This window comes from Streptomyces sp. NPDC050509 (genome assembly GCF_044457965.1).
GTDB lineage: Bacteria > Actinomycetota > Actinomycetes > Streptomycetales > Streptomycetaceae > Streptomyces.
Genome location: NZ_JBITHL010000007.1, coordinates 1 through 57,671, shown reverse-complemented (window position 1 = coordinate 57,671; position 57,671 = coordinate 1). Strand labels below are relative to the sequence as shown.

Below are 57,671 nucleotides of genomic sequence, written 5' to 3'. Positions count from 1 at the left end.
TCTGTCTGACGGTCGTGGAGTCCGGGGACGGCGAGTTCACCGCCGATGTGATGGCCGAGACGCTCGACCGGTCCAGCCTCGGCGCCCTCGGGGCCGGCTCCCGCGTCAACCTGGAGCGGCCGATGGCCCTCGGCGGGCGGCTCGGCGGACACATCGTCCAGGGCCATGTCGACGGCACCGGCACCATCGTCGAGCGCACGCCCTCCGAGCACTGGGAGATCGTCAAGATCTCGCTGCCCGCCGCCCTGACCCGCTACGTCGTGGAGAAGGGCTCCATCACCGTGGACGGCGTCAGCCTCACGGTGGTCGACGCCGGGACCGACCACTTCACCATCAGCCTCATCCCCACCACCCTCGCGCTGACCACCCTCGGCCTCAAGGGACCGGGCGACCCGGTCAACCTGGAGGTCGACGTCATCGCGAAGTACGTCGAGCGCCTGCTGAGCCCCGCTCAGCGCGCACAGGCCGAGGAGTCCGCGCGGTGAACACTCTGTCCTGGCTGAACGGTGAGGCGTTCACGGCCTTCGGTCAGCACATTCTGTGGTCCGACATGATCGGCAACACCATCGGTCTGGCCGCCCTCGCCCTCGGCTGGCGGCGCTCGATCTGGAGCTGGCCCGCCCAGCTCCTCTCCGGCGTCATCCTGGTCGGCGCGTACGCCTCCGCCCACCTCAGCGGCGGCGTCGGCAAGCAGCTCCTGGTCATCGGGGTCGCGGTGTGGGGCTGGCGGCAGTGGCAGCGCGGCCGGAGGCAGGCGCAGGACGGCTCGATCGCCGTACGGTTCGCCACCTGGCGCGAGCGCGGGCTGCTCCTGGGCGGTACGGCCGTGGGCACCCTCGCCGTCGGCGGGCTCTTCGTCGCCGTACCCGAACTGTCCTGGAACCCCTGGCCCGACGCGTACATCTTCACCGGCACCCTCGCCGCGATGGTCGCCCAGGCACGCGGACTCGTGGAGTTCTGGTTCGCGTGGCTGCTCGTCGACCTCGTCGGTGTCCCCCTCGCCTTCAGCAGCGGACTCGCCTTCTCCGGCTTCGTCTACGTCATCTATCTCGCCCTCGTCCTGTGGGGCATGCGCGACTGGTGGCTGCGCTCCCGCGCCGGCGCCATGACCCTGGAAGGAGCAGCAGCATGACAGCCCGTCCGTCACCCCTCACCGCCCTCGAAGAGGCGCCGTCCGCCGACGCCCCGCGCCCCACCTGGTACTCCCGCGACAATGTCGAGGACCTCTCCCTGGACCCCGTGGCCCAGGCCATACGCGACATCGCGGCCGGCCGCCCCGTCGTGGTCGTGGACGACGAGGACCGCGAGAACGAGGGCGATCTCGTCATCGCCGCGGAGAAGGCCACGCCCGAGATCATCGCCTTCATGATGAGCGAGTGCCGCGGCATGATCTGCGCCCCCATGGAGGGGCCGGAGCTGGACCGGCTGGAACTCCCGCAGATGGTCGGCAACAACACCGAGTCGATGCGGACGGCCTTCACCGTCACCGTCGACGCGGCGCCCGTCCACGGCGTCACCACCGGGATCTCCGCCGCCGACCGCGCCACCACGCTCCAGCTCCTCGCCTCGGGCGACGCGCGGCCCGGCGACTTCGTCCGCCCCGGCCACATCTTCCCGCTGCGCGCCAGGGACGGCGGGGTGCTCGTACGCAACGGCCACACCGAGGCCGCCGTCGACCTCGCCCGGCTCGCCGGGCTGCGCCCCGCCGGCGCGATCGTGGAGATCGCGGGCGAGGACGGGGTGATGCTGCGGCTGCCCGAGCTGATCCCGTTCGCCCGCAAGCACGGCCTGACGATCATCTCCATCGAGGACCTGATCGCGTACCGCCGCACCTCGGAGCCCTCGGTCCGCCGCGAGGCCGAGGTCAGCCTGCCCACCGCCTACGGCGACTTCACCGCGTACGGCTACCGCTCCACCGTGGACGGCGTCGAGCACGTCGCCCTCGTCCACGGGGAGCTGGGCGACGGTGAGGACGTGCTCGTACGCGTCCACTCCGAGTGCCTGACCGGCGACATCTTCAGCTCCCAGCGGTGCGACTGCGGACCCCAGCTCCAGGCGTCCATGGAGCGCGTCACCGCGGAGGGCCGCGGAGTCGTCGTCTATCTGCGCGGCCACGAGGGGCGCGGCATCGGCCTGCTCTCCAAGCTCCGCGCGTACGAACTCCAGGAGCGGGGCCGCGACACCCTGGACGCCAACCTGGAGCTGGGGCTGCCCGCCGACGCCCGTGACTACGCGGCGGGCGCGCGGATCCTCGACGACCTCGGGGTACGCAGCCTGCGGCTGATGACCAACAACCCCGACAAGACCACGGCGCTCGTCCGGCACGGCCTGCGGGTCACCGGGCGCGAGCCGATGCCCGTCCAGGCCGGCGAGCACAACCTCCGCTATCTGCGGACCAAGCGCGACCGGATGGGCCACGACCTGCCGTGGCTCGACGCCGCCGCCACCGCGACCACCTGCGGCAACCAGTAGGACCGTACGGCCTGACTACCTGACTACCTGACTACCTGACTACCTGACGGCCTACGACCCTGCGAACCGACGACCGTACGACCTGACGACCTGACCACCGACGAGAAGCACAGCATGCGAGGAGAGACGTGAGCGGCAAGGGCGCACCCGAACTGAGTGTCAAGAACTGCGGAGACCTCCGGGTCGCCGTCATCGCGGCACAGTGGCACGAGAAGATCATGGACGGCCTCGTCGACGGAGCCCTGCGGGCCCTGCGCGACCTCGGCATCGACGAGCCGACACTGCTGCGCGTGCCCGGCAGCTTCGAGCTGCCCGTCGTCGCCAAGGTGCTGGCGGGCCGCGGTTACGACGCGGTCGTCGCGCTCGGCGTCGTCATCCGGGGCGGCACCCCGCACTTCGAGTATGTGTGCCAGGGCGTCACGCAGGGCCTCACCCAGGTCTCCGTGGACACCGGAGTCCCCATCGGCTTCGGCGTACTGACCTGCGACACCGAGGAACAGGCCCTGGACCGGGCCGGTCTCGAAGGCTCCCACGAGGACAAGGGGCACGAGGCGGTCACCGCCGCCGTCGCCACGGCCACCACCCTGCGTACCGTCGCCGAACCCTGGCGCCAGGAGCCCGCGAGCAGCCGCGTAAAGTGAGCGCCACCATGTCCAAGAAGACGTTCGAGGAGCTCTTCAGCGAGCTCCAGCAGAAGGCCGCCCAGGGCGACCCCACCACCTCCCGCACCGCCGAACTGGTGGAAAAGGGCGTACACGCCATCGGCAAGAAGGTCGTCGAGGAGGCGGCCGAAGTGTGGATGGCCGCCGAGTACGAGGGCAAGGAAGCCGCCGCCGAGGAGATCTCCCAGCTCCTCTACCACGTCCAGGTGATGATGGTCGCGCGCGGAATCTCCCTTGACGACGTGTACGCCCATCTCTGAGCATCGTCCCTGCACCGCTCCGCACCGTTTCACCCCTTTCCTCCCTGCTCGCCCGCCCCGCTCGCCCTCCGCACGAAGGAATACGACCTCATGCTGCGCATCGCCGTTCCCAACAAGGGTTCTCTCTCCGGGCCTGCGTCGGCGATGCTCCATGAGGCCGGATACCAGCAGCGCAAGGAGTCCAAGGAACTCGTCCTGGTCGACCCGGACAACGAGGTCGAGTTCTTCTACCTGCGCCCCCGCGACATCGCGATCTACGTGAGCTCAGGACGCCTCGACATCGGCATCACCGGACGCGATCTGCTGCTGGACTCGGAGGCCGACGCCGAGGAGATCCTGCCCCTCGGCTTCGCGCGCTCCACCTTCCGCTACGCCACCAGGCCGGGCACCGCCACCGGGGTCGGCGAGTTCGGCGGCATGACCGTCGCCACCTCCTACGAGGGCATCGTGGCCCGGCACCTCGCGGACCACGGCGTCGACGCCTCCGTCGTCCACCTGGACGGCGCGGTCGAGACCGCCATCGAGCTGGGCGTCGCCCAGATCATCGCGGATGTCGTGGAGACCGGCACCTCGCTGCGGAACGCGGGCCTGGAAGTGATCGGCGAGCCGATCATGACCTCGGAGGCGGTCGTCATCCGCCGCACCGGCGCCGGCACCGAGGAGCCCAAGGTGCAGCAGTTCCTGCGCCGCCTCCAGGGCGTCCTGGTCGCCCGTACGTACGTGATGATGGACTACGACTGCCGCGCCGAGCACCTGGAGCGCGCCGTCGCCCTCACGCCGGGCCTCGAATCCCCGACGGTCTCCCCGCTGCACAACGAGGGATGGGTCGCCGTCCGCGCGATGGTCCCCGCGAAGGAGGCACAGCGGATCATGGACGACCTCTACGAGCTGGGTGCCCGCGCCATCCTCACCACGGCCATCCACGCCTGCCGGCTCTGACCGGCTCCGGCCGGCCCGGCCCTTCCGCCCTCCGATCTCCCTCCGCACCCTCGAAGTCATCCCGGGAAGACCCAGAACCCATGTCCGTGCCCGCCCCCGCACCCGCCCTGCCGGTCACGTTCCGGCCGACCGTCACCCGTACGGTGCTGCTCTCCGTCGGCACGGTCATGTTCGTCGTCATCTCGGCCATCGGCCTGATGCTGGAGCAGCTCAGCGCGGGGGAGCGGCTGAGCTTCATCGTCACCGCGCTGCTGTTCTTCGGCGTACTGGCGCTGCTCAGCCGCCCCAAGGTCGTCGCCGACGACACGGGGGTGACGGTCGTCAATCTCACCCGCACCCGCCGGCTGGAGTGGGCCGAGATCCTGCGGGTCAACCTGCGGCCCGGCGACCCCTGGGTCTTCCTCGACCTCAGCGACGGCAGCAGCCTGCCCGTCCTCGGCATCCAGCCCGGCGTGGCCAGGGATCGCGCGATCCGCGACGCCCGCGCGCTGCGCGACCTGACCGAATCCCGCTCCGCGCGGGACGACGACGGGCGCTGACACCCCTTCGTACCAGGCACGGGCACCCCGTCGTACCGGGTGCTGACACGCTCCGGTACGGCGACGGGCCACCAGGTCCTGTCCGCCCCGCCCCTGTCTTGATTACTCTGGTGGCGGAGGCGCCGAGTGCGCCCCGCCCCGCATCAGACGGCCGCGACGGCCCGCGGGGCAATCCTGCGACCCGAGGAGTGACTCCCTCCAGCAATGGACGGATCGTCCGGTAGTACCTGCGCCGCCCCCTTCGACGAGGCGGCGGCATGACCATCCCCCTTCTGCTGCTCGCCGCAGCGTTCCTTCTCATCCTCGCCAACGGCTTCTTCGTGGCGGCCGAGTTCGGCCTCATCACGGTGGACCGCCCCGACGCCGAGCGGGCCGCAGCGGCGGGCGACCGCCGCGCCCGTAGCGTCGTCAGAGCCCTGCGCGAACTCTCCTTCCAGCTCTCCGGCACCCAGCTCGGCATCACCATCACCTCGCTGGTCGTCGGCATGCTCGCCGAGCCCGCGCTCGCCGAACTGCTCGGCGGGCCGCTCGCCGCGACCGGACTGCCCGCCGGGGCCGTCTCCGGCGTCGCGGTGGTGATCGGCATGCTGCTGGCCTCCGCCGTCCAGATGGTGATCGGCGAACTCGTCCCCAAGAACTGGGCGGTCTCCCGGCCGCTCCAGGTCGCGGGCTTCGTGGCGGGGCCGCAGCACCTCTTCTCCACCGTGTTCCGGCCGGTGATCTCCCTGCTCAACACGGTCGCCAACCGGCTCGTCCGGATACTCGGCGTGGAGCCGACCGACGAACTCGCCTCGGCCCGCACCCCCGGCGAGCTCGTCTCCCTGGCCCGCCACTCCGCCCGGGCGGGCACCCTCGAACAGGACACCGCCGACCTGTTCGTACGGACCCTCTCACTCGGCCGGCTCACCGCCCAGCATGTGATGACCCCCCGCGTGAAGGTCAGCGCCCTCCAGGCGGACGCGACGGCGGCGGACGTCGTCAACCTCACGCGGGCCACCGGGCTCTCCCGCTTCCCCGTCTACCGGGAGCGCATCGACGAGATCATCGGCATGGTGCACCTCAAGGACGCGCTCGCCGTCCCCGTGGCGGAGCGGCGGCGTACCCCGGTCGGCCGTATCGCCCTTCCCGCGCTGTTCGTCCCGGAGAGCCTGCCCGTGCAGCAGCTCCTGGAGCGGCTGCGCAACGAGCAGCCGATAGCCGCGGTGGTCGACGAGTACGGCGGTACGGCCGGGGTCGTCACCCTGGAGGACATCGTCGAGGAACTGGTCGGCGAGGTGCGCGACGAGCACGACGCCGAGGGGGACGGGCGGCCGGAACTGGCCCCCGTCGACCCGGTGGACGGCCGGCCCGCCTGGGAGGCCGACGGCAGCGCCCGGGTCCTCACCCTGCGGCGCATCGGACTCGACGTCCCCGAGGGGCCCTACGAGACGCTGGCCGGTCTCGTCGCCGATCTGCTGGGACGCATCCCGGCCCCCGGCGACCGCGCGGAGCTGCCCGGCTGGCGGCTCTCCGTACGCCGGGTGGACCGCTACCGGGCGGAGCGGGTCCGGCTGATACGACTGACGGACGACGGCCCGGCCGAGCCCGTACCGGTGGTACGGGGCGTCCCGGCCGAGGTCCCGGCGCCCGGGCCCGTGCCCGCCGCCGCTCCCGCGATGGCGGAGGGCGTCCGATGAGCGTGCTGCAACTCGCCTTCGCCCTTCTCCTGGTCCTCGCCAACGGCTACTTCGTCGGCGCGGAGTTCGCCCTCGTCTCCGTACGCCGCAGCCAGATCGAACCGCACGCCGCGCGCGGCTCGGCCCGGGCCAGACAGGCGCTGTACGGGCTGGAGCACCTGCCGCAGATGATGGCCGCCGCGCAGTTCGGCATCACCGTCTGCTCCCTGACGCTCGGCGCGGTGGCCGAGCCGACGGTGGCGCGCCTCCTGGAGCCCGTCTTCCACGCGGTACGGGTACCGGAAGGCCTGATCCACCCGCTGGGGTACGTCATCGCCCTGGCGCTGGTCGTCTTCCTGCACCTCGTCATCGGCGAGATGGTCCCCAAGAACCTCGCCATGGCCGCCCCGGAGAAGACCGCGCTCTGGCTCAGCCCCGGTCTGGTCGGCTTCGCCCGGCTCTGCCGGCCGGTCACCGCCGCGCTCGGCGCCTGCGCCCGGCTCGTGCTGCGGGCCTTCCGCGTCGAGCCCAAGGACGAGGTGGAGGCCGTCTTCACCAGCGAGCAGCTCAACCGGCTCGTGGAGGACTCGGGACAGGCGGGGCTGCTGGAACCCGAGGCGCAGGAGCGTCTGGAGGACGCGCTGGAGCTGGGCAGCCGCCCGGTCACCGACGTGCTCCTCACCCGCGCCTCACTGATCACGGTGAACCCGGCCGTCACGCCGAGGGAGATCGAGGAGCTGACGGTACGCACCGGCTACTCCCGCTTCCCGGTGTGCGCGGAGGGCGGCGGCGCCTTCATGGGGTATCTGCACGTCAAGGATGTCCTCGATCTGGAGACGGCGGACCGGGCCGTGCCCCAGCACGTCTGGCGGCCGATGGCGACGCTCAGCGCGGAACTCCCGCTGGACGACGCCCTCACCGTGATGCGCCGCGCGGCCACCCATCTCGCCCAGGTCGCGGACGTGTCCGGGCGGGTGCTCGGCCTGGTGGCCCTGGAGGATGTCCTCGAAATGCTGGTGGGGGAGGTACGGGACCCCTCCCACCGGGAGGTGTCCGCCACCCGGGCGACCCTCGTCGGCGAACAGCGCACGGACCAGGCGGCCCAGGCCCTGGCCCGCTGAACCTCCGGTGCCGGACCGGTCTCCCGGGCCCGGCGGGATCATGTTCCCGTCGGGTCCTGGGAGCCCCGGCCGGCCGGACCGCGCCCGGAGAGCACCTCGCCGTACGCCTGCATCAGGTCGGGCAGCCGCAGCGTCGCCAGGTCATCGCGCGTAGGAGTACCGCTGTAGCCGGAGAGCCGCAGATCGCGGTAGGCGCAGCTCTTCTCGTACAGCGTCCGGACGAACCGGCCGTTGCCCAGCTCGTCGATCCACCCCTGGTCGACCACGTGCCCGCTGATCGAGCGCAGCTCGTCGACGGACTCCTCGTCCCACACGTCACCGTTCTCGGCGGCCAGCACCCCGCCGATCGCGGTCAGTTCGAGCGGCCGGTAGCTCGGGAAGTCGACCCGGCTGGTGAAGCGCGAGGAGAGCCCCGGGTTGGTGGCGAGCAGCCGGTCCATGCCCTCCGGATAGCCCGCCAGGATCACCACGAGATGGTCCCGGTTGTCCTCGGCACGCTTCAGCAGCACCTGAAGGGCCTCGTCGCCGTAGGCGTCACCCTTGCTGTAACCGGAGTTGGAGAGGCTGTACGCCTCGTCGACGAAGAGCACCCCGCCGATCGCCGAGTCGATCAGCTCGTTCGCCTTGACGGCGGTCTGGCCCAGGAACTCGCCGACCAGATCGGCCCGTTGCGCCTCGACGAGATGGTCCCCGCCGAGCAGCCCCAGCGCGTAGAAGATCCGGCCCAGGATGCGCGCCACGGTGGTCTTGCCGGTGCCCGAGGGGCCGGAGAAGACAAAGTGACGTTTCGGCGGCTGGACGGGAAGCCCCTGGCCGGCCCGCAGCCGCGCCATGCGGAGCTGCGCGGATACCGCCTTGACCTGCCGCTTCACCGGTTCGAGCCCGACCATCCGCTCCAGCTCGGCCAGCGCCTCGGCGAGCAGCGCCGGATCCGTCGGCCCCTCGGGGAAGCGCGGCGGCTGCGCGGGCGGGGGCGGCAGCTTCTCCCGGAGCGACTCGGGCGCGACGGGCGGCCCGCTGCCGCCGAGCGGCGGCTGCGGCTCCCTGCCGACCAGGATGTCGGAGCCGAGCGGCCCCTCCGGATCGCTCTGCGCCTGTGCCTGGGGCTGGGCCTCCGTCAGGTCCGCCGCGTCCTGGCCGAGCCCGGCCAGCGCCACGGAGGCCAGCCCCATCGGGTCGTCGGGGCTCTCGTAGCTGTCGTACCCGTCGGAGTCGGTGATCGCGGCGAGCCGCGCCGCCGTGTCCATGAAGGCCGGGTCGAGGCGGTGCACGGCCCGGTAGAGCGGCAGGGCGGCGGCGCTGCGCCCGGTGCCCTCGTGGGCGCGGGCCAGCCAGTACCGCAGCTCCTTGCGCTGGGGCTGCTCGCTGCGGCAGCGCATCAGCGCGGTGGAGAGCAGCGGCTCGGCCTGGCCGAACATCTCCAGCCTGACCCGGGCCATCCCGCCGAAGAGACCCGCCTCGATACCGAGCAGCGGATCGTGGACGAGCTGTTCGGTGTGGCGGCACAACTGGTCCCAGTCCTTGACCAGATAGGCGCGGCAGGCGTGCAGGAAACGCACCTGCGGGTCGGTGTCCACCGGCGGCAGCTCCGCCAACGCCCGGTCCAGCTCGGGCACATGGCGCCCGTCCAGCCAGTGCGAGGCGTGCGCCAGCCGCAGGTCGCGCCCGCTCTCCAGCACGGGCTGGACCCACCAGCCCAGCCAGTACCAGGAGTTCAGGGTGCGGCGGTGGCGGGTGCGCTGCTCGCCGAAGCGGTCGCGATGGCGGTACATGTGGATCAGGGCGGTGGTGGTCTCGACGCGCAGCGCGTGCAGCCCGAGCCAGCCGTCGGCCATCCCGGGATCGAGCCGGACGGCAGTCCTGAACTCCTCCTCCGCCTGGGGATACGCCCCCATGGTGTAGGCGTCCACCCCGCGCACCCAGGCGAGGTCGGCCGGGGCTCCCGTGCCCTGCGTGCCGATATCCATCAGGTCCCCCACAAACCGTGCCCCCGTGATGTCCCGCCGGGCGGGCGCCCGTCGGCAGCGTACTGAACCACCATGACGCGGACGGGAATTGACCGCACTCAGAGGCATCGTACCTGCGCAGAGTGTGTGCGACTAAGGGCGCCGCGTACCGCGTCGCCCAGTGACCCAGGGTGAGCGGGTGAGGGGGCGCGGGGCCCGGAAAACGGCGAAGAGGGCAGAACGAAGCCCCCGATCACGGGGGAACAACCGGGGGCTTCGCGTCTGCGGCGGCTCCGAAAAGCCGCACATTAAGAACGTAAGACCTGCCCTGCCCGCTGGTCAAGCCGAGTTGGGCACTCTGCGCGCGTCGATTTCCGACTGCTCAGTATGGTGGCCTCGGGCGGTCACGGTGGGTAATGGTTTGGTCCTGCCTCGCGGTCGCGTGAGGCATCGGGCTCATCACATACCCCTCCTGCCCCTCTCGTACCAGAGCGTCGGAAAAGGGACGAGACGGGTCCGTCGCGAAATGGCGTGTCTCCGCCACTGTCCAACCGTCCCAGAAGGCGGACTGCGCCTCTCCGTCCCGGCGGCGCCCCCGCTCCCAGGACTCCTCGGCGCTCCGCTCCATCCAGAACAGCCCGGCGAGATACGGCCGCAGCGCCCGCCGGCCGGCCCCGACCCCCTCCACGAGAACCACGGGGGCGGCGGGCAGCGCGCGCGGCGCGGTGAAGCGGCGCAGCGTCCAGTCGTACGGCGTGTAGCGCGCGGTCGCGCCACGCGTGAACGGCTCGATGACCTGCGCCGTCAGCCGGGGCACCCACGCGAACAGCTCCTCGTGGCTCGCCACGTCGTCCAGCCGCAGCACGGGCGCGCCGCCGAGCGCCGCCGCGAGCCGCGCCGCGAAGGTGCTCTTGCCGGATCCGGCGTGGCCGTCCACCGCGATCAGCCGCACCGGACCGCAGGAGGGCGGCAGAGCGCGCAGCCGCGCGGCCAGGGCGGTGAGGTCGTCCATACGGCCCAGCCTACGAGCCGGAAGGGTCCTGGCGGTGTCCGGTGCCCGGCCACCGCAGGTCATGCCACTGGTGGAGACCAATATTGCTCGGCCGACGCGGTGCGAATCGCTGGCAGAAGCCCGCCGGGAGCCGGGATAGTGGACCACTGTCGACCCGTCACCCTCCCGCCGCCGCACGCTCCTTCGGCTCCCTCCGCCTCTTCCCGTCCGCGCCTCTCCGTCTCTCCCCGCCCGTCGACCGGAGGTTCCCATGACCCGTCCCCCCTCGCGCAGAACCGTTCTCGCCGCCGCGCTCGCGGCCACCGCGGCCACCGGGGCGGGCGCCGCCCTGCCGGCCGGAGCGGCGGCGGTCCCCGGCGCCCCGGCGCAGCCGCTCGTGGACAACGCGTTCTGGACCTCGTACGCCGACTGGCGGGCCGGTACCGCCGACGGCGTCCGCGCCGTCTCCGGCGCCCGGCCCTCGCTGGTCATCGGCGCCCCCGCGGGATCCACCGGCTACACCGACCCGCACACCGGGAAGAGCGCCACGTGGGAGTACGCCACCTGGACCTCACCCCTCCACCGCTCGAAGGTCCCCGCCACCGAGGTGATCGCCTCCTGGAACGCGCGGACCCCGGCGGGCACCTGGCTCCAGGTCGAACTGCGCGGGCAGTACGCCGACGGCACCGACACCCCGTGGTACGTGATGGGCCGCTGGACCTCGGGCGACGGGGACGGCGACATCCGGCGCACCTCGCTGGACGACCAGAGCGACGGCCGCAGCACCGTCTGGACGGACACCTTCGCGGTGGACGACGCGTCGACCGGGACGCGCCTCGTCTCGTACCGGCTGCGCCTCACCCTCTACCGCACCCCGGGCAGCGGTCTCACCCCGGTGGTCCACCGGGTCGGCGCGATGGCCTCCGACATCCCGGACCGGTTCACCGTCCCGGCCTCCACGCCGGGGCTCGCGCGCGAGCTGACCGTGCCGCGCTACTCGCAGAACACGCACATCGGGCAGTACCCCGAGTACGACAACGGCGGCGAGGCCTGGTGCAGCCCCACCTCCTCGCAGATGATCATCGAGTACTGGGGGCGCGTCCCCACCGCCGACGAACTGGCCTGGGTGAACCCGGACTTCGACGATCCGCAGGTGTGCCACGCGGCCCGGTTCACCTTCGACTACCAGTACGAGGGCTGCGGCAACTGGCCCTTCAACGCCGCCTACGCCGCCACGTACCGGGACATGAGCTCCGCCGTCACCCGGCTCGGCTCGCTCGCCGACGTGGAGACGCTGGTGGGCGCGGGCATCCCCGTCATCACCTCGCAGTCCTTCCTCAAGGAGGAGCTGACGGGGGCGGGTTACGGCACCTCCGGCCACCTGATGACGGTCATCGGCTTCACACCCGAGGGCGACGTGATCGCCAACGACCCCGCCTCGCCGAGCAACACGGCCGTACGCCGGGTCTACCGCCGCGCCGAGTGGGAGACGATCTGGCTCCGCACCAAGCGGTACAACGCGTCCGGCAAGGTCGCCTCCGGCACCGGCGGGGTCTGTTACGTCTACTGGCCCGCGAAGCCGTCCGCCGCGCAGTGCCGGGAACTACGGGCGGTCGGTCTGCTCTGACGGCGCGCCGCGGACGGGGTCAGGACGCGGGCAGCGAGCGCAGCCACTCCACCAGGAGCCCGTTGACCTCGTCCGCCCGCTCCTGCTGCACCCAGTGGCCGACGCCTTCGAGGAGGTGCGAGGAGACCAGGCCCGGCAGCGTGGTGGGGTAGTTCGCGATGGCGTCCGCCATCCAGGTGGTGGACGCGTCGAGCGTGCCGCCGATGAAGAGCGACGGCTGACGGATCGGCGCCCCGTCCCACGCGGCGAGGTCCTCCCAGTCCCGGTCGACGTTGCGGTAGCGGTTCAGCGCCCCGGTCGGCCCGGTCCGCTCGAACTCGCCCGCGTAGAGGTCGAGATCGGCCTCCGACAGCCAGGAGGGCAGCGGCCCGGACGGGAAACGGTCGGAGAGCTTCCCGCCCTTGGGCACGAAGAAGAGGCTGTCCTTGTTCTCCGGCATCGTGTCGGCCGACAGCCCGGCGTAGAACCCGGCCAGCCATCCCCGTACATCCGGCTCGATCTCCGCCTCCGCACGGCCCGGCCGCTGGAAGTAACTGACGTAGAACTCCTCGTCCCCGCCGATCATCCCGAAGGCGTCGCTCGGCCGGAACCCGTTCCTGGGGGAGTACGGGACGCTCATCAGCCCCACGGCGGTGAAGACATCGGGCCTGAGCAGCGCGGAGTTGGCGGCGATGGGGGAGCCCCAGTCATGGCCGACGACCACCGCGCTCTCCTCGCCGAGGGCGCGCACCACACCGGCGTTGTCGGAGACATGGGCGAGCATCCGGTACGCCGCCACATCGGCCGGCTTCGACGAGCGCCCGTAGCCGCGCACGTCGACGGCGACCGCACGGTACCCGGCGGCGGCCAGCGCCGGAAGCTGGTGGCGCCAGGAGTACCAGGACTCGGGAAAGCCGTGGACGAGCAGGACCAGCGGCCCGGTGCCCTGTTCCGCGACATGGATCCGGCCGCCGGGAACCTCCACCAGCCGGTGCTTCACATCCGGGTGTGCCGTCGGCATCGCTGACATCACTGCTCCTCGATCGGTGGTGCTTCGGTACCACGATCATTCGGGCGGGCTCACGGCGCCCGCAAGAATTTTGCGGGTTCGGCAAAACCGGAGTGTGGTGTGGACCACAGGACGGGGCGGCCGGCCCCGTCCTCGTACGCCCGGACACGACGGACCGGCGGGCCGGTGACGTACGTCTCTACCCGGAGGCCGGTTTCTCCGGCACATTGGTCGGGTCACCGCCCCGGTGGTGACCCCGGGGGGACATCCACCGCCGTACGACTGAACGAGATGTCCATGACTGCCACCGCATCATTCGCCACCACGCTCGGCCGCGCCCGCGAGCGGGCCCGTACCGGAGGCCCCAAGGACGACGGACCCGAGCTTCTGGAGCACCTGCTCGGCTGGACCCTGGTCGTCCTGGTCGCCGTCCTCGTCAGCCACACGGGTCTTCTCTGACCACACCGCGGGACCGCGCGTCATCTCTGCAATACTGCGGGAATTCCTGCGGGAACACCGTGGCAGCCGGAGACCAGGACGCGAATTTGAATCGTAGTCAACAGCGTGGACCGTCCCTGCGATCACAGGTACGGCGCTCCGAACTCATCGCAACCGGCCGGAAGTTGTTTGCCGACACCTCGTACGACGCGCTGTCGATGGACGACATCGCCCAGCACGCGGGGGTCGCCAAGGGACTGATCTACTACTACTTCAAGAACAAGCGCGGCTACTATCTCGCCATTGTCGAGGACTCGGTCGCCGAACTCGTCTCGCTCGCCTCCGGCGGCGCCGAACTGCCGCGCACCCAGCGGGTGCAGCGCACCGTCGAGGCCTATCTGCGCTTCGCCCAGTACAACGAGTCGGCTTACCGCACCATCATCACCGGTGGCGTCGGCTTCGACACCCAGGTCCAGGCGATCCGCGACGCGGTGAGGACCGGCCTGGTCGCCACGGTCGCCCAAGGCGCATACGGCCACCAGGACATCCCGCCGATCGCACGGCTCGCCCTGCTCGGCTGGCTCAGCAGCGTCGAGTGGCTCACGCTCGAATGGCTGGAGCACCGGGACGAGTTGCAGCGGGAGATCCCCCGAGATCTGCTCGTCAGGATGTTGCGCCACACGCTCAACACCATCGAGGAGTTCGCGCCGGAGTGCCCGGCGCCGCCCCAGGACCTCGACTGGATCCCCTTCACGGGCCACGGCCCGGGACCGGACACGCCGTAGCCGGTCACGGGACCCGGAGACGGGGACGCCGGGGGCGGGGGCCGATCGGGCGCCCCGCCCCCGGCGCGTTCCCGGGGTCCTGCGTCACACGATGTTCCGACGCGATGTTCCAGTACGCATGTTCTAGTTGATGGCCTTGATCAGCTCACCGTTCGCGGTGTCGCCGCTCAGCTCCCAGAAGAAGGTGCCGCCCAGGCCCTGCTGGTCCTTGTACGCCATCTTCCCGGCGATCGTGGCCGGGGTGTCGTAGCTCCACCACTGGTCGCCGCAGAAGGCGTACGCGGTGCCGCCGACCGTGCCGTTGGCCGGGCAGCGGTCCTTCAGGAGCTTGTAGTCCTCGATGCCCGCCTCGTACTTCCCCGGTGCCGCGCCCGTCGCGGTGCCGCCCGGCGCCGCCTGGGAGACGCCGGACCAGCCGCGCCCGTAGAAGCCGATGCCCAGCAGCAGCTTCTCGGACGGGACGCCGATGCTCTTGAGCTTGGAGATCGCGGTGTCCGAGTCGAAGCCCTGCGTCGGGATGCCCGCGTACGAGGTCAGCGGCGAGTGCGGGGCTGTGGGGCCCTGCGCGGCGAAGGCGCCGAAGAAGTCGTACGTCATCGGGTTGTACCAGTCGAGGTACTGCGCGGCGCCCGCGTAGTCCGCGGCGTCGATCTTCCCGCCGTCCGTGCCGTCGGCGGTGATCGCCGCCGTCACCAGGTCGGAGCCGAACGCGCCACGCAGCTCCGCCGCCATGTTCCTGAAGGCGTCCCGGCCACTGCTGTCACAGGTCAGCCCGCAGGCGTTCGGGTACTCCCAGTCGATGTCGATCCCGTCGAACACATCGGCCCAGCGCGGGTCCTCCACCAGGGCGCGGCAGGACTGCGCGAACGCCGCCGGGTTCTTCGCCGCCTCCGCGAAACCGCCGGACCAGGACCAGCCGCCGAAGGACCAGATCACCTTGAGGCCGGGGTGCATCGCCTTGAGCTTGCGCAGCTGGTTGAAGTTGCCGCGCAGCGGCTGGTCCCAGGTGTCGGCGGCGCCGTCCACGCTCTGGTCGGCGGTGTACGCCTTCTCGTAGTCCGCGTACGAGTCGCCGATGGCGCACTTGCCGCCGGTGACATTGCCGAAGGCGTAGTTGATGTGCGTGAGCTTGCCGGCCGAGCCGGACGTCTCGATGTTCTTGACGTGGTAATTACGGTCGTAGACACCCCAGTTGGTGAAGTATCCGATGACCTTGTCCCCGGCCGCTGCGGCCGGCGCGGCAGCGGGTGCGGCCGGCGCGGGGGAGGTCTCGCCGGCCGTGGCAGTGCCCGCCCCGGAGAGCAGGGTCACCCCGAGAACGGCGGTGCACGCGGCGGCGGTCAGCGCCCGGAAACGGGTGCGGGAACGGTGGAACCTGAGCATGAAGTCTCCTCGTGGGGGAGAGGAAGCAGGAAGCACTGGTATGGGGGAAGGGCCTGCCATGGCGCCGACTGGGCAGAGATGTCAGGCGAGTTGGGATGGGCTGGTGAAGCGGGCTTCAGGAGGGGACGTTAGAAGGACTAGACCACTGGGGTCAATGGTGCGGACCAATCCGATGTCGCCCCGGGCCCCGTCCGGTACCGCCTCCGACCGCCCCGGGCCACGCCGGGCACATGATCATCGACCCGTGACGCGGGCCCTCCGATCAGGCATACTCGACGCGCCACAGCTTCTGATCAGACCCTGCCGCGATCCGGGAGGGCAGCATCAGTGAGGCAGGTACGACGGTCCGGGGACCTCCCCGGACCCCACGCAGACGGCGCCGCCCACACCCCGCGCGCGACCGTCGCAGTGCCCGACAGGGAGGAGAGCGCCGCCATGTCCGACCGCGCCCCGCGAACGGTGGACCGTCTGTTGCCCACCGAGGAGGCCCAGGACCTCGTCGCCCTCGTACGCGACATCAGCCGGCGGGAGATCGCCCCGAAGGCCGCCGAGGAGGAGGACGCCGGGCACTTCCCGCGCGAACTCTTCCGTCTGCTCTCCGCCTCCGGCCTGCTCGCCCTCCCCTACGACACCGCCCTCGGCGGCGGGGGTCAGCCCTACGAGGTCTACCTCCAGGTCCTCGAAGAACTCGCCGCCGTCCGCCTCACCGTGGGCCTCGGCGTCAGCGTCCACACCCTCGCCTGCCACGCCCTCGCCGGCTACGGCAGCAAGGACCAGCAGACCGAACTCCTCCCCGAGATGCTGGGCGGCGGCCTGCTCGGCGCGTACTGCCTCTCCGAACCCGCCTCGGGCTCCGACGCCGCCTCGCTCCGTACGAAGGCGGTACGGGACGGCGACCACTGGGTCCTCACCGGCACCAAGGCATGGATCACCCACGGCGGGATCGCGGACTTCTACACCGTGCTCGCCCGTACCGGCGCGGACGGCCCACGCGGCATCACCGCGTTCCTCGTACCCGGCGACGCGCCCGGACTGAACGCGGCCCCGCCCGAGAAGAAGATGGGCATGAAGGGCTCGCCCACCGCCCAACTCCACTTCGACGGCGTACGCGTGACCGACGACCGCCGGATCGGCGACGAGGGGCAGGGCTTCACGATCGCGCTCTCCGCGCTCGACTCGGGACGCCTCGGCATCGCCGCCTGCGCCGTCGGCGTCGCCCAGGCCGCCCTGGACGAGGCCGTCGCATACGCCACCGGACGGCGGCAGTTCGGCAGGCCCGTCGCGGACTTCCAGGGGCTGCGCTTCCTGCTCGCCGACATGGCCACCCGCATCGAGGCCGGACGCGCGCTCTACCTCGCCGCGGCGCGGCTGCGCGACACGGGACGGCCCTTCTCCCAACAGGCCGCCATGGCCAAGCTGTTCTGCACCGACATGGCCATGCAGGTCACCATCGACGCCGTACAGGTACTCGGCGGCTACGGCTACACGGCAGACTTCCCGGCGGAGCGCTATCTGCGCGAGGCGAAAGTGCTCCAGATCGTCGAAGGCACCAACCAGATCCAGCGGATGGTGATCGCACGCCATCTCGCGGGTCCGGAGACCCGCTGACGGAACCTCAGGCGGCGTGCCGCTGCATCGTCGGCACCTTGAACGGGCGCGAGCCCGGACCGCCGACGTGCGAGAAGGGCTGCGTACGCCAGTCGAGCCCCTGGGGCAGCGTCAGCAGCAGCGCGGTCTCCTGCTCCTGGGCCTCGTACGACGAGTCGGCGGGCCGCGCCTCGGACGCGGCGCGGCCCGTACCGGCACACACCGACAGCACGAACGGGTTCCACGGGGTCGGGCACAGCGCGTGCTCCGGCAGGGTGTCCTCGTCGGCGAGCAGCGCGATCGGCTGCACGCAGTCCGGGCAGACGACCCGGAACATCTCGAAGGTGTCGTAGGAGTCGATCTCGTCACTCTCGTCGAGGTCGACGGGGACCGGCTCGGTACGTCCGGCGTGCTTCAGGCTCTGCATGGAGACATTCCCCCTCGGATGGGCCGACCAGGCTGCTGTGGTCTCGACCACAGCAAGCACTTCCCGTCGCGCGCGCCAGGTAACCGTAAGGTCTCGGTGGACCCGGCCACAGGTATGTGGTCTTCGTCACATGCCACCCGCAGATGCGTGCGGAAGCGGCCCCTCCGCCAGGCCGCGGCACCGGCCCGACTGTGCCGGAACGCCCCTGGGGCAATAGGTTGATCCACATGGAGGAGCTGGATCGTCAGATCGTGGAATTGCTCGTCAAGGACGGCCGGATGAGCTACACCGACCTGGGCAAGGCCACAGGCCTGTCCACCTCGGCGGTACATCAGCGCGTACGCCGCCTGGAGCAGCGCGGAGTGATCCGCGGCTACGCCGCCGTGGTCGACCCGGAGACGGTCGGCCTGCCCCTCACCGCGTTCATCTCCGTCAAACCCTTCGACCCCAGCGCCCCCGACGACATCGCGGAACGGCTCTCCGGCATCCCGGAGATCGAGGCGTGCCACAGCGTGGCCGGCGACGAGAACTACATCCTCAAGGTCCGGGTCCCCACCCCGCTGGAACTCGAACACCTCCTCACCCGGATCCGCTCCCTGGCAGGCGTCTCCACCCGCACGACGGTGGTCCTCTCCACCCCCTACGAATCCCGGCCGCCTTCTTTTTAGAGGGCTCGTTCGCCTCCGGGGCGCTTTATGTCGGCGCCGACGGTCGACCGTGCTCGATTCGTTCGTTCCTCACGAACCTGTGCGCGCAGGCCCCGAGGAACGAGGGGCCGAGCACGGTCGACCGTCGACAGTGGCACAAGGCGCCCCGGAGGCGAACCGAGCCCTCAAAAAAAGCAGGCAGACTGGTGCTCATGAGTGACCGCACTGGCTCCCAGGCCGACCACCGCACCGTGCTTCTGCGCCGTGGAGAAGTCCACAGCCCCGCCGATCCCTTCGCCACCGCGATGCTCGTCGAGCGAGGGCATGTCTCCTGGGTGGGATCCGAGGGTGCCGCGGATTCGTTCGTCGCCGGGGCCGATGAGGTGGTCGATCTGGACGGTGCGCTCGTCACGCCCGCGTTCACCGATGCCCATGTGCACACCACGGCGACCGGTCTCGCCCTCACCGGGCTGGATCTGTCCGGTGCCGCCAGTCTCGCGGAGGCGCTCGCGCTCGTCCGGGCGCACAGTGCCGCGCGCCCGGACGAGCGGATCCTGCTCGGGCACGGATGGGACGCCGAGCGCTGGCCCGAGCGGCGGGCGCCCACGCGGGGCGAGTTGGACGACGCGGCCGGTGGCCGGCCGCTCTATCTGCCGCGGGTCGATGTGCACTCGGCCGTCGTGACCACGGCCCTGCTCGATCTGGTCCCCGGCGTCACCTCCCTGGCCGGCTACCGCCCCGAGGGGCCTCTGACGGACTCCGCCCACCACGTCGTACGCGAGGCCGCCCACGGGGCCGTCAGTGGCCGTCAGCGCACCGAGGCGCAGCGCGCGGCCCGCGACCGGGCCGCTTCCCTCGGGATCGGCACGCTCCACGAGTGCGCGGGGCCCGAGATCTCCGACGAGGAGGACTTCACCGCGCTGCTGGCGCTCGCCCGGGACGAGGCGGGGCCGCGGATCCACGGCTACTGGGCGGAGCAGGTCGGGGACGAGAAGGGCGCCCGGCGCGTCCGGGAGCTGGGGGCGGCGGGCGCCGCGGGCGATCTGTTCGTGGACGGCTCGCTCGGCTCGCACACCGCCGCCCTGCACGAGCCGTACGCCGACGCCGCCCACACCGGTGCCGCGCACCTGGACGCCGCCGCGGTGTCCGCCCATGTCGCGGCGTGCACCGAGGCGGGGCTCCAGGCCGGGTTCCACGCCATCGGCGACGCCGCGATCAGCACCGTCGTGGCCGGGGTGCGGGCCGCCGCCGAGCGGCTCGGCCTGGCGCGGATCCGGGCGGCCAGGCACCGCGTCGAACACGCCGAGATGCTCACCCCGGAGACCGTCGCCGCCTTCGCCGAACTCGGGCTCACCGCCTCCGTCCAGCCCGCCTTCGACGCGGTCTGGGGCGGCGACGAGGGCATGTACGCGCGCCGGCTCGGCGTCGAGCGGGCCCGTACCCTCAACCCGTACGCGGCGCTGCTGCGCGCCGGGGTGCCGCTGGCCCTCGGCTCCGACAGTCCGGTCACCCCGCTCGACCCGTGGGGGACCGTGCGGGCCGCCGCCTTCCATCGCACCCCCGGCCACCGGATCTCCGTACGGGCCGCGTTCACCGCCCACACCCGGGGCGGCTGGCGGGCCGTCGGCCGTGACGACGCGGGGACGCTGGTGCCGGGCGCCCCGGCCGACTACGCGCTCTGGCGCACCGAGGAGCTGGTGGTCCAGGCGCCCGACGACCGGGTGGCGCGCTGGTCCACGGATCCGCGCTCCGGGACGCCGGGTCTGCCGGATCTCACGCCGGGGCGCCCGCTGCCCGTATGCCTGCGGACCGTTGTCGCCGGGCGTACCGTGTTCGTGAGCCCGAACGAGTGACGTAGGGACATTTCGTACCGCCGGTCGATGCTTACCGGCCTCTGCCGCGACCTGCGGATCTTCCGCACTGACCTGGTGTTTCTGGTCAACATCGCAGGTCAAATGGGTATTGACAGTGAGCCTCCACCGGCGGGTAGGTTCGGCCGGGTCCACCACAGGACGTCCGTCCGGCAACCTCCACGCACGTCGTCGAACGCCGCTGGGCCATGGGGCGGTGTGCCGCACCGGCGCACCGCCACTGGGAGCCAGGTCCAGCGCCCGCGTCTCGGGGGCGAGGGAAGGTTTCCGCCGGCCGGCAGGTGTGACCCGGACGGGGCCCCGGCGTTCAGTAGACAACGGCTTTCGGTCGATCCGCAGCCAGCGGGTCCCAGGTCGGCCCGAAGGACGCCGGGTCCCGGTCCGCAGTGCGTGCCCCGTGCGTTCACGCTCGGGTGCGGGGCATCGGTTCGGCGGTTCCTTCCGTCATCTCCGGACATCACCGGTCAACTCGTCCGACACCGGGCCCCCGTCGTGCTCGGAGGCCCCTGTCCGCTCGCTAAGCTGAGGCGTCTGCGTACGGCGATGAAGGGGCAGCAGTGAACGACGGTGGCCAGAGGCGGTACGGCCCGCTCGGTACAGCCTTGGTGATCATCCCGACCTTCAACGAGGCCGAGAACATCACGCCGATCGTCTCCCGCGTGCGCGCCGCGGTACCGGCGGCCGACATCCTCATCGCCGACGACAACAGCCCCGACGGCACCGGCAAGATCGCCGACGAGCTGGCGGCCGGGGACAGCCAGGTCAAGGTGTTGCACCGCAAGGGCAAGGAAGGGCTCGGCGCCGCCTATCTGGCCGGATTCCGCTGGGGCATGGAGCACGGCTACGGAGTCCTCGTCGAGATGGACGCCGACGGCTCCCACCAGCCCGAGGAACTGCCCCGTCTGCTGACCGCGCTCAAGGGCGCCGATCTCGTGCTCGGTTCGCGCTGGGTGCCGGGCGGGCGCGTCGTCAACTGGCCCAGGACCCGGCAGATGATCTCCCGGGGCGGCAGCACCTACTCACGGGTCCTGCTCGGCGTCCCGTTCCGTGACGTCACCGGCGGCTACCGGGCCTTCCGCAAGGAGACCCTGGAAGAGATCGGTCTGGACGACGTCTCCTCCCAGGGCTACTGCTTCCAGGTCGATCTGGCCCGCCGCGCTGCCGAGGCGGGCTGCCATGTGGTCGAGGTGCCCATCACCTTCGTCGAGCGTGAACTGGGCGATTCCAAGATGAGCAAGGACATCCTGGTCGAGGCGCTCTGGCGGGTCACCGCCTGGGGCGTCGAGTCCCGGGCGAACCGGCTGCTGGGCCGCAAACCCGCCGGACCGTCCGGCCCCGCGGCCTGACCTTCCCGCCGTCCGGGTCCTCATGATCGTCAGGGCCCGCCCCCGTACGCCGTAACGGTGCGCGCCCAGGCACACTGGAAGCATGACGACCGCGCAATCGCCCCGGCCCGTTCCCAAGCGCTCACGCGCCCGCACCCTCGTCCCCCTCGCCGTAGCCGTCTGGCTGGTGCTGGAGATCTGGCTGCTGACCGTGGTGGCGGAGGCCGCCGGCGGCTTCCTTGTCCTGCTGCTGCTCGTGGGCGCGGTCGTGCTCGGCGCCGTCGTGATGAAGAGCGCCGGGCGCCGCGCGTTCCGGAACCTCACCGAGACCCTGCAGCGGCAGCAGAACCCCGGAGCCGCCGCGCCCGAGGAGGCCACCGGCTCCACCGGCAACGGCTTCCTCATGCTCGGCGGCCTGCTGATCATGCTCCCCGGGCTGATCACCGACGTACTGGGCCTGCTGCTGCTCCTGCCGCCCGTACGGACGACGCTCGGCCGGTACGCGGAACGGTCGCTGGAGCGCCGTATGCGCGCGGCGGGTCCTGGCACCCTCGGCGACGCCTTCCAGCAGGCCCGGATGCGTCAGCCCGACGGCAAGGTCGTGCAGGGCGAGGTCATCAAGGAGGACGGTACGCCGGCGCCGCGCCCCGAGGACGAGGGCCCGCGCCCGCCGCTGACCCCCTGACCGTACGCACCTGGCGACAACACGCCGCGGGCCGCGTCACACAGTTCGTGTGACGCGGCCCGCGGCGTGTGCTGTTGTGCGCTTGTCGTGTGCGGCGCGTTCTACGGGGTCAGGCGGACTTCCGGCTGTCCCGAGGGTGCACAGCGATGTTCATGGCGCCGGAGCGCAGGACCGCCAGCCTCTCGGCCAGCACTTCCTCCAACTCCTCGCGTGTGCGCCGCTCCATGAGCATGTCCCAGTGCGTGCGCGCAGGCTTGCCCTTCTTCTCTTCGGGGCCATCCCCGTCCACCAGGAGTGCCTGGGCGCCACACGCCTTGCACTCCCACTCCGGCGGAATTTCCGCCTCTACCGAGAACGGCATCTCAAATCGATGGCCGTTCTGGCATGCGTACTCCACCGCCTGGCGCGGGGCCAGATCGATGCCGCGGTCCGTCTCGTAGCTGGTCACCACGAGTCGCGTGCCGCGGAGAGCTCGCTCACTCATGAATCGTGCCTCCCGGGCTTGTCGCCCACAGGACAGGTGTCGCTGTCGTCGTCATCCGGTCAACGTTCGGTCGGCGGTAAAGATTCCCGTTGCGGGTCGTGCCTCGTCCGTCGTGCCGCTGCTTATCAAGGGTTGCGTACCCACCGGCGCCCGGTTTGTCACATCTCACAGGAGATGTCACCCAGCGATTTCATTGGGCGAGTACGCAGTAACGGTCCGCCTGGCAGGCCAAACGCGTACACTACCGCCCTTTCACTTCAACGCCTAAATCCGGTCCGGTACGGGGTTCCCCGCGGCGGCGATCGCCGCCTTGACCGGCACCCGCGCCAGCAGCACGGATCCGATCACGAAGAAGACCACCAGCGAGATGATCGCATCCCGGTAGCTCCCGGTGAGCTGGAACGCGAGGCCGAACACCAGCGGCCCCAGCCAGCTCAGCCCCCGGTCGCTCATCTCGTACGCGGAGAAGTACTCGGCCTCCTTGCCGCTCGGCACCAGATGGGAGAAGAGCGAGCGGGACAGCGCCTGGCTGCCGCCCAGGACCAGACCGATCGCCGCGGCCATCAGATAGAACGCGACCGGCACCCCGGCGGGCAGGAAGTACCCCGCCGCGAGGATCAGCGTCCAGACGGCCAGCGAGCCCAGGATGACGCGTTTGGCCCCGTACACCCGGGCCATCCGGCCCATCCCCAGCGCGCCGGCCACCGCCAGGATCTGGACCAGCAGCACGGCGGTGATCAGAGTCGTCTGATCCAGGCCCAGCTCCTCCGAGCCGTAGATCGACGCCTGGGAGATCACCGTCTGGATGCCGTCGTTGTAGATCAGATACGCGAGCAGGAAGGAGAGCGTCAGCGGATGGCGGCGCATGTCCCGCAGCGTGGCCATGAGCTGCCGCCAGCCGGTGCCCACCGCCCCCTCGCCGCTCCGCTCCACCGCGCGGTCGCGCAGCCGCCGCAGCGGTACGAGCGTGAAGGCACCCCACCAGAGCCCCGCCGAGGCCAGACAGATCCGTACCGCCGTCGACTCGGAGACGCCGAAGCTGTCGTGCCCGGTGTAGAGCACCAGATTGAGGACGAGGACCAGCGCGCCCGAGGTGTAGCCGAAGGCCCAGCCCCGCGAGGAGACCGCGTCGCGCTCGTCCGGCTCCGCGATCTGCGGCAGATACGCGTTGTAGAGCACCATCGAGACCGCGAGCGCGGCGTTCGCCACGACCAGCAGCAGCGCGCCCAGCAGATAGCGGTCCCCGTCGAGGAAGAACATGCAGGTCGTGGCCGTCGCCCCGACGTACGCCGCCGCCGCGAGCAGCGGCTTCTTGCGCCCCGTACGGTCCGCCACCGCGCCCACCAGCGGCATCACCAGCACCGCCACCACGATCGAGACGGAGACCGCGTACGCGAAGAGCGAGCCCGCGCGCACCGGAACGCCCAGCGGATGGACGAAGCCCTCGGCGTCGGCGGCGTTCTTCGCCACCGACGTCAGATAGGGGCCGAGGAAGACGGTGAGCACGCTCGTCGAATAGACCGAGCACGCGAAATCGTAGAAGTACCAGCCGTGCTGCTCACGCCTGAGGGAGCTCGCCCCGTCGGCCCGTTCCACCGTGTCAGCGGTCACCCGCGCTGCCTCGCTCTCCCCGTGCGGACGCCGCACCCGGCCGCCGGTGCCCACACGAGCACTACTGCCAGGCTCCCCGTGCGGTCAACACCGAGCGCAGCGTTTCCAGTTGATCAGTCATGATGCCATCCACGCCGAGATCGACAAGCGCTTCCATCCGCGCGGGATCGTTGACCGTCCAGACATGGACCTGAAGGCCCCGGGCGTGCGCCGTTCGTACGAAGCGCTCGTCCACCACCCGCACGCCGTACTGCGCCTCGGGGACCTGCGCGCACACGGCGCCGCCACGCACCGGGACGGGGATCCCGTACGAGCGCAGCCGCAGGGCCGTCACGCCCCGTACCCCGTACGAGGTGGCGAGACGGGGGCCCGCGAGGCCGGCCGCGCGGGCCACCCTGGCCTCGGAGAACGAGCCGACACACACCCGGTCCCAGCTCCCGGTCGCGCGGATCAGCTCGACCAGCGGGGCCAGGGCGGGCGCCGCTTTGATGTCCACGTTCCAGCGGGCCTCGGGGAACTCCTCCAGCAGCTCGGCGAAGAGCGGCAGCGGTTCACGGCCCGCCACCCTGGCCCGGCGCACCTCGTGCCACGGCAGCTCCGCGATGGCGCCCCGGGCATCGGTCACCCGGTCCAGCGCCGGATCGTGGAAGGCGACGAGTCGGCCGTCCGAGGTGGCGTGCACATCGGTCTCGAAATAGCGGTAGCCGAGGCCGGCCGCCCGGCGGAACGCGGCGGCCGTGTTCTCCAGGCCGTCCGCGGCGCCGCCGCGATGGGCGAAGGGGATGGGGCCAGGACGGCCCGCGCCGGCCCGGACCAGATAGGGGTGGAGTTCGCGCGTCACCGCCGCAGTATGGCGCCTTCCGGTGACCCGGTGGCGACCACCGCGGGGCCGTTGTCCGCCGCGGGGATGGCGAAGACCCGCAGGAAGAGCTGGGCCAGGGGCCCGATGGCCAGCGCGTACGCCACCGTACCGATGCCCACCGAGCCGCCGAGGGCGAACCCGGTGGCGACGACGGCCACCTCGATCGCCGTACGGACCAGCCGCACCGAGCGGCCCGTCAGCCGGTGCAGCCCGGTCATCAGACCGTCCCGCGGACCCGGACCGAACCGGGCCGCGATGTAGAGCCCGGTGGCCGCCCCGTTGAGCACGATCCCGGCGACCAGCAGCGCGATCCTGGCGGGCAGCCCGTGCGCCTCGGGGACCAGGGCGAGCGTCGCGTCGATCGCCAGCCCCACGGCGAAGACGTTGGAGACCGTGCCCAGCCCCGGCCGCTGCCTGATCGGTATCCAGAGCAGCAGCACGGCCGCCCCCACGATGATCGCGACGACCCCCATGGAGAGCCCGGTCAGCTCGGCGAGCCCCTGGTGCAGCACGCCCCACGGCTCCAGCCCCAGGCCCCCGCGCACCAGCAGTGCCGCACTCGCGCCGTACAGCGCGAGACCCGCGTAGAGCTGGCAGAGCCGACGGGGCAGATGGGGGGTCCGGAGACCGGAGGTGATGGACACGATGCCGTCCCTTGATGCAATGGTGGACTGATGCATGCCACTCTGTGGTGGGTAAGCAGAGGGCAACCAGGTCCAATTCCGGGAAGGTGGACTGATTTCCATGGTGCAGTGGACCTCGGCGGTCGGAGCGCCTCAACTCGCCCGGCAGCTCCAAGCCCAGCAGCCCCGGCCCGCCGGCCCCGGCAGCCGCCGCCCGCCCGCCTACCGGGCGCTCGCCGACGGCATCCGGTTGCTCGTCCTCGAAGGCCGCGTCGCCGTCGCCGCCCGCCTCCCCGCCGAACGTGAACTGGCGCTCGCCCTCTCAGTGAGCCGTACGACCGTGGCCGCCGCCTACGAGGCGCTGCGCGCCGAGGGCTTCCTGGAGTCCCGCAGGGGCGCGGGAAGCTGGACGGCCGTACCGGCGGGGCACCCGCTGCCCGCGCGCGGCCTCGAACCCCTGCCGCCCGAGTCGCTCGGCTCCGTCATCGACCTCGGCACGGCCGCGCTGCCGGCCCCCGAGCCCTGGCTCACCCGGGGCGTCCAAGGGGCGCTGGAGGAACTGGCGCCGTACGCCCACACCCACGGCGACTACCCGGCGGGACTCCCGGCCCTGCGCCAGATGCTCGCCGACCGCTACACGGCGCTGGGCGTGCCGACCATGCCCGAACAGATCATGGTCACCACCGGCGCCATGGGCGCGATCGACGCGATCTGCCATCTCTTCGCGGGCCGCGGCGAACGGATCGCCGTGGAGTCGCCCAGCTACGCCAACATCCTCCAGCTCATGCGCGAGGCGGGCGCCCGGCTGGTGCCCGTCGCCATGGCCGAGGGGCTGACCGGCTGGGACCTCGGCCGCTGGCGCCAGGTGCTGCGGGACGCGGCGCCCCGGCTCGCCTACGTCGTCGCCGACTTCCACAACCCGACGGGCGCGCTGGCCGACGAGGACCAGCGGCGCGGGCTCGTCGACGCGGCGCGCTCGGCGGGCACCGTCCTGGTCGTCGACGAGACCATGTCCGAGCTGCGCCTCGACCCGGAGGTGGCCATGCCACGCCGGGTCTGCGCCTTCGACCCGGCGGGCAGTACGGTCCTCACCGTCGGCTCCGCCAGCAAGGCCTTCTGGGCGGGGATGCGGATCGGCTGGGTGCGCGCCGCCCCCGATGTCATCCGCTCCCTGGTCTCGGCGCGCGCCTACGCCGACCTGGGCACCCCGGTGCTGGAACAGCTCGCCGTCAACTGGCTGATGCGGACCGGCGGCTGGGAGGAGGCCGTCGCGCTGCGCCGCGCCCAGGCGCGCGACAACCGGGACGCGCTGGTGGCGGCGGTGCGCGAGCAACTGCCCGGCTGGCAGTTCGACGTACCGCACGGCGGGCTGACCCTCTGGGTGCGCACCGGCGGGCTCTCCGGCTCCCGGCTGGCCGAGATGGGCGAGCGGGTCGGGGTACGGGTGCCCTCGGGGCCCCGCTTCGGGGTCGACGGGGCGTTCGAGGGGTACGTACGGCTGCCGTTCACCGTCGGCGGCCCGGTCGCCGTGGAGGCCGCGGCCCGGCTGGCGGCGGCGGCACGCCTGGTGGAGACGGGCGCGGCCACGGGCACCGACGCGCCGCGCACCTTCGTCGCCTGACGGCGGGCGCGGTCATCCCTCGGCGGCCACCGGGGTGCGGTCATCCCTCGGCGGTCACCGGCGCGGGAACCTGCCCGGCGGCGCGCTCCGGCTCCTGCCCGGGCACCCGCTCGTACGCCTGCCGGGTGTCCTGCCGGGGCGGCAGCAGATCCAGCACGGCGCGCCGGTGCGCCTCGCCCGTCGCCTCGTCGTACGGGTCGGGCGTGGCCGGGACCTGGAGCCTGAGCACCGGGGCCGTGCCGAGCCGTGCGTACCCCCGGCCGGGCGGGACGTCCGGCGTGGGCGTGGTGTGCGGCGGTACCCCGAGCACCGCCTCCACCTGCGCGGGCGTGGCGGGCCCGAGGACGACCCGGGCGCGGGTGTGCGCCGTCACGTCCTGGCTCAGCGTGTCCAGGGCGTCGAGGTGTTCGGCGACGACGACCGTGACCCGGGCGGCCCGGCCGTGCCGCAGCGGCACCTGGAGGAGGTCCTGAGGATCGGTCCTTCCTGCGGCCGCCGCGAGATGGCCGAAGACGCCCGGCCGGTCGCACAGGATCCACAGCGGACGACGGGTGTCCTCCGGGTCGGGGTGCCCGGACTGGCGGGCGCGGTTGGCGTCGATCAGCCGCCGTTCGGTCTCGCGCGCGGCCCATTCGAGGCCGGCGAGCGCCCCGGCGAGCCCGCACTCCACGGCGAGCACGCCCCTGCGCCCGGCCAGAGCGGCGAACTCGCCGGTCCCGCTGCCGTCCACGACCAGGATGTCGCCGTACGGCAGGGCCTGGAGCGCGAGCGAGCGCAGCAGACCGGTGGCGCCGCTGCCGGGACGGCCCACGACCAGCAGATGCGGTTCGGTGGAGCGCGGCCCGGTCCGCCAGACCACCGGCGGCGCGTCCCGGTGGCCGGTGCCCGTCGTCACGGGCACGGTGCGCGGCACCGCGCCGTCGTCGGTGAAGCCGAGGACGCTCTCGCCCGGCGCCGTGACGAAACGCTGGGCGGCGATGTCGGTGGGGAGCGGGGGCAGGACCGTCATCAGCAGCCGGTTGCCCTCCTCGTCCCAGTCGAAGAGATACTCGCGCCCGCGCCCGGACTTGGCGTGCAGAAGCTGCTCGATCCGGGCGCGCTCGGCGGGCTCGCCGTCGGGGAAGTAGGGCGGGTAGGTCACCTGGAGCCGGGTGAGCCGTCCGCCGCTGTCGAAGGCGTGGTCGGCGAACGCGGTGCTCCACGCGCCGCCGTGGGTGAAGAGCGGGCTCGGGTCCTCGGCCACGGCGAAGTGCGGTACGAGCGCCTCGTAGAGGGACTGGAGGCGCCGTACCTCCGCTTCGTCGGGCCCGGTCGGCACGGGCGGGCGGTCCCGTCCCTTCCATCCGGCCACGCCCATCACCGTGATCAGGGTCAGCAGCGGCCCGTACGGGACGAGGGCGAGCAGCAGGAGGCAGGCGGCGGTCAGGAACAGCGCGGGACCGCGCCGCTCCTTGGGCATGCCCGTCCATCGCCGGCGCCCCGAGGCGGCCATCGTCCGCAGTCCGCGGACGATCGTGATCAGTGGATGGAGCACGTCGGTGGCGCCGTCCGCGGCCGTGCGGGCCATCTCCCGCCCGCGTGCGATCCGGTCGCCGCCGCTGGGCAGCAGGTGGGTGAGGGGGAGCCGGGCCACGTCTGTCTCCTGTGGGGTGCGGAAGGGATGGGCGGGCGTCAGAACTTGATCCCGCCCAGGAGGCCGGCGAGGCTGGCGCCGCCGGCCGTGATGCTCGGGGCGATGGCGGTTCCCGCGAGGTAGAAGCCGAAGAGCGCGCAGACGATCGCGTGCGACGCCTTGAGTCCGTCCTTCCGGAAGAAGAGGAAGACGATGATTCCGAGCAGTACGACGCCGGACATGGACAGAATCATGAGCACTCTCCTGGTTTGTGGGGACAGTCACCATGAGTTCTTCCAGGATCACGAAAAGTATCTATGCGATAAAAGGTGCAAATGAGTGAAATGTGAAGTATTTCACTGCACTGGCTCATGTCGGGCAACCACCCCGCCCCCGGACTGTCCGGACTCTCCGCTTCCTCTTACGGCTCCGGGCAGTAACCTGTCGGTTCATTCCGCACAGACACTCCGGAAGGCGGTCCCCACCGATGAGTGAAACCCCCGACCCCCAGGTGATCGAACTGGCCACGAAGGTCTTCGATCTGGCCCGGACGGGCGAGGCCGAGACGCTCGCCGCCTACGTCGACGCCGGTGTGCCCGCCAACCTCACCAACGACCGGGGCGACTCCCTCCTCATGCTCGCCGCCTACCACGGCCACCTGGCGGCCGTCGAGGCCCTCCTCGCCCGTGGCGCCGAGGCAGGCAGGGTCAACGACCGCGGTCAGACCCCGCTCGCGGGCGCCGTCTTCAAGGGCGAGGACGAGATCATCCGCGCCCTGCTGGCCGGGGGAGCGGATCCGGCCGACGGCAACCCCTCCGCGGTGGATACCGCGCGCATGTTCGGGAAGACGGATCTTCTGGAGCTGTTCGGGGCCCGGTGACCGTCGTGACGGACAGCGTCGTAAATGTGGTCGCGGTGGCGAAATGGCTGGGTCATCATGACGACGGGCCCACGGAGGGCCACCGACGAGAGGCAGGACAGATGGTCTGCGTTAGGCAGAAGACGACAACGGACGGCCGATCATGTTGCCGCACCGTCTAGAGCCCCTCCCGGCAATGCCTGCCCCCGACGAGGCAGAGCTTGCTGGAAGAGGCATGCGGACGTGGTCAGGTCCGAGAGGGCTTCGGCACCACACCCCCCGGTTGCGTCGACAGCTTGATGTGAGGCTTTCCCCATGTTCGATCCAGTCATAGCGCCGAGCGGCACGCTGCTCGGCCTGCTGCAGAGGGGCCGTGGCGACGGCACACTGCACGCGCTCGCCGCGCCCCGCGCAGAGGCGCTCGCCGCCCTCAACCACTGCGTGCTGAACGACCCGCGCCACGACTGGCAGGTCGAGAACCGCTCGCTGTACTACGCCCGTCTCTATCTCGACATCCATGGCGGTCTCGAAGCGATCGAAGACCACCTCTTCCGCGCCGACGACCACGTCGACACCGACGAGTCACGGACCGGGCTCTCGCTCGCCGTCCTCGGCCACCTCGCCTCCTACGGCCGGCACGACGCGCTCGACCTGCTCAGGCGCTACACCGCGACCGGCACCAACTGGGCCTGGGCACTGGACGAACTGGCGCTGCGCGACGACGACACGGGCCTGCGCGCCCTCGCCGACCCCGTCCTCGCCCGGTTCCCCGTCACCCCCGACGGCAACGCCGAACTGGCGTCCACCGTGCGCGACGCCTTCGAGCCCCGGCCCTGGCGGCTCTGGGCCGACGACCCGCGCCCCACGGTCGGCGCCCGCATCAGAGCCGCCGGCGAACAGGGCTCCTTCGACCGCTGGCAGCGCCAGATGCGGCCGAGCGGACCCCGCCCCGGCTGGAGCGTCCAGGCCGTCTTCGACTGGGCCCAGCAGGGGCTGGAACGCGGCACCGAACTCCACCTGCCCGCGGCCCGCTGTCTCACCGCCGTCGCGGGACCCGGCGACCGCCCGCTGATCGTCGAAGCGGCCCGCAACGGCCCCGGCGGGGCGCGCTGCGCCGCGCTCCACTACCTGGCCGAGGCCCGTGACCCGGCCGTGCTCGACCTGATCGAGGCGGCGGCAGGCGACCCGCACCGCGCCGTCGCCGACGCCGCGGTCGCCGCCTTCGAGCGGATGTGCGGCGACGAGGCCGTCGACCGGGCCCGGGGCTGGATCCACCGGCCTGACCCCCTCGGCGCGTCCGCCGCCGGCGTCCTCGCCTGCCGCGGCGGTACGAAGGACACCCCGCTGGTCCTCGGCGCCCTGCGCGAGACCGTACGCGCCGAAGGCCCCGACTCCCCCCGGCTGTGGACCCTCGTCGACGGCACCGGCCGCCTCGGCATCGTCTGCGCCGCGCCCGTACTGCGCCATGTCTACCGCGAGACCGCGTCCTCCCAGCTCCGGGGCCGCGCGGCGCGGGCACTCGCCGCCACCGACCCCTCGTACGCCACCGGATTCGCCGTCGAATGCCTGTGGGACTGCGAGGAGACCACCCGGGAGATCGCCGCGCTGCACGCCGAGACCGGCGACGTACGGGTGGCCGACCGGCTGCGGCGACTGGCCGCCGACCCGGCCGAGGAGGCCGAGGTCCAGACCGCCGTACGCAACCGGATGGGCCCGGACGCGGCGGCCCGGTGAACACGCCGTAACACCTGGACGTGGTGTGAGGGCGCCCCTCACACCACGTCCGGCGTGGCTCCGGCAGGTGCGGGGAACGCCCCGCTTCCAATGCTCACAGGACGTTCCCCACGCGGAAAGATCCACGTTGGCAGGGACACGCTCGGTACGACGACAACACGGATATGCGTGTCGTCATCGTCACCGAATCCTTCCCGCCCGACGTCAACGGCGTGGCCCACTGCGCCCTCCAGACCGCCCGGCACCTCGCCGCGCGCGGTCACGACCCCCTCGTCATCGCCCCGTCCGTCGCCGGCGACGACGAGACCGACACACCGTGCCCCGTGGTACGGGTGCCCTCCCTGCCGCTGCCCGGCTATCCACAGGTCCGCGTGGCCCTGCCCAGCCGCCGGATCGCCGCCGCCATCACCGCGCACCGCGCCGACCTCGTCCACCTCGCGAGCCCCTTCGTCCTCGGCGTACGCGGCATGACGGCCGCCGCCCGCCTCGGCGTCCCCGCCATCGCCGTCTACCAGACCGACCTGGCCGGCTACGCCCGTACGTACGTGGGCGCCGGCGAGGCCGCCGCCTGGCGCCGCCTCAAGGCCGTGCACACCGCGGCCGACCGCACCCTCGCACCGTCCAGCGCCGCCGTCGCCGACCTCGCCGAACACGGCATACCGCGGGTCAGCCTCTGGCCGCGGGGCGTGGACACCGTACGGTTCCGGCCCGAACTGCGCGACGAGGCGCTACGGCGCCGGCTCGCCCCCGACGGCGAACTGATCGTCGGCTACGTCGGACGGCTCGCCGCCGAGAAGCACGTCGAACTCCTCGCGGGCGTCTGCGCACTGCCCGGCGTCCGCGTCGTGATCGTCGGCGACGGACCCAGCGAGACCTCCCTGCGCACCGTCCTGCCCGGCGCGGTCTTCCTCGGCCGCACCACCGGCGAGGCGCTGGCCAGGACCTTCGCCTCCTTCGACCTCTTCGCGCACACCGGCCCCTACGAGACCTTCTGCCAGACCGTCCAGGAGGCCATGGCCAGCGGCGTCCCGGTGATCGCACCCGCCGCCGGCGGACCCCTCGACCTCGTGGACCACGGCCGTACGGGCCTCCTCGTCACCCCGCACGACACGGACGCCGTCACCGGGGCCGTCCGCGAACTCGCCCACGCGCCCGCCCTCCGCGCCGCCTACGGGCGGGCCGGGCGCGCCGCGGTCGAGGACCGGACCTGGGCCGCCGTCGGGGACCAGCTCCTCGGCCACTACGCCGAGGTGCTCGGCGCGCGTACGGCGGTGGTCGCGTGAGCGCCCTGCGGATCGTACGGCTCGCCAACTTCGTCACCCCGTCCTCCGGCGGACTGCGCACCGCCCTGCACGCGCTGGGCAGCGGCTACCGCGCGGCCGGACACGAACCGGTACTGATCGTGCCCGGGGAACGCGCGTCCGACGAGGACACCGAACAGGGCAGGGTGATCACCCTGCCAGGACCCGAACTGCCCGGCACCGGCGGCTACCGCGTCCTGGCGGCGCGGCGCCGGCTGCGCGAGGTGCTCGAAGAGATCGCGCCCGACCGGCTCGAAGTCTCCGACCGGACCACCCTGCGCTGGACCGGCGAGTGGGCCAGGCGCCACCGGATCCCGTCCGTGATGGTCTCCCACGAGACCGCCGACGGGGTGCTGCGCACCTGGGGCGTGCCCGGAGCCGCGGCCGGCCGCGCCGCCGACCGGCTCAACACGCGCAGCGCCTGGGCGTACTCACGGATCGTCTGCACCACCGAGTGGGCGGAGCGCGAGTTCCTGCGGATCGGCGCCCGCAACGTGGTGCGCGCGCCGCTCGGCGTGGACCTGGACCGCTGCCGGCCGCAGCGCCGCGACCCGGCCCTGCGCGCCCGCTACGCCCGGGGCGGCGCGCAGGGCGTACTCCTCGTCCTCGGATCCCGGCTGTCCGTCGAGAAGCGCCCCGGCGCGGCACTCGACACACTGGCGGAGCTGCGGCGCCGAGGAGTACGGGCCTCGCTGGTCGTCGCGGGTGAGGGACCGCTGCGCGCCGCCCTGACCCGCAGGGCCAGGGCACAGGGGCTGCCCGCGGTCTTCCTCGGCCATGTCGGCGACCGCGCCGCGATGGCCGGCCTCCAGGCGTCGGCCGACATCTGCCTGGCACCCGGCCCCGCCGAGACCTTCGGCCTCGCGGCCCTGGAGGCGCTCGCCTGCGGCACCCCGGTCGTCGCGAGCGCGTCGTCCGCGCTGCCCGAGGTGATCGGCGACGCGGGCCGGGCGGCGGCCGACGACGCCCCGTCCTTCGCGGACGCCGTCGAGGACCTGCTGGCCCGCCCGGAGGACACCCGTCGCGCGTCCGCCCGCGCGCGGGCGGAACTGTTCGGCTGGGACACGGCGGTGGCGGCCTTCCTGGCGGCGCACGACGCCCGGCCCGTGGCCTCCGCCCCGCGCCCGGACGGGACACCCCGATGACGCCGCGGCCGAGACCCGCCCCGGCGCCCACCTCCCTGGAGGCGGTGCCGTCCCCGCGCCGCGGCGGCACCCTCACCCCGGCGGTCGCGCCCCCGCGGTTCGCCGCGCTCGGGGACTCCCTCACCGCCGGGATCGGCGACCCCGTGGACGGAGGCGACTGGCGCGGATGGGCCGCGCTGCTCGGCGGCACCCTGGGCGGCGGGGAGGACGGGACGCGGTTCCGGAACTTCGCCGTCAGCGGCGCCCTCACCCGCGACGTCGAGGAACGGCAGACCCCCGACGCCCTCGCCTTCGCGCCCGACATCGCCTCCGTCGTCGTCGGCGTCAACGACACGCTCCGCCGCGCCTTCGACATCCAGGACCTCGCCCCGCGCCTCGACCGCGTCTGCGCCGCCCTCGCCGGGCGCGGCACCGTCCTGCTCACCGCCTGTCTGCCCGACCCCGGCGCCATGCTCGGGCTGCCCGCACCGCTCGCCCGGCCGCTCGCCCGCCGGCAGCGGGCCCTCAACGCCGTCGTCCATGTCCTCGCGACCCGGTACGACACCGTCCACCTGCACCTGGCCGACACCGCCTGGGTCGCCGACCGGTCGCTGTGGAGCGCCGACCGGCTGCACCCGGGGGAGCGCGGCCACCGCATGATCGCCGCACGCTTCCATACGGCGCTCACCGCACAGGGGTTCGCCCTCGGCCCGCCGCCCGCCCTCGATCCCGACCGGCCGCCGCCCACCCGCGCGGAGTCACTGCGCTGGCTCGCCACCTCCGGCACCGGCTGGGTGGCCCGCCGCTGCCGCGACCTGCTGCCGGAACTGCTGAGACTGGCGGGTGACGAGATCACGCACCGGGCCCGCGGCAGCAGCGCCGGCCTCGACCTGAGGGCCGATCACGCCCTCTCCGGGGCGCTCGCCGCGCTCGCCGCCGCTCCGACGGGCAACGGGAATTGAACAGACAGTACGGGGGCGCTCTGCGTCGTTTCGACCGTTGTCAGTGCGAGGACATAATCTGTGCTCGTGACTTCGCCTGCCCCGACGGATTTCGTTCCGCCCCAGCTCAGCGCGGGGCCGCGGCCCGCCCAGGGCCCGGCCGCCGACGAAGGGCTCGCGCGGCGGCTGCGCGCGCTCGCCTGCACCGCGCCGCTGCACGACCTGGACACCCGTAAGGCCAATCTGGCGGGCGAGTACTCGGTGTACGCGATGGCGGAGGTCGCCCTCTCCGCCATCGACCTGGTCACGCTCAACATGGACTTCGACACCGGCGCCGACCACGAACAGATAGTGGCCAGACTCCTGCCCCGCATCGCCGCCCAGGCCCCCCGCCGCCCGGTCGCGGAGCACGAACGCGTCGCCCGCTGGGTCCTGGAGAACCTGATCAACGTGGGCAGCGTGGACCGCGGCTTCCGCGCCGTCTACGGCACGTTCGGCACGGACGGCGTCTACACCCGCAGGGACTACGACTTCAAGCTGGTCGAAGAGGTCCCGGGACCCGGCGGCAGCGTCTTCCTCCGTACGACCGACGAAGCGGTCAACGTCCTGGTCGGCGCCCTCGACACGGACGTCACCAGCGCCCAGATCGCCGCCGAGGTCAAGCTGGAGGTCCTGATCAGCCGGGGCAGGCTGGCCGACGCCCAACTCGCCGCGGAACAGGCCAGGTACCGGACCGTGCAGTACGCGGAGACGCTGCGCAGAACCCTGGAGGCGACCCGGCGCAACGTACGGGCCGTCGACTGGCTCCACGCCGTCCCCGACATGATCGACGAGGCGCTCGACCATGTCGCCGACCGGTACCGCCACGAGAACGCGATCCTGACGAACATCCGCAAGGCGCGCGACGAGGCGGAGACCGGCAACGACCCCAGGACGGCCGAACACAAACGACGCGCGGCCGAACTCGTCGACATCGTCAAGGACTGCATCCGCCGGCACACCCAGCTCCAGTCCCGCCTGCTGGAGGCGGGCCCCCTGTTCCGCGCGGAACAGGACCGCCAGGCATTCGCCCGGCCCACCGCCCACACCGGACTCGACCTGTACGGGCAACTTGTCGCCCCCCTGCTGCCGCTCCCGGTGGAGCAGGCGGGCCGGGTAACGGACGCCTTCTTCGCCCGCGGCACGGGACTGCGCACCCCGGCGTCCGTCCGGGTCGGCGACCTGATCGACCTGCTGCTGACCCCACCGGTGGAGCGCGAACACCTGGGCGCGGAGATGCCGGAACCGGACCTGATCGCGACCCCGGACGACAGCCGCTTCAGCGAGGAGCAGCTCGCGAGCGCGAAGGAACTGCTCACCCTCGAACCCGACGCGCCGCGCAGACTCTCCGGCCTCCTCGCGGAGGCCCGCCTGCGCGACCCCGAACTGCCCTACCTCGTCGCCCTCCTGGCCATCCACGCGGCCAGCCCCCCGGTGGGCACGGCCTACCGCCAGGGCGAGGAGCGCCTGCTCTTCGCGGTGGACGACGGCACCCCGCTCGACGACTGGGAGTTCGGCGGCGCGGACCTGATCGTGGGCACGGCACTGCTGGACGCGGCAGGCATGACGGCGGACCGCACGGAGGCGGCATGACCACGGCAGCACACTTACCGGCCGTTACCCGACCACCCACCTCGGTCCGTGCGGCGGACAAGCGAGCCCACCGGCGGGAGGGGGTCGGGGTCGGAGGAGGTGCGTGTCCGGACACTAAAGCGTGATTTGTGGCGCGTAGACGCCCGTCTCTCCTTACCAGAGCCGTACCGCGCCGTAAATCATGCCGTCCGGACATGTACCTCCGGAGGCCCCGGGCCCCGCACCCAGCCACGTACCCCAGCCGGACGGCGCACCCCCCCGCCCGCACAGAACAGGAGCCGCCCTGTGAGCGACTACACCGCCGAGCCTTCCGCCACGTGGCCCGACCCCACCGACCCGGACCCGGCCGAACCCTCCACGCCGAGCGCCGGCGCGGGCGCGAGCCGGACCGTCACCCCCGCCGACGCGGCCGACGCCGCCCGTCTCGTCTCCTTCGGGCTCCAGCCCAAGCTGCTGCCGGCCCGCGACGCCGAGTACACCGAGCTGCTCCGCCGCTACCGCGAGGACCCCGCCTTCGCCCGCGTCGCCGACGCCGTCGCCACCGGCTTCGGCCTCGTCGTCCTCGAAGTCTCCCCGCGCGCCGGCATGGCCGTCACCGCCGCCGAGGACTCCGTCTTCGCGGTCCGTATGGGCGACTACGCGCGCCGCGCCTCCACCGACTCCGCCGACCGCTTCCTGCACGGCCTCGCCCATCTCGCCGTAGCGGCTCTGGCCTTCCCCCGCCCCGAGGACCTCGCTGACGACGGATACATCGGCCGGATCACGGTCAACGGCGTCGACGCGTTCGTACGGCAGGCCTGCCGCCGTCTGGAGGAGCGCGCCGAGCGGGACGGGGAGAACACCGACCCGTCGACCGACGCCCCCGGCCTGGAAGCCGCCTGGCGGACCTACGCCCGGCGCAGCGCCACGGGCGCCACCAAGGACGCCCGCCGCCTGGCCGGGTCCACGACCGGCATCATCGGCAAGGCCGTCGCGTTCCTCACCGAATCCGGGTTCCTCCAGCGCACCGGCGACGACGCCGGAGGCGCCTACCGCACCACCGCCCGCTACCAGCTCCAGGTGCGTGACATGGCCGGCCACGCGGCCCTCACCGAACTGCTGGAGCTGGGCGTCGTGCCCGTCTCCGACGGCTCCGCCACCCTGCTGCCCCCGCCCGACGGCGACGACCTGGAACTGGCGGCCGACGCGGGCCTCCCCTTCCACGCCTGACCACCACCCACACCCACCCGTACCCGCCGCCACCCACGCCGCCGCCATCCACCAGACGAGAGTCCGCCATGTACGAGCTGTCCCGGGTCCGCCTCTACTCCATCGGCCCCGCCGGTGCGCGCTACGCCGACACCGTGCTCGACCTGCGCGGGGTGGGCGCCCCCGTACCCCACCCCGCGCCCACCCAGGCGGAGTTCTTCGAGGACGAACCGGTCGGCCCTCCGCGCCGCCCCGCCCCCGCGGGCGTTCTCTTCCTGGAGAACGGCGGCGGCAAGTCCGTCCTGCTCAAGCTGATCTTCTCGGTGATGCTGCCCGGACACCGCAACACCCTCGGCGGCGCCAGCTCCGGCGTGCTGCGCAAGTTCCTGCTCGCCGACGACTGCGGCCATGTCGCCCTGGAGTGGCAGCACACCCTCACCGGGGAACTCGTCGTCGTCGGCAAGGCCAGCGAGTGGCGCGGCCGGCAGGTCTCCAACGACCCGCGGAAGTTCGCCGAGGGCTGGTACTCCTTCCGGCCGGGCCCCGGACTCAGCCTCGACTCGCTGCCGGTCGCCGAGTCCACCGCCGTCCGGCCGCCCGTCGAGGGCGTCTCCGGCGCGCGGGGCAGGCGCCGCACGATGAAGGGCTTCCGGGACGCCATCACGGAGGCGGGCAAGTTCTATCCGCATCTCGACGTCCACTGGGAGGAGATCCACGACCGCTGGAACGAACACCTCGGCGAACTGGGCCTCGACCCCGAACTCTTCCGCTACCAGCGCGAGATGAACGCGGACGAGGGCGAGGCCGCCGGTCTCTTCGCCGTCAAGAAGGACTCCGACTTCACCGACCTCCTGCTGCGCGCCGTCACCGACACCCGGGACACCGACGGCCTCGCCGACCTCGTCGGAGGCTTCGGCAACAAGCTGGGCCGCCGCGCCGAACTCACCGCGGAGCGCGACTTCACCGCCGGTTCCGTCGATCTCCTCGGCCGGATCGTGGAGGCGACCGAGACCCGCGCCCGCGCCCGCGACGTCCACGCGGGCGCCGAGCGCAGGGCCCGTACGCTCGTCACGCGGCTCACCGCGCGCGCCGGTGAGGAGCGCGGCCGGGCCGCCGACCTCGCCCAGCAGGTCACCGCCGCCGCCCACACCGTGACCGAGGCCGAGCGGGCGCGTGGCCGCGGTGCGCTGATCACCGCCGAACTCGCCTACCGGCACGCCTCCCTGGCCCTCACCGCCGCGGAGAAGCGCGCCGCGGCCCAGCGCCGTGAGCTGACGGACGCCCGAACGCTCCACTCCGCCTGGCAGGCCGCCGAGAACGTGCTGCGCCACCGCGCGGCGGCCGACCGCTCCGCGCGCGTGGCCGTCGCGATCCGGGAGGCCGAGCGCGACGCCGCGCCCGCGCTGGCCGCCCGTGCCACCGCCGCCGCCGATCTCGTACGAGCGCTGCACGCCGCCGCGGAGGAGGGCGAGCGCCTCGCGAACGAGGAAGAGGAGCGCTCCGCCACCCTCCAGGAGACCGGCGAGGCCGCCCACCGCGACGCGACCGCCGCCGCCACCGACGCCCAGCGCGCCCGCAGCGAGGTGGGCCATCTGCGTCAGCGCCTCGCCGAGGTCGAGCAGGAGACCGCCGAGGCGGTACGGGCCGGCTGGCTCGACGACACCGCGCCCGACGCCGACCCGGCCCGCGCCGCGCTCGCTGCCAGCGAGTCCGAGAAGACCGCCGTCGCCCTCTGGGACACGGCCCGCGACTCCGCGCGTACGGCGGCGGAACAGGCACGGGAGGCGGCGTCCGCCGAATCCCGTGCCGAACTGGCCGCCGCGCGCGCCGCCGACGCCGCGCGGGCCGCGGAGCGGTCCTACGACACCGAGCGCCGCGCCGCCGAGTCGATCGCCGGGGACGAACGCCTCGCCGAACTGCTCAGCCTGCCCACGACAGCCGCGGCCCTGACCACGTCGCGGGCCGGGCTCCCCGGGCAGCGCACCGGCACGGATCCGGAGCACGACGGGAAGCCGAACGGCGCCGCGAACGGCGCGCAGAACGGCCCGGCGGCCCGCGGGCGGCAGTCGCCCCCGCCGCCCGCCGAAGGCCCGCCGCCCGCCGAAGGCCCCCTGAGCCCCGAGGACCTGGACCGGTACGCCGACGAACTGCGCGAACTGCTCGACCAGGGCGTCACCTCCGCCGAGCGGCACCTCTTCGAGCTGCGGACCGCCGCCGCCGACGACGCGCGGATCCTCGGCGCCCTCGGCGACGGCGGGCTGCTGCCGCCGGGCCCCGACGTACTGGCCACCGTCGAATTCCTCGGCGAACACGGCATCCCCGCCCTGCCCGGCTGGCGCTATCTCGCCCAGGCCGTCGACCCCGCCGACCACTCCGCCGTCCTGGCCGCCCGGCCCGAACTGGTCGACGGCGTCGTGATCACCGACCCCGACTCGCACGCCCGCGCCCGGGAAGCGCTCGCCGGCGCCGCGCTGCTGCCGCGCTCCACGGTCGCCGTCGGCACCGCCGCCGCGCTGCTGGCCCCGGTGCCCGCGCCCGGCGCGGACGACGCCGCCGCCGACAGCGGGGTGTACGGCGTCTTCCTCGTACCGCCGAACCCGGCCATGCACGACGAACACGCCGCCGACGAGGAGCGGCAGACGCTGCGCGCCCGCGCCGCCGCCCGCGACGAAAAGATCCGTACCCTCGCCGCCCGGCTGACCGGCGACCGCTCGCTGGCCGCCCGGCTCGGCTCCTGGCGCGCCGACTGCCCGCCCGGAATGCTCACCGAACTGTCCGCGGCGGCGGCCACGGCCCGGGAGAGCGCGGAGTCCGCCGAGGCCACCCTCACCGAGGCGCGTACGGTACGGGCCGAGGCGGACGAGGTCGCCGCCGACACCGCCCGGATCCGCGACGAACGCCAGGAGACCGCCCAGCGCGCCCGCCGGGCCGCCGACGTGCTCTCCGGACTGGCGTTCCGGCTCCGGGAGCGCTCCGGCTGGCAGGCCAAGCTCCGGGAACTGGCCGACGACGCCGCCGAGTACGAGGCGCGCGCGGCCGTCTGCCTGGAGCGGGCCCGCGCCGCCGACGAGGACCGCAGGGCCGCCCAGCGCGCGGGCGACGACGCCCGCCGTACCGCGCGCGCCCTGCGCGCCGAGCGCGCCGAGATCGCCGGCGCCCCGGAGACGATCCCCGAGGCGGCGCCGGACGCCCCGCGCGCCGCACTGCCCGCCCTGCGCGAGGCGTACCGGGCGGCCTCCCAGTTGTACGAGAAGGTGGGCGTCGGCGCCGATCTCCGCGCCGAACAGGCCCGCGCGGAGAGCGACGAGAGCGCCGCGCTCGCCGAACTGGACCGGCTCACCAACAAGGTCCGCACCCGCGCCGCCCAGCTCCTCGAATCCACCGACGGAGCCGACGGCCCGTCCCGGCAGGCCGCCGCCGCCCGCGCCGAGTCCCTGGTCCAGATGCTGGAGTCACGCGCCTCGGCCGCCAGCGAGCAACTGGGCCGGTTCCGCGGCGAGGCCGAACGCCTGGCCCCCGCCGACGGCGACACCCACACCGAACTCCCCGAGGACCGGGTCCCCGCCGACGCCGAGCAGGCCCAGGCCCTGCTCCGTACGGCCACCACCGAACTGGCCGTACGGACCGACGCGCTGGAGACCGCGCGGACCGCGCACGGCGAACTGCTGTACACGCACCGCGCCACCGAGGAGGCGGCGGGCGGCTTCGACGAGACGGCGGCCCTCCTGCGCGACCTGCTGCGCGGCGCCGTCACCGAGGAGACCGACCCCGAGGAGGCGCCGCGCCCGCCGGAGCCGTACCCGGGCACGCTGGAGGAGGCCCGCCACTCGGCGTCGGAGGCCCGCCGCTCGCTGCGCGGCTGCGCGACCGAGCTCTCCGCGGCGGAGGCGGGCGTACGGGAGACGTGCGACGTGCTCGTACGGCACGCCAACTCCACCCGGTACGAGCAGGTACGCACCCCCGCCAGGCAGCAGATCCGTGAGCTGCCCGCGTCCGCGCTGCCCGAGCACGCGGCGGCGTGGGCGCAGGCGTTCGCGCCCCGGCTGCGGGTGCTGACCGACGAGCTGGCGCAGTTGGAGCGCAACCGTGACTCCATCGTCGACCGGCTGCGCGGACTGGTGGAGTCCGCGCTGACGACGCTCCGTTCGGCCCAGCGGCTCTCCCGGCTGCCCGAGGGGCTGGGGGAGTGGTCGGGCCAGGAGTTCCTGCGGATCCGCTTCGAGGAGCCGGACCGCGCGACGCTCACCGAGCGGCTGGGCGAGGTCATCGACGAGGCGACCCGCGCCGCCCTCAAGAAGAACTCCGACCTCCGCAGGGACGGCATGTCCCTGCTGCTGCGCGGTGTGCAGGCGGCGCTGGAACCCAAGGGCATCGCCGTCGAGATCCTCAAGCCCGACGCCGTACTGCGCGCCGAGCGCGTCCCCGTAGGACAGATGGGCGACGTCTTCTCCGGCGGGCAGCTCCTGACCGCCGCGATCGCCCTGTACTGCACGATGGCCGCGCTGCGCAGCAACGACCGCGGGCGCGACAAGCACCGGCACGCGGGCACGCTCTTCCTCGACAACCCGATCGGCCGCGCCAACGCCACGTACCTGCTGGAACTCCAGCGCGCGGTCTCGGACGCGCTGGGCGTGCAGCTCCTGTACACCACGGGTCTCTTCGACACGACGGCGCTCGCCGAGTTCCCGCTGGTCATCAGGTTGCGCAACGACGCGGATCTGCGCGCCGGGCTGAAGTACATCAGCGTGGAGGAGCATCTGCGCCCGGGGCTGCCGCAGCAGGACCCGGACGGCGAGCCCGTGCACGGCGAGATCACCGCGACCCGCATGTTCAAACGAACCCCGGATCCCGCAGCCCCGGACTCCGCCTCCGCCTCCGTCTCGATCCCGGCCCCGGCGGGGAGCCCGGACGACCCGGCGCCGCACCCCGTGACGGAGCCGTAACGGCCCGCGGGCGGTCAGCACGCCGGCGGTCAGGCCGCCTTGAGCCCGCCCGGCGTCTGCTCCTCGCTCCGGGTGCCGGCGCCCGGAGCCGGTATCCGTACCCCGTCGCGCGCCGCGTTCCTGTCCGCCCGCCGCGCCCTGCGCCGCTCACGGCGCAACTGGCGCGCCGTGCTGCTGGGCACGGACACGACTCCGTAACGCTGGTTCCACACCTGGCGTGTCACCCAGACGTCCAGCACACCCCAGGTCGCCACCACCGTCGAGGCCACACTGCTCAGCACCATCGGGAAGGCCAGCCAGGACCCCGCGAGCGTGCTGAGGAACGCGGTCATGGCTTGAATCAGTGTCACGGCGGTGATGATGACCGCGCGGACCGCGGCCGTCCTGACCGGATCCGGCAGGCGGTACGACCGCGCGGGCTCCTCGACCCACAACCCGCGTGAAACCCGCTCGAACTCGCCCGCCGACACCGCACCCCGCCGCTCATCCGTCTGCATGGACCCCACTCCCCAACCCGCTGTCCGTCTCAAGGGTGACTGCCCGGCTCGTCACGCTTCACGCCGTCCCGGAACCGAAACGGGCCCGAAATGTGATGCGCGAACCGCCGCGGTACTCCCCGCTTCCCCCTGATCCCCGTACATAAGGACGAATGTCCACCCACAAAGATTCCCGGCCGGATCGTCAAGCGAACGTTTTCGGCCATCTGTCTTGACTGGTACCTGTCTTCCGGCGTGGCTTCCCTACACCAGAAGCGGAAGTCATCTCGCCGAATACCGGGACAACTCATGATCAAGGCGTCAGGGGACGGCTGGAAAACATACGGACGTGTCTTCGAGATGCCGGTGTGACAGTAGTAGGCTCGCGCCGTTTGCTGACGAAGTATCTCCCGCAACAGGCGGGGATCGACCAGGGGGAGGCCATGCGCTTTCGCGGGAAATCCATCCGCCGGAAGATCGTGGCGCTGCTGCTCGTGCCGCTCATCGGGCTCACCGTCCTCTGGGGTCTCGCGACCACACTGGCCGGCACCGAGGCCAAGCAGCTCATCGATGTCAGTTACGCGATCGAGGAAATCGGCCACCCGGTGGAGGACGGCATCCGGGTCCTCCAGAGCGAGCGACGCCAGACACTGATCTTTCTGGCGGACCCCGAGGCCGCCGACTCGCTGACCGAGCTGCGCAGCCGCCGCAGTGACACGGACCGCGCCCTGACCAAGGTCAGGCGCAACTCCGAGTCCGGCGTGCGGGACCGGATGGACACGATCACGTCCGACCGGCTCGGCAGACTCCTCGACGATCTCAACGGCCTCGATCTGATGCGCCGTTCCGTGGAGGAGAGCACCGTCACCCGTGAAGGTGCCCTGGACTTCTACAACAAGCTCATCGACCCCGGCCACAACGTCCTCGCCTCGCTCTACAGCAACGAGGACGTGGACGGCGACAACTGGGGCCGTGCGCTGATCGGTCTGGACCGCGCCAAGGAGATGCTCTCCCGCGAGGACGCGCTCGTCGCCTCCGCGCTGGTCGGCCGCGAGATGACGGCCGAGGACCTGCGCAGCACCTCGGACCTGGTCGCCAACCGCGTCCTGCTCTACGAGTCCAACCTGGCCGACCTGCCGCTCTCCGACCGCGCCACGCTGGAGCAGTACTGGCGGACCCCCGCCACCCTGGAACTGCGCGAGACCGAGGACCGCCTCATCGCCGCCGGGCCCGCCAAGAGCACCAAGACGGTGAGCGCCAAGGGCTGGCAGCGGATGACCGCCTCCGTACTGAGCGACCTCACCGACGAGTCCACCGAGGCCGCCACCCTCTACCGGGCCCACATCGACCCCGTCCGCCAGGAAACCTTCGTCAGGACCGGACTCGCCGCGGCGCTCGGCCTTCTCACCCTCCTCATCTCCATCTTCGTCTCCACACGCGTCGGCCGTGACCTGATCCGCGACCTCTCCCGGCTCCGCAAGGAGGCCCACGAGGTCTCCGGCGTACGCCTCCCGAGCGTCATGCGCAGGCTCGCCGCCGGCGACCCCGTCGACGTGGAGACCGAGGCGCCGCGCCTCGAATACGAGAGGGACGAGGTCGGCCAGGTCGGCCAGGCCCTCAACACCCTTCAGCGCGCCGCAGTCGAGGCCGCCGTCAAACAGGCCGACCTGCGCCGCGGCGTCTCCGAGGTGTTCGTCAACCTCGCCCGCCGCAACCAGGTCCTCCTCCACCGTCAGCTAACGCTCCTGGACACCATGGAGCGCCGTACGGAGGACACCGAGGAGCTGGCCGACCTTTTCCGCCTCGACCACCTCACCACCCGCATGCGACGCCACGCCGAGGGTCTCGTGATCCTCTCCGGCGCCGCCCCCTCCCGCCAGTGGCGCAAGCCCGTCCAGCTCATGGACGTCGTACGCGCCGCCGTCGCGGAGGTCGAGGACTACGAGCGCATCGAGGTCCGCAGGCTCCCGCGGATCGGCGTCGGCGGCCCGGCCGTGGCCGACCTCACCCACCTCATCGCGGAACTCCTGGAGAACGCCACGGTGTTCTCGCCCCCGCACACCGCGGTACAGGTGCACGGCGAGCGGGTCGCCAACGGCTTCACCCTGGAGATCCACGACCGCGGTCTGGGCATGGCCCCCGAGGTGCTGCTCGACGCGAACCTCCGGCTCGCGGAGACCCCCGAGTTCGAACTGTCGGACACCGACCGGCTCGGACTGTTCGTCGTCAGCCGGCTCGCCCAGCGGCAGAACGTACGGGTCTCCCTCCAGCCCTCCCCGTACGGCGGTACGACGGCCATCGTCTTCCTGCCCGTCGCGCTGCTCACCGACGCCCCCGAGACGGAGGGCACCGGCTTCCGGCTCGACCGCAAGAACGCCCTGGAGCGGGGGCGCGGCCGTACCGACTCGGGCGGTGGACGGCTCACCGCCCTGGCGCAGGTCCCCACCGGACTGGGCAGCGGCCCGTCCGTGCTCGACGGCCCGGTCGAACTCGAAGCACCGGTCGGTGCTCTGGGCGCCGACAGCGGGCCGGTACTCGGCGGAGGTGACGGCATCGGCGATCTCGATGACACGGAGAGCGAGCGTGGCGGGCTGTTCCGCGCGCGGGAGCACCTCCGCGATTCCACCCACGACACACACGACACCCAAGGCCGACGCGACAGCCGTGACGCCTACGACGTGGCGGACACCCGCGACGGGCGTGACGCCCGGGGTGACCTGTACGACGTGCGGGACGCCCGCATGAGCCGCGACGAACTGCGTGAACTCCGGGACGAGAACCGCCGCGACGACAACCGCGACTTCCGCGAGCGCCGCGACGGCCGGGCCACCCCGTCCCCGCGCGGCCGGCACGCCCGCTACGACCAGGCTCCCGACACCGGATCCGGCTCCGGGGCCACCGACGAACCGGTCCTGCCCCGCCGCAAGCCCCCGACCCTGGTCGCCGACCGCGGCAGGCGCGTGGACGAACCGGAGGGCGGCCACCCGGCGCAGGACCAGCCCGCACCCGGGGGAACGAGCGGGCGCACCCGGTCCGGCGTACCGGCGCAGACCTCCCGCCGCACACCGGCGGGAACACTGTCGGACGAGGCCCCGCCCATGATCGACGGACTGCCCCGCCGGGTCCGGCAGGCCAGCCTGGCCCCCCAGTTGAGGGACGTCGCGCAGGAAACGAACTCCGGCCGGGGGCCCGCCGCGGGTCAGGACGGCGAGCGGGACGCGGACGAGGTACGCAGCCGTATGGCGTCGCTCCAACGCGGCTGGCAGCGCGGTCGCCGGCAGAACGACGCCGACGACTCCAGCGGCCGGGGCGAGACACAAGGAACCACATCGGAGGGGGACGGTCGATGACCGCACCGAATGTCGCAGCACGCTCCACCGACCCCAATGGCGCGGGAGAGCTCAACTGGCTGCTCGACGAGTTGGTCGAGCGGGTCGCCAGCATCCGGAAAGCGGTGGTCCTCTCCGGGGACGGCCTTGCCACCGGCACGTCGAAGGACCTGACGCGCGAGGACGGTGAGCATCTCGCGGCCGTCGCCTCCGGATTCCACAGCCTCGCCAAGGGCGTGGGCCGGCACTTCGAGGCGGGCAAGGTCCGGCAGACCGTGGTCGAGCTCGACGACGCCTTCCTCTTCGTGACCGCGGCGGGCGACGGCAGTTGTCTCGCCGTGCTCTCCGACGCGGACTCGGACGTCGGCCAGGTCGCCTACGAGATGACGCTCATGGTCAAGCGGGTCGGGGTCCACCTGGGTACGGCCCCACGGACCGGCCTGCCCGCCGGAGGGTGAGTGGGCTGAGATGAGTGACTCAGGTCAGGATCCGCAGCACTGGTTCGACGGCGAAGCCGGACCGGTGGTGCGCCCGTACGCGATGACGCGTGGCCGCACCAGCAGCGCGACGCGCCACCAACTCGACCTGATCGCGCTCGTCGTATGCGAACCCGAGGCCGGTGACCCCGGCCGGGACCAGACGCTCTCCCCCGAACACGTGGAGATCGTGGATCGCTGCTACACGAGCCCCCAGTCGATCGCCGAGCTCTCGGCGGGCCTCGACCTCCCCGTAGGGGTGGTCAGGGTGCTCGTCGGAGATCTCGTCGAGGACGAAATCGTGCGTGTAACCCGTCCCGTTCCGCCGGCCGAGCTGCCGGACGTGAGCATTCTCCGCGAGGTGATCAATGGTCTTCGGGCGCTCTAGCCGCAGGCAGCGTCCGGTCGATCCGGTGGCGCTGAAGATCCTGGTCGCCGGCGGCTTCGGGGTGGGCAAGACCACCCTGGTCGGCGCCGTGAGCGAGATCAGGCCGCTCCGTACGGAAGAGGTACTGAGCGAGGCCGGCCGGCCCGTCGACGACGTCGACGGCGTCGAGTCCAAGACGACCACCACGGTCGCCATGGACTTCGGCCGGATCACCCTCCGCGAGGACCTGGTGCTGTACGTCTTCGGCACCCCCGGGCAGGACCGCTTCTGGTTCCTCTGGGACGAGCTGGCCCAGGGCGCCCTGGGCGCCGTCGTCCTGGCCGACACCCGGCGGCTCGCCGACTCCTTCGCCGCCGTCGACTACTTCGAACGGCGTGGCATCCCGTTCACGGTCGCCGTCAACTGCTTCGAGGGGGCCGACCGCTTCCCCGGGGAGACCGTACGCTCGGCGCTCGACCTCGACCCCGAGGTCCCGCTGGTGATGTGCGACGCGCGCGAACGCGAGTCCGTGAAGGAGGTGCTGGTCTCGGTGGTCGAACACGCCATGAACCGCGCGGCCCTGCAGCGTGAGCACGCGCCCACCTCCTGACCCCTCCCCGTCCGGCCTCCGGTGGGACCGTACGGTGACCGAAACCTCACGGTCCGGAACGAGAACCGGAAACGGCTGACCGGCGTCCCCCACCAGGGGGACGGCCGGAGCCCACGGGGGTGGTCCCGGCCGTCCCGCACCGTTCTCCGGCTCAGTGGCCGAGAACCGAGCGCCACGCCACCGGGAAGTCGAAGAAGCGGTCCGGGAACGTCTCCGGCTTGTGGGTGAAGTGCCACCACTCCTCGGGCAGGTTGGTGAACCCCACCTCGGCCAGCACCGACCTCAGAAGCCGCCGGTTGGCGCGCTGCTCGCCCCGGATCCGCGGATCGTCGGTGTGCGAGAGCGTGTCGAAACAGTCGAAGCCGGTCCCCATGTCGACGGAGTTGTCCGGAAACCGCTCCTCCTTCGGTCCGTGGCACGGAGCGAGCCGCTCACCCGGTACGTACGGACGCGTCGGCAGGGCCGGCAGCTTCACGAGCGTCAGATCCACCGTCGACCCCCGGCTGTGCCCGGACTTCTCCGCGATGTAACCGTCCTCGAACAGTCGCGACTTGTCGACGCGCGGATAGAACTCCGCCTTCATACGCTGGTCCTGGAGGTCCTTCGCCCAGCGCACGAAGTGGTCGACGGCCCGCTGCGGCCGGTAACAGTCGTACACCTTCAGGGAGTAGCCCCGCCGCAGCAGCTCCGACTGCGCGGTACGCAGCGCCCGAGCGGTGGACCGGGTGACGATGCAGACCGGCTCCCGGTAGCCGTCCACCGGCCCGCCCAGGAACGTGTGCCGGGTCGGATAGCGCATCTCGTGGATGATCGTCGGCGCGACCGTGCGCAGGGCGACGAACTCCCCGGGCGCCCTCGCCCCGGAGACGGCCGGCGCGGGCGCCGCACCGGCGGCCGGGGCCGTGGCGGTGACCGTGAGCAGTGCGGCGGCCCCTGCGGCGATGACGGCGAGGGCACGGCGGAACGCGATTCCTGTCATGAACATATGGATCTATCAGCTTCCCGGACACGGGGAAAGAGCCATCGCATACAGTCCGCCGCGGTGCCCGGTACGCCGGTACGCCGGTACGGGGCCGCCGCGGCCCCGTACCGGTCAGCGGCGGCCCTGGCCCCTGACCCGGACCGGCCACCGCGGCTCCACCGCGCCCCCCTCCGCCACCCGCTCGACCCGGACCGCGCCGTCCACCAGCCGCGAGGTGTACCGCTCCACCTGGGGCACAGGCTCGGCCACGGGATCCGCGCCGCCGTCCGTGCCGTCCGCCGGCTCCGACCCCTCGTCCTGCGGATCCAGCACCACCAGCCCACCGCCCGCGCGCCCCGCCACCGGAGCCCACGCCTCCAGCTCCAGGCCGCCGTCCGCACCCCGCACCGGAATCACCGCACCCGCCCGGGCCAGCACCGGGATACGGGACGGCGGCGCGTCCAGCAGCACCTGGCCGGGCCCCTCGTAAGCCTCCTCCGTCGCCGTGTCGTACCACTGCCCCGACGGCAGCCGCACCGCCCGCCGGTCCGCGCCACGCGTCAGCACCGGCGCCACCAGCAGCGAGTCACCCAGCAGAAACGCGTCCTCGCAGTCGCGCAGCATCCGGTCCTCCGGAGCGCCCCACCACAGCGGCCGGACGTACGGCGCCCCCGTCAGCCGGGCGAGCTGGGCCAGCGTCACGAAGTACGGCCGCAGCCGCTCCCGCTCGTCGAGCGCCGCCCGCGCGTGCTCCAGCACCCGCGGACCGAACTCCCACGGCTCCCTGCGCCCCGCGTCGATCGCCGCGTGCGTACGGAACAGCGGCAGATACGCGCCGAGCTGGAACCAGCGCAGATACAGCTCGGGCGACGGACTCCCGTCGAAACCGCCCACGTCAGGACCCGAGTACGGCACCCCGCACAGCCCCAGACCCAGCACCAGCGCGAGCGACGCGCGCAGCCCGGGCCACCCCGTCGACACATCACCGGACCAGGTCCCGCCGTACCGCTGCATCCCCGCCCAGCCGGATCGCGAGAAGAGGAACGGCCGCTCGCCGGGGCGCAGCCGCCGCAGCGCCTCGTACCCGGCCCGCGCCATCGTCAGCGCGTACACGTTGTGGGCCTCGCGGTGATCACCGCCCCGCCCCTCCAGCACATGCCGGGACGAGCGCGGCAGCGTCGGGTCGCCGAACGGCGCGAAGGACACCGGCTCGTTCATGTCGTGCCACACCCCGGCGAACCCCTGCGCCAGCCGCTCCTCGTACAGCCCGCCCCACCAGTCACGTACCGCCGGATCGGTGAAATCCGGATAGACGCACTCACCGGGCCAGACCACCCCCCGCACCGGATGCCCCCGCGCGTCCCGTACGAACGCCCCGCCGCTCCGCGGATCCCCCTCGCGCGCACCGAGCGCGCGCCCGCTGTCGTACACCGCGTTCCCGGGCTCCGCCTTCACCGCGGGATCGACGATCGAGACCAGCCGTACCCCCTCCGCGCGCAACTCCGCCGCGAACCCCGGCAGATCGGGGAACCGCTCACGGTCGACGGTGAAGACCTGATGCGCGTCGTAGTGATCGATGTCGAGATGGACCGCCGACAGCGGCAGATCGCGCTCCCGGTACCCGGCCACGATCCGCCGCACCTCCCGCTCACTGCCGAACCCCCACCGCGCGTGCTGCGGACCGAGCGCCCAGGACGGCGGCGCCACGGGCGCACCGCTCAGCGCCGTCCAGCCGTGCAGCACCCGCGCGGGCGTGCCCGTCACCACCCAGCAGCGCAGCGGCCCGCCGTCCATCCGCAGCTCGGCGGTGCCCGGCCGGTCGTGCCCGGAACCCGCGCCCTCCTCGCCCTCCCGGAGCGTGACCCGCCCGTCCCAGGAGTTGTCGTGGAAGGCGAGATGCGTTCCCGCGTCCGCCACCACGAGCTGCACCGGCATCGTCACGTACAGCGGATCGTCCCCGGGACCGAAGCCGCCGCCCGGATCCGTGTTCCACAGTCGGTACGTGCCGTCGCGCAGCCGCGGCCCCGACGCCCGGCCGCCCAGACCGAAGAACCGGGCGTCCGCCGCCACCTCCGTCCGCTGCACCCAGCGCGCCGCGCCGCCCGCCACCGGCTCCCACCAGCGGGGCGGCAGCTCCCGGCGGAGCGCCACACCCCCCGGCGTACGGACCTCCACCCCTCCGTGGCGTGACACCGCCACCGTCACCCACTGCGACACCACCCGCCAGCCGCCGTCCTTGTCCGGTTCGAGCCCGGCCCGCGGATCCGGCTCCGGCGGTCCACCGGCCAGCCCGTACGACGGCAGCGGCCCCGCCCCGTCCCACCCCCAGAAGACCGCGCCGCCCACCATGACGCACACCCGCAGCTCAGCCCGGGCGAACCGGACGATCCCGCCACCCGGCGAAGGCTCCGCCCCGGCGACCGGACCCGGCACCCTGGCCCGCTCCGGGCCGCGCGGAGCCAGCTCTCTGGCGTCCGCCCGCCGCCCACGCCACGCCGACCGTACGGAGCGCAGCCCCCGCACCGATCCGGCTACTTTCATCGAACGCACCAGTTCCCGACCGTCCATGCCGCTCAGCCTGCCATCCGGGCCGCCTCCAGGAGACACCGTTCAACTCCCGTTCACCCGTGGCGACCCCGGCCCGACATCGAGGACGGAACCTGGTGCCGGGGACGATCACATGGCATCGTCCGTACCACGTCACCGTGTGACCACTGCCGAGCCAGCCGGGAGCCGCCCCATGACCGCAGCCGCCAGTCCCGACACCCCCCTGTGGCAGCCGGGCCGGGACCGTATCGCCACGGCCGGGATCACCCGCTTCCAGACCTGGGCGGCGGAGCGGTACGGCGCACCGGCCGACGGCGGCTACGCGGCGCTGCACCGCTGGTCGGTGGAGGAACTGGAGAGCTTCTGGGCCGCCGTCGCCGACTGGTTCGACATCCGGTTCTCCACCCCGTACGAACGCGTCCTGGGCGACCGCGCCATGCCCGGCGCCCAGTGGTTCCCCGGCGCCACCCTCAACTACACCGAGCACGCCCTGCGTACGGCGGACGACCCGGCCCGCGCCCACGAACCGGCGCTCCTGTACGTCGACGAGACGCACGAACAGACCGCGGTGAGCTGGGCGGAACTGCGCCGCCAGGTGACCGCCCTCGCGGCCCGGCTGCGGGAACTGGGCGTACGCCCCGGGGACCGCGTCAGCGGCTACCTCCCCAACATCCCGCAGGCCGTCACGGCGTTCCTCGCCACCGCGGCCGTCGGCGGGACCTGGACCTCCTGCGCGCCCGACTTCGGCGCCCGCGGCGTCCTGGACCGCTTCCAGCAGGTCGAACCCGTCGTGCTCCTCACCGTCGACGGCTACCGCTACGGCGGCAAGGAGCACGACCGCACCGGGACCGTCGCGGAACTCCGCCGCGAGCTGCCCACCCTGCGGGCCGTGATCCACATCCCGCTGCTGGGCACACCGGCGCCGGACGGGGCCCTCGACTGGGCGGACGTCACGGCGCCGGCCGGAGGGACACCCGACGCGACGCCGGACCTCGCGTACGAACAGGTCCCCTTCGACCACCCCCTGTGGGTCCTGTACTCCTCCGGCACCACCGGACTGCCCAAGGCGATCGTCCAGTCCCAGGGCGGCATCCTCCTCGAACACGTCAAGCAGCTCGGCCTGCACTGCGACCTGGGCCCCGAGGACCGCTTCTTCTGGTACACCTCCACCGGCTGGATGATGTGGAACTTCCTCGTCTCCGGACTGCTCACCGGTACCACGGTCGTGCTGTACGACGGCAGCCCCGGCCACCCCTCCGTCGACGCCCAGTGGGGCGTCGCCGAACGGACCGGCGCCACCCTCTTCGGCACCTCGGCCGCGTACGTCATGGCCTGCCGCAAGGCCGGGGTGCACCCCGGACGCGACCACGACCTCTCCCGTATCGGCTGCGTCGCCACCACCGGATCGCCGCTGCCGCCCGACGGGTTCCGCTGGCTCCACGACGAGGTCGCCGAGGACCTGTGGATCGCCTCCGTCAGCGGCGGCACCGACGTGTGCAGTTGCTTCGCCGGCGCCGTCCCCACCCTCCCCGTCCACGTGGGGGAACTCCAGGCGCCCTGTCTCGGCACCGACCTCCAGGCGTGGGACGCCCAGGGCCGGCCGGTCATCGGCGAGGTCGGCGAACTGATCGTCACCCAGCCCATGCCGTCCATGCCCGTCCGCTTCTGGAACGACCCCGACGGCAGCCGCTACCGCGACAGCTACTTCGAGATGTTCCCCGGCGCCTGGCGCCACGGCGACTGGATCACCCTCACCGACCGGGGGTCCGTCATCATCCACGGCCGCTCCGACTCCACCCTCAACCGCCAGGGCGTCCGGATGGGCTCCGCCGACATCTACGAAGCCGTCGAGCGCCTCCCCGAGATCAGGGAATCGCTGGTCATCGGCGTGGAGGAGCCGGACGGCGGCTACTGGATGCCGCTCTTCGTCCATCTCGCCGAGGGCGCCGTACTCGACGACGCGCTGCGCACCCGCGTCAAACTGACGATCCGCGAAGAGCTCTCGCCGCGCCATGTCCCGGACGAGATCATCGAAGTCCCCGGCGTTCCGCACACACTGACGGGCAAACGCATCGAGGTCCCGGTCAAGCGCCTCCTCCAGGGGACGCCACTGGACAAGGCCGTCAACGCCGGCTCCGTCGACAACCTCGAACTGCTCCGTTTCTACGAGAAACTCGCCCGCGAGCGCCCCTGACCCGGCGGCCGGACCCCCGTTGTCAGACCCCCTGATTACGCTGAGTGAGCAAAGATCGTCCGTGCTCAGGGGGAATGATGACGCACACCGACCACACGCACACCGACCGTGCCGGTACCGACCGCGGCCACACCGGCCGGGGCAACCGCACCCGGGCGGCCAGGCGGCGCGTCCTGCGCCGCGAAGTCCCCAGCATCGTCGGCCTGCTGGCCGACGAGCGGGACTTCGCCACGATGCGGAGCTATCGCAGCTTCGCCTTCGACGACCACACGGCCTATCTGCGGCAGCTCGACGGACTGCTGAGGGCGCTGGCCTCCCAGGGGGTGCACACCACCGTCGCCCTCTTCGACCCGGAGGAGTTCGCCGCGTACTGCGCGGAGACGGGACTCGACCCGGACACCCCGGCCAGCCGCAGCCGCTTCACCGCCGCCATCCCGGCGAGCGGCGCCACCGTCGCGTACACGGGCCAGCCCATCGACACCCTCCTCCCGCAACTCATCAACACCGCGATCCGCAGGGCCACCTGGGAGTACGTGACGACGCTCCTCGCCGACCTCGGCGCGTGCGCCGACTGCGGACAGGACATCGGACGCGCGGCCTTCGACCGGGCCTCCCACATCCTGCTGCGCCTGCTGGAGGAGGCGGGCCCCGGCACGCACCATCTCGTGTGCAGCGTCCCGGCGGCCGACGAACAACTCCTGGCCGTCCTGCACGCGGACCGCGACGAGGGCACCCCGCCATCCGACAGCGCCACACCTCCCGACCCCGCCACAGCACTCGGAGCCGGCGCGTTCCTCGACGGCGCGCCGGCCCTGTTCGACGCGTCCGAGGCCGCCGAGTTCGTCACCGTGCTCGCCGCGGGCGTCGCCCTGGACAGCGCCGGGGGAGTGGTACTCCGTACGACGGTCCCCGGCACCCCGGACCGGCTGCGCGGCTGGCGCCTGGCCGCCGGAAGCCTCGTCCCCCTCACCGAGGGCGAGGTCTTCAGCGCCTACTGCACCGACGCGGACACCGGAGAGCCGCTCTCACCCGAGCCGGGGGTGGAGTACCGGGCGGGCTTCGACCTGCGCCTGGACGACACGGGCACCCACCACTGACAACGGAAGAGGGGCTTGTCCGCCGTGCACGGCGGACAAGCCCCTCAGGATCTCCGGTCACCGGGGGCCCCGGGTCACCGGATCATTCGCCGGACAGCACCGCCTGCGCGGCCTTCCGCGCCTCCTCGGCGGAGTCCGTCGCCCGCGCCGCCGCGGCGGCACGCTCGCACTGCGCCAGCGTGTGCTTGGCCAGCGCCGACCGCACATAAGGAATCGAGGCCGCGCCCATCGACAACGACGTCACACCGAGACCGGTGAGCACACAGGCGAGCAGCGGATCGGCGGCAGCCTCACCGCACACACCACAGCTCTTGCCCTCCGCCTTCGCGCCCTCGGCCGACAGCGCCACCAGGTCGAGCAGCGCGGGCTGCCACGGGTCCTGGAGCCGCGAGACGGCACCCACCTGACGGTCGGCGGCAAAGGTGTACTGGGCCAGGTCATTGGTCCCCAGCGAAAGGAACTCGACCTCCTGAAGGATCGACCGCGCCCGCAGAGCGGCCGACGGAATCTCCACCATCGCACCGAACTTCGCGTTCAGCCCCGCCTCACGGCAGGCGTCAGCGAACGCCTTGGCGTCGGCGCGGTCGGCCACCATCGGCGCCATGACCTCCAGATACACCGGCAGTCCGGCCGAGGCCTTGGACAGCGCGGTGAGCTGGGTGCGCAGCACATCGGGGTGGTCCAGCAGGCTCCGCAGCCCGCGCACGCCCAGTGCCGGGTTCGGCTCGTCGGCGGGGGTCAGGAAGTCCAGCGGCTTGTCCGCGCCGGCGTCCAGCACCCGTACGACCACCCGGCCCTCGGGGAACGCTTCGAGGACCTTGCGGTACGCCTCGACCTGCTTCTCCTCCGACGGGGCACGCTCGCTGTCGTCCAGGAACAGGAACTCGGTACGGAACAGACCGACGCCCTCCGCCCCCGCCTCGACCGCGGCCGGCACATCCGCGGGCCCGCCCACATTGGCGAGCAGGGGCACCTTGTGCCCGTCGGAGGTCGCACCGGGCCCGGTGGACGCGGAGAGCGCGGCCTTCCGCGCGGCGGCGGCGGCCTCCAGCTCGGCCCGCTTCGCGGCCTCCGGCTCGACGAAGATCTCGCCCGTACTGCCGTCGACCGCGATCACGGTGCCCTCGGAGATCTCCCCGGCACCCGGCAGCGCGACCACGGCGGGCACGCCGAGCGCACGCGCCAGGATCGCGCTGTGACTCGTCGGCCCGCCCTCCTCGGTCACGAAGCCGAGCACCAGCGCCGGGTCGAGCAGCGCCGTGTCCGCCGGGGCGAGATCGCGCGCGATCAGTACGTACGGCTCGTCGCTGTCCGGCACACCGGGCATCGGAACCCCCAGCAGCCGGGCGACGATACGATTCCGCACGTCGTCCAGGTCCGCGACCCGCCCGGCGAGGTACTCACCGGCACCCGCGAGCAGGGCCCGGTACGAGGCGAACGCGTCGTAGACACCACGCTCGGCCGTGGACCCGACGGCGATACGCCGCTCCACATCGGCCATCAGCTCGGGGTCCTGCGCCATCAGCGCCTGAGCCTCCAGCACGGCCTGGGCCTCCCCGCCGGCCAGATTGCCCCGGGCGACCAGATCGGCGGCCACCGCCTCGACGGCCTGGTGCGCGCGCCCCTGTTCGCGCTCCGCCTCCTCCACCGGGATCTGCTTGGCCGGCGGTTCGAGCACCGCGGTCCCCATGTGCCGGACCTCGCCGATCGCCACTCCGTGGCTGACCCCGACGCCTCGCAGAGTTGACTCCATTTCACCCGTCTCCGGTTATGCGGCGACCAGCTCGCCGCGATGGATGTACGACGGACGCGCCGCGCCCGTCCCTGACATACGTCGCCGGCGTCACTGCCAGCCGAACAGTGCGTCGCCGGTCTTCACGTCGCCGTCCTCGCGGACGTCACCGAGCGCGTCGGGGGTGGCCTCCAGAGCCACGACCGGGCAGATCGGTGACTTGCCGGCCTGCTCGACCGCGGCCGGGTCCCAGCGCACGACACCCTGTCCACGGCGGACCGTGTCGCCCTTGTTGACGAGCAGTTCGAAACCTTCCCCGTTGAGCTGCACCGTGTCGATGCCGAGGTGTGTCAGCACTCCGTGCCCCTCGTCGTCCACGACGACAAAGGCATGGGGGTGGAGGGAGACGACCACCCCGTCCACCGGGGAGACGACCTCGCCGGGCGCCCGCTCCGGATCGATGGCGGTGCCAGGCCCCACCATCGCGCCCGAGAAGACCGGATCGGGGACAGCGGGCAATCCGATGGCACGTCCGGGCAGTGGGGCCGTGACGATGGTCATGGGGAGCCTCCCAGGGGGCGGAGAAAAAGTAAGGGGCCGCCGTCACCGTCCGTGAGGGAACGACGCGCTGTTCAGAAGGGTAAGTCATAGGAAGTGACGGTTCCGCGTAAGAGCTGCCGGTTGGCGGGCCTCGGACCCGCCGGAATCGATTTGCCTGCCCCGACCGGCGGGATGTAGTGTCGTACTCCTGCCTGACACCAACACGACTTCGAGTCATGACTTCGAGTTGGGGGTCGGCAGCATCTATCAAGCCTTGATCGTCATTCGGACTCCGCTTTTGCATGCCTGCGGAACGGTGGTCAGGAAGCCGAAAAGGACCTGGTAGAGTTTGAAACACGAAATGCCGAAGGGAAGCGCCCGGAGGAAAGCCCGCAGGGGTGAGTACGAAGGAAGCGTCCGTTCCTTGAGAACTCAACAGCGTGCCAAAAGTCAACGCCA

General features: G+C 72.4%; 48 protein-coding genes (1 of these 48 running past the window's edge). 32 read left to right on the top strand and 16 right to left on the bottom strand.

All coding sequences use genetic code 11. The features are described 5' to 3' along the window. The 9 genes from ACIBJC_RS20615 to ACIBJC_RS20575 all read left to right on the top strand — a co-directional run. On the top strand, positions 1–485 hold the 3' portion of the coding sequence (locus ACIBJC_RS20615) for a riboflavin synthase (RefSeq protein WP_384921636.1). It extends 136 nt beyond the left edge of the window; the window shows 485 of its 621 coding nt (coding positions 137–621); the start codon falls outside the window, past its left edge; its stop codon occupies positions 483–485. Positions 486–550: 65 nt separating this feature from the next. Then, entirely contained in the window at positions 551–1,132 is a 582-nt protein-coding gene (locus tag ACIBJC_RS20610; protein WP_399295147.1) for a nicotinamide riboside transporter PnuC, read from the top strand. After that, positions 1,129–2,472 (top strand): bifunctional 3,4-dihydroxy-2-butanone-4-phosphate synthase/GTP cyclohydrolase II, encoded by a 1,344-nt coding sequence (locus ACIBJC_RS20605; protein WP_399294401.1) that lies wholly within the window; start codon positions 1,129–1,131, stop codon positions 2,470–2,472. Before ACIBJC_RS20610 ends, ACIBJC_RS20605 begins: the two co-directional genes overlap by 4 nt. 128 nt (positions 2,473–2,600) lie before the next feature. After that, positions 2,601–3,113 carry a 6,7-dimethyl-8-ribityllumazine synthase gene (ribH, locus tag ACIBJC_RS20600; protein ID WP_329828396.1) on the top strand — a complete coding sequence of 171 codons (513 nt, stop codon included), beginning with the start codon at positions 2,601–2,603 and terminating at the stop codon, positions 3,111–3,113. Between the two features lie 8 nt (positions 3,114–3,121). Continuing rightward, entirely contained in the window at positions 3,122–3,394 is a 273-nt protein-coding gene (locus ACIBJC_RS20595) for a phosphoribosyl-ATP diphosphatase (protein ID WP_399294398.1), read from the top strand. Between the two features lie 90 nt (positions 3,395–3,484). Next, positions 3,485–4,333 (top strand): ATP phosphoribosyltransferase, encoded by an 849-nt coding sequence (gene hisG / locus ACIBJC_RS20590; protein ID WP_399294395.1) that lies wholly within the window; start codon positions 3,485–3,487, stop codon positions 4,331–4,333. An 80-nt stretch (positions 4,334–4,413) separates the two neighbouring features. Then, positions 4,414–4,872 carry a PH domain-containing protein gene (locus tag ACIBJC_RS20585; protein ID WP_399294393.1) on the top strand — a complete coding sequence of 153 codons (459 nt, stop codon included), beginning with the start codon at positions 4,414–4,416 and terminating at the stop codon, positions 4,870–4,872. 257 nt (positions 4,873–5,129) lie between these two features. After that, positions 5,130–6,548, top strand: coding sequence for a hemolysin family protein (locus ACIBJC_RS20580; protein WP_399294390.1), 1,419 nt, complete (start codon positions 5,130–5,132; stop codon positions 6,546–6,548). Beyond that, positions 6,545–7,648 carry a hemolysin family protein gene (locus ACIBJC_RS20575; RefSeq protein WP_399294387.1) on the top strand — a complete coding sequence of 368 codons (1,104 nt, stop codon included), beginning with the start codon at positions 6,545–6,547 and terminating at the stop codon, positions 7,646–7,648. The genes ACIBJC_RS20580 and ACIBJC_RS20575 overlap by 4 nt, the downstream gene beginning before the upstream one ends. A gap of 38 nt (positions 7,649–7,686) precedes the next feature. On the opposite strand, the gene ACIBJC_RS20570 is transcribed toward ACIBJC_RS20575, so the two are convergent. Together ACIBJC_RS20570 and ACIBJC_RS20565 are read right to left on the bottom strand one after the other, a co-directional pair. Beyond that, complete coding sequence (locus ACIBJC_RS20570) at positions 7,687–9,615, bottom strand: AAA family ATPase (protein ID WP_399294384.1); 1,929 nt, start codon at positions 9,613–9,615, stop codon at positions 7,687–7,689. Between the two features lie 361 nt (positions 9,616–9,976). Further along, a complete protein-coding gene (locus ACIBJC_RS20565; RefSeq protein WP_399294381.1) occupies positions 9,977–10,606 on the bottom strand; it encodes a hypothetical protein in 630 nt (209 codons plus the stop codon). Positions 10,607–10,856: 250 nt separating this feature from the next. Between ACIBJC_RS20565 and ACIBJC_RS20560 the strand changes: the two genes are divergently transcribed. After that, complete coding sequence (locus tag ACIBJC_RS20560; RefSeq protein ID WP_399294378.1) at positions 10,857–12,212, top strand: peptidase C39 family protein; 1,356 nt, start codon at positions 10,857–10,859, stop codon at positions 12,210–12,212. 19 nt (positions 12,213–12,231) lie between these two features. Here ACIBJC_RS20560 and ACIBJC_RS20555 read toward each other — a convergent pair whose 3' ends face one another. Then, the gene (locus ACIBJC_RS20555; RefSeq protein WP_399294374.1) at positions 12,232–13,221 is read right to left on the bottom strand and encodes an alpha/beta fold hydrolase; all 990 of its coding nucleotides are present in this window, start codon (positions 13,219–13,221) and stop codon (positions 12,232–12,234) included. A gap of 276 nt (positions 13,222–13,497) precedes the next feature. Between ACIBJC_RS20555 and ACIBJC_RS20550 the strand changes: the two genes are divergently transcribed. Continuing rightward, complete coding sequence (locus tag ACIBJC_RS20550; RefSeq protein ID WP_399294371.1) at positions 13,498–13,659, top strand: SCO1431 family membrane protein; 162 nt, start codon at positions 13,498–13,500, stop codon at positions 13,657–13,659. Positions 13,660–13,745: 86 nt separating this feature from the next. Next, entirely contained in the window at positions 13,746–14,423 is a 678-nt protein-coding gene (locus tag ACIBJC_RS20545; RefSeq protein ID WP_399294368.1) for a TetR/AcrR family transcriptional regulator, read from the top strand. A 123-nt stretch (positions 14,424–14,546) separates the two neighbouring features. Here the strand turns inward: ACIBJC_RS20545 and ACIBJC_RS20540 are convergent, their stop codons facing one another. After that, on the bottom strand, positions 14,547–15,806 hold the full coding sequence (locus tag ACIBJC_RS20540; RefSeq protein WP_399294365.1) for a glycoside hydrolase family 18 protein: 1,260 nt from the start codon (positions 15,804–15,806) through the stop codon (positions 14,547–14,549). Between the two features lie 435 nt (positions 15,807–16,241). On the opposite strand from ACIBJC_RS20540, the gene ACIBJC_RS20535 reads away from it, so the two are divergent. Beyond that, the gene (locus ACIBJC_RS20535) at positions 16,242–17,414 is read left to right on the top strand and encodes an acyl-CoA dehydrogenase family protein (RefSeq protein ID WP_399294362.1); all 1,173 of its coding nucleotides are present in this window, start codon (positions 16,242–16,244) and stop codon (positions 17,412–17,414) included. Positions 17,415–17,421: 7 nt separating this feature from the next. Here ACIBJC_RS20535 and ACIBJC_RS20530 read toward each other — a convergent pair whose 3' ends face one another. Next, entirely contained in the window at positions 17,422–17,820 is a 399-nt protein-coding gene (locus tag ACIBJC_RS20530) for a hypothetical protein (RefSeq protein ID WP_399294360.1), read from the bottom strand. Between the two features lie 227 nt (positions 17,821–18,047). Between ACIBJC_RS20530 and ACIBJC_RS20525 the strand changes: the two genes are divergently transcribed. The 4 genes from ACIBJC_RS20525 to fxsA all read left to right on the top strand — a co-directional run bounded on the left by ACIBJC_RS20525 (position 18,048) and on the right by fxsA (position 22,348). Further along, positions 18,048–18,488 (top strand): Lrp/AsnC family transcriptional regulator, encoded by a 441-nt coding sequence (locus tag ACIBJC_RS20525; protein ID WP_329828379.1) that lies wholly within the window; start codon positions 18,048–18,050, stop codon positions 18,486–18,488. Positions 18,489–18,679: 191 nt separating this feature from the next. After that, on the top strand, positions 18,680–20,320 hold the full coding sequence (locus ACIBJC_RS20520) for an amidohydrolase (protein ID WP_399294357.1): 1,641 nt from the start codon (positions 18,680–18,682) through the stop codon (positions 20,318–20,320). Positions 20,321–20,895: 575 nt separating this feature from the next. Beyond that, a complete protein-coding gene (locus tag ACIBJC_RS20515; RefSeq protein ID WP_399294355.1) occupies positions 20,896–21,684 on the top strand; it encodes a polyprenol monophosphomannose synthase in 789 nt (262 codons plus the stop codon). Between the two features lie 82 nt (positions 21,685–21,766). Beyond that, positions 21,767–22,348, top strand: coding sequence for an FxsA family membrane protein (fxsA, locus tag ACIBJC_RS20510; RefSeq protein WP_399294354.1), 582 nt, complete (start codon positions 21,767–21,769; stop codon positions 22,346–22,348). A 109-nt stretch (positions 22,349–22,457) separates the two neighbouring features. Here fxsA and ACIBJC_RS20505 read toward each other — a convergent pair whose 3' ends face one another. The 4 genes from ACIBJC_RS20505 to ACIBJC_RS20490 all read right to left on the bottom strand — a co-directional run bounded on the left by ACIBJC_RS20505 (position 22,458) and on the right by ACIBJC_RS20490 (position 25,949). Next, positions 22,458–22,832: an RNA polymerase-binding protein RbpA gene (locus ACIBJC_RS20505; RefSeq protein ID WP_003959706.1), complete on the bottom strand. Its 375-nt coding sequence runs from the start codon at positions 22,830–22,832 to the stop codon at positions 22,458–22,460. A 264-nt stretch (positions 22,833–23,096) separates the two neighbouring features. After that, entirely contained in the window at positions 23,097–24,443 is a 1,347-nt protein-coding gene (locus ACIBJC_RS20500) for an MFS transporter (protein WP_399294351.1), read from the bottom strand. A 61-nt stretch (positions 24,444–24,504) separates the two neighbouring features. Then, positions 24,505–25,284, bottom strand: a complete 780-nt coding sequence (locus tag ACIBJC_RS20495; RefSeq protein ID WP_399294348.1) for a glycerophosphodiester phosphodiesterase — start codon at positions 25,282–25,284, stop codon at positions 24,505–24,507. Further along, positions 25,281–25,949, bottom strand: a complete 669-nt coding sequence (locus ACIBJC_RS20490) for a YitT family protein (RefSeq protein WP_399294345.1) — start codon at positions 25,947–25,949, stop codon at positions 25,281–25,283. Before ACIBJC_RS20490 ends, ACIBJC_RS20495 begins: the two co-directional genes overlap by 4 nt. Positions 25,950–26,049: 100 nt before the next feature. Here ACIBJC_RS20490 and ACIBJC_RS20485 point away from each other — a divergent pair, with 100 nt between their 5' ends. Then, positions 26,050–27,549, top strand: a complete 1,500-nt coding sequence (locus tag ACIBJC_RS20485) for a PLP-dependent aminotransferase family protein (protein ID WP_399294342.1) — start codon at positions 26,050–26,052, stop codon at positions 27,547–27,549. A 40-nt stretch (positions 27,550–27,589) separates the two neighbouring features. Here ACIBJC_RS20485 and ACIBJC_RS20480 read toward each other — a convergent pair whose 3' ends face one another. Continuing rightward, on the bottom strand, positions 27,590–29,182 hold the full coding sequence (locus tag ACIBJC_RS20480; protein ID WP_399294340.1) for a hypothetical protein: 1,593 nt from the start codon (positions 29,180–29,182) through the stop codon (positions 27,590–27,592). A gap of 38 nt (positions 29,183–29,220) precedes the next feature. Beyond that, complete coding sequence (locus tag ACIBJC_RS20475; protein ID WP_114627688.1) at positions 29,221–29,415, bottom strand: hypothetical protein; 195 nt, start codon at positions 29,413–29,415, stop codon at positions 29,221–29,223. Between the two features lie 233 nt (positions 29,416–29,648). Here ACIBJC_RS20475 and ACIBJC_RS20470 point away from each other — a divergent pair, with 233 nt between their 5' ends. From ACIBJC_RS20470 to ACIBJC_RS20435, 8 genes are all read left to right on the top strand, one after another. Beyond that, positions 29,649–30,041 (top strand): ankyrin repeat domain-containing protein, encoded by a 393-nt coding sequence (locus tag ACIBJC_RS20470; protein ID WP_399294336.1) that lies wholly within the window; start codon positions 29,649–29,651, stop codon positions 30,039–30,041. 294 nt (positions 30,042–30,335) lie between these two features. After that, complete coding sequence (locus ACIBJC_RS20465; protein ID WP_399294333.1) at positions 30,336–31,754, top strand: HEAT repeat domain-containing protein; 1,419 nt, start codon at positions 30,336–30,338, stop codon at positions 31,752–31,754. A 164-nt stretch (positions 31,755–31,918) separates the two neighbouring features. Further along, positions 31,919–33,037 carry a glycosyltransferase family 4 protein gene (locus ACIBJC_RS20460; RefSeq protein WP_399294331.1) on the top strand — a complete coding sequence of 373 codons (1,119 nt, stop codon included), beginning with the start codon at positions 31,919–31,921 and terminating at the stop codon, positions 33,035–33,037. Next, positions 33,034–34,200: a glycosyltransferase gene (locus ACIBJC_RS20455; protein WP_399294328.1), complete on the top strand. Its 1,167-nt coding sequence runs from the start codon at positions 33,034–33,036 to the stop codon at positions 34,198–34,200. Before ACIBJC_RS20460 ends, ACIBJC_RS20455 begins: the two co-directional genes overlap by 4 nt. Then, positions 34,197–35,141 (top strand): SGNH/GDSL hydrolase family protein, encoded by a 945-nt coding sequence (locus ACIBJC_RS20450; protein ID WP_399294325.1) that lies wholly within the window; start codon positions 34,197–34,199, stop codon positions 35,139–35,141. Before ACIBJC_RS20455 ends, ACIBJC_RS20450 begins: the two co-directional genes overlap by 4 nt. A gap of 66 nt (positions 35,142–35,207) precedes the next feature. After that, entirely contained in the window at positions 35,208–36,752 is a 1,545-nt protein-coding gene (locus tag ACIBJC_RS20445; protein WP_399294322.1) for a hypothetical protein, read from the top strand. A gap of 285 nt (positions 36,753–37,037) precedes the next feature. After that, positions 37,038–37,961 (top strand): hypothetical protein, encoded by a 924-nt coding sequence (locus ACIBJC_RS20440; RefSeq protein WP_399294319.1) that lies wholly within the window; start codon positions 37,038–37,040, stop codon positions 37,959–37,961. A 68-nt stretch (positions 37,962–38,029) separates the two neighbouring features. Next, positions 38,030–42,883, top strand: a complete 4,854-nt coding sequence (locus ACIBJC_RS20435) for a hypothetical protein (protein ID WP_399294316.1) — start codon at positions 38,030–38,032, stop codon at positions 42,881–42,883. A gap of 29 nt (positions 42,884–42,912) precedes the next feature. Here ACIBJC_RS20435 and ACIBJC_RS20430 read toward each other — a convergent pair whose 3' ends face one another. Then, the gene (locus ACIBJC_RS20430) at positions 42,913–43,380 is read right to left on the bottom strand and encodes a hypothetical protein (protein WP_399294313.1); all 468 of its coding nucleotides are present in this window, start codon (positions 43,378–43,380) and stop codon (positions 42,913–42,915) included. Between the two features lie 422 nt (positions 43,381–43,802). Between ACIBJC_RS20430 and ACIBJC_RS20425 the strand changes: the two genes are divergently transcribed. The 4 genes from ACIBJC_RS20425 to ACIBJC_RS20410 are packed head-to-tail and all read left to right on the top strand — an operon-like array spanning position 43,803 to position 48,141. Next, positions 43,803–46,709 (top strand): nitrate- and nitrite sensing domain-containing protein, encoded by a 2,907-nt coding sequence (locus ACIBJC_RS20425; protein ID WP_399295145.1) that lies wholly within the window; start codon positions 43,803–43,805, stop codon positions 46,707–46,709. After that, complete coding sequence (locus ACIBJC_RS20420; protein WP_399294311.1) at positions 46,706–47,146, top strand: roadblock/LC7 domain-containing protein; 441 nt, start codon at positions 46,706–46,708, stop codon at positions 47,144–47,146. The genes ACIBJC_RS20425 and ACIBJC_RS20420 overlap by 4 nt, the downstream gene beginning before the upstream one ends. 10 nt (positions 47,147–47,156) lie before the next feature. Next, the gene (locus tag ACIBJC_RS20415) at positions 47,157–47,552 is read left to right on the top strand and encodes a DUF742 domain-containing protein (RefSeq protein WP_329828358.1); all 396 of its coding nucleotides are present in this window, start codon (positions 47,157–47,159) and stop codon (positions 47,550–47,552) included. Next, the gene (locus ACIBJC_RS20410) at positions 47,533–48,141 is read left to right on the top strand and encodes an ATP/GTP-binding protein (RefSeq protein ID WP_384926412.1); all 609 of its coding nucleotides are present in this window, start codon (positions 47,533–47,535) and stop codon (positions 48,139–48,141) included. Before ACIBJC_RS20415 ends, ACIBJC_RS20410 begins: the two co-directional genes overlap by 20 nt. 151 nt (positions 48,142–48,292) lie before the next feature. Here the strand turns inward: ACIBJC_RS20410 and ACIBJC_RS20405 are convergent, their stop codons facing one another. Both ACIBJC_RS20405 and ACIBJC_RS20400 read right to left on the bottom strand, forming a co-directional pair. After that, positions 48,293–49,120, bottom strand: a complete 828-nt coding sequence (locus ACIBJC_RS20405) for a M15 family metallopeptidase (protein WP_399294307.1) — start codon at positions 49,118–49,120, stop codon at positions 48,293–48,295. A 114-nt stretch (positions 49,121–49,234) separates the two neighbouring features. After that, positions 49,235–51,670 carry a TIM-barrel domain-containing protein gene (locus tag ACIBJC_RS20400; RefSeq protein ID WP_399294304.1) on the bottom strand — a complete coding sequence of 812 codons (2,436 nt, stop codon included), beginning with the start codon at positions 51,668–51,670 and terminating at the stop codon, positions 49,235–49,237. A gap of 172 nt (positions 51,671–51,842) precedes the next feature. On the opposite strand from ACIBJC_RS20400, the gene ACIBJC_RS20395 reads away from it, so the two are divergent. Next, the gene (locus ACIBJC_RS20395; RefSeq protein WP_399294301.1) at positions 51,843–53,843 is read left to right on the top strand and encodes an acetoacetate--CoA ligase; all 2,001 of its coding nucleotides are present in this window, start codon (positions 51,843–51,845) and stop codon (positions 53,841–53,843) included. Between the two features lie 77 nt (positions 53,844–53,920). Then, complete coding sequence (locus tag ACIBJC_RS20390) at positions 53,921–54,940, top strand: hypothetical protein (RefSeq protein ID WP_399294298.1); 1,020 nt, start codon at positions 53,921–53,923, stop codon at positions 54,938–54,940. An 82-nt stretch (positions 54,941–55,022) separates the two neighbouring features. Here the strand turns inward: ACIBJC_RS20390 and ptsP are convergent, their stop codons facing one another. Both ptsP and ACIBJC_RS20380 read right to left on the bottom strand, forming a co-directional pair. Beyond that, positions 55,023–56,693: a phosphoenolpyruvate--protein phosphotransferase gene (ptsP, locus tag ACIBJC_RS20385; RefSeq protein WP_399294295.1), complete on the bottom strand. Its 1,671-nt coding sequence runs from the start codon at positions 56,691–56,693 to the stop codon at positions 55,023–55,025. A 90-nt stretch (positions 56,694–56,783) separates the two neighbouring features. Next, entirely contained in the window at positions 56,784–57,233 is a 450-nt protein-coding gene (locus tag ACIBJC_RS20380) for a PTS glucose transporter subunit IIA (RefSeq protein WP_399294292.1), read from the bottom strand. Between the last annotated feature and the right edge of the window lie 438 nt (positions 57,234–57,671).

Excerpts from the sequence above, each read along its gene's own strand:
- ACIBJC_RS20575 (WP_399294387.1), top strand. The coding sequence starts at position 6,545 with ATGAGCGTGCTGCAACTCGCCTTCGCCCTTCTCCTGGTCCTCGCCAAC.
- ACIBJC_RS20555 (WP_399294374.1), bottom strand. The coding sequence starts at position 13,221 with ATGTCAGCGATGCCGACGGCACACCCGGATGTGAAGCACCGGCTGGTG.
- ACIBJC_RS20530 (WP_399294360.1), bottom strand. The coding sequence starts at position 17,820 with ATGCAGAGCCTGAAGCACGCCGGACGTACCGAGCCGGTCCCCGTCGAC.
- ACIBJC_RS20415 (WP_329828358.1), top strand. The coding sequence starts at position 47,157 with ATGAGTGACTCAGGTCAGGATCCGCAGCACTGGTTCGACGGCGAAGCC.
- ACIBJC_RS20585 (WP_399294393.1), top strand. The coding sequence starts at position 4,414 with ATGTCCGTGCCCGCCCCCGCACCCGCCCTGCCGGTCACGTTCCGGCCG.
- ACIBJC_RS20595 (WP_399294398.1), top strand. The coding sequence starts at position 3,122 with ATGTCCAAGAAGACGTTCGAGGAGCTCTTCAGCGAGCTCCAGCAGAAG.
- ACIBJC_RS20580 (WP_399294390.1), top strand. The coding sequence starts at position 5,130 with ATGACCATCCCCCTTCTGCTGCTCGCCGCAGCGTTCCTTCTCATCCTC.
- ACIBJC_RS20485 (WP_399294342.1), top strand. The coding sequence starts at position 26,050 with ATGGTGCAGTGGACCTCGGCGGTCGGAGCGCCTCAACTCGCCCGGCAG.
- ACIBJC_RS20430 (WP_399294313.1), bottom strand. The coding sequence starts at position 43,380 with ATGCAGACGGATGAGCGGCGGGGTGCGGTGTCGGCGGGCGAGTTCGAG.
- ACIBJC_RS20400 (WP_399294304.1), bottom strand. The coding sequence starts at position 51,670 with ATGGACGGTCGGGAACTGGTGCGTTCGATGAAAGTAGCCGGATCGGTG.
- ACIBJC_RS20605 (WP_399294401.1), top strand. The coding sequence starts at position 1,129 with ATGACAGCCCGTCCGTCACCCCTCACCGCCCTCGAAGAGGCGCCGTCC.
- ACIBJC_RS20425 (WP_399295145.1), top strand. The coding sequence starts at position 43,803 with ATGCGCTTTCGCGGGAAATCCATCCGCCGGAAGATCGTGGCGCTGCTG.
- ACIBJC_RS20395 (WP_399294301.1), top strand. The coding sequence starts at position 51,843 with ATGACCGCAGCCGCCAGTCCCGACACCCCCCTGTGGCAGCCGGGCCGG.
- ACIBJC_RS20470 (WP_399294336.1), top strand. The coding sequence starts at position 29,649 with ATGAGTGAAACCCCCGACCCCCAGGTGATCGAACTGGCCACGAAGGTC.
- fxsA (WP_399294354.1), top strand. The coding sequence starts at position 21,767 with ATGACGACCGCGCAATCGCCCCGGCCCGTTCCCAAGCGCTCACGCGCC.
- ACIBJC_RS20565 (WP_399294381.1), bottom strand. The coding sequence starts at position 10,606 with ATGGACGACCTCACCGCCCTGGCCGCGCGGCTGCGCGCTCTGCCGCCC.
- ACIBJC_RS20380 (WP_399294292.1), bottom strand. The coding sequence starts at position 57,233 with ATGACCATCGTCACGGCCCCACTGCCCGGACGTGCCATCGGATTGCCC.
- ACIBJC_RS20435 (WP_399294316.1), top strand. The coding sequence starts at position 38,030 with ATGTACGAGCTGTCCCGGGTCCGCCTCTACTCCATCGGCCCCGCCGGT.
- ACIBJC_RS20550 (WP_399294371.1), top strand. The coding sequence starts at position 13,498 with ATGACTGCCACCGCATCATTCGCCACCACGCTCGGCCGCGCCCGCGAG.
- ACIBJC_RS20450 (WP_399294325.1), top strand. The coding sequence starts at position 34,197 with ATGACGCCGCGGCCGAGACCCGCCCCGGCGCCCACCTCCCTGGAGGCG.
- hisG (WP_399294395.1), top strand. The coding sequence starts at position 3,485 with ATGCTGCGCATCGCCGTTCCCAACAAGGGTTCTCTCTCCGGGCCTGCG.
- ACIBJC_RS20460 (WP_399294331.1), top strand. The coding sequence starts at position 31,919 with ATGCGTGTCGTCATCGTCACCGAATCCTTCCCGCCCGACGTCAACGGC.
- ACIBJC_RS20405 (WP_399294307.1), bottom strand. The coding sequence starts at position 49,120 with ATGACAGGAATCGCGTTCCGCCGTGCCCTCGCCGTCATCGCCGCAGGG.
- ACIBJC_RS20505 (WP_003959706.1), bottom strand. The coding sequence starts at position 22,832 with ATGAGTGAGCGAGCTCTCCGCGGCACGCGACTCGTGGTGACCAGCTAC.
- ACIBJC_RS20540 (WP_399294365.1), bottom strand. The coding sequence starts at position 15,806 with ATGCTCAGGTTCCACCGTTCCCGCACCCGTTTCCGGGCGCTGACCGCC.
- ACIBJC_RS20535 (WP_399294362.1), top strand. The coding sequence starts at position 16,242 with ATGTCCGACCGCGCCCCGCGAACGGTGGACCGTCTGTTGCCCACCGAG.
- ACIBJC_RS20465 (WP_399294333.1), top strand. The coding sequence starts at position 30,336 with ATGTTCGATCCAGTCATAGCGCCGAGCGGCACGCTGCTCGGCCTGCTG.
- ACIBJC_RS20520 (WP_399294357.1), top strand. The coding sequence starts at position 18,680 with ATGAGTGACCGCACTGGCTCCCAGGCCGACCACCGCACCGTGCTTCTG.
- ACIBJC_RS20560 (WP_399294378.1), top strand. The coding sequence starts at position 10,857 with ATGACCCGTCCCCCCTCGCGCAGAACCGTTCTCGCCGCCGCGCTCGCG.
- ACIBJC_RS20390 (WP_399294298.1), top strand. The coding sequence starts at position 53,921 with ATGACGCACACCGACCACACGCACACCGACCGTGCCGGTACCGACCGC.
- ACIBJC_RS20420 (WP_399294311.1), top strand. The coding sequence starts at position 46,706 with ATGACCGCACCGAATGTCGCAGCACGCTCCACCGACCCCAATGGCGCG.
- ACIBJC_RS20570 (WP_399294384.1), bottom strand. The coding sequence starts at position 9,615 with ATGGATATCGGCACGCAGGGCACGGGAGCCCCGGCCGACCTCGCCTGG.
- ACIBJC_RS20475 (WP_114627688.1), bottom strand. The coding sequence starts at position 29,415 with ATGATTCTGTCCATGTCCGGCGTCGTACTGCTCGGAATCATCGTCTTC.
- ACIBJC_RS20410 (WP_384926412.1), top strand. The coding sequence starts at position 47,533 with ATGGTCTTCGGGCGCTCTAGCCGCAGGCAGCGTCCGGTCGATCCGGTG.
- ACIBJC_RS20610 (WP_399295147.1), top strand. The coding sequence starts at position 551 with ATGATCGGCAACACCATCGGTCTGGCCGCCCTCGCCCTCGGCTGGCGG.
- ptsP (WP_399294295.1), bottom strand. The coding sequence starts at position 56,693 with ATGGAGTCAACTCTGCGAGGCGTCGGGGTCAGCCACGGAGTGGCGATC.
- ACIBJC_RS20525 (WP_329828379.1), top strand. The coding sequence starts at position 18,048 with ATGGAGGAGCTGGATCGTCAGATCGTGGAATTGCTCGTCAAGGACGGC.